The sequence below is a fragment of the Prosthecobacter algae genome (assembly GCF_039542385.1).
Taxonomy (GTDB): Bacteria; Verrucomicrobiota; Verrucomicrobiia; order Verrucomicrobiales; family Verrucomicrobiaceae; genus Prosthecobacter; species Prosthecobacter algae.
Genome location: NZ_BAABIA010000007.1, coordinates 57672 through 115342, shown reverse-complemented (window position 1 = coordinate 115342; position 57671 = coordinate 57672). Strand labels below are relative to the sequence as shown.

Below are 57671 nucleotides of genomic sequence, written 5' to 3'. Positions count from 1 at the left end.
GCATTTCTGCTTTCAACTCAAGGCTGCGGGAGCAAGTCGGGTGAGCTCCTGAGGGAGAGGGGAGTGGAAGGTGAGTTCGCGCTCGTCGGTGGGATGGAGGAGGGTGAGGTGGCTGGCGTGGAGAGCGATGCGTTTGACGGGGTCGGTCTTGGCCCCGTATTTTTCGTCGCCAACGATGGGATGGCCGATGGAGGCGAGCTGGACACGGATCTGGTGGCGGCGGCCAGTTTCTAGGGTCACCTCCAGGAGGCTGCGGCCATAGGCGGTGCCGAGGAGACTGTAGTGGGTGGTGGCCTGGCGGGCGGTGGGACTGGCGTGGGCGGTAGAAAAGACGCGGTGAGGCTGGGTCTCGTCGATGTAAGTGGTGATCTTGCCTTCAGCATTCGGGACGATGCCTTCGACGATGGCGAGGTAGCGTTTGTCCATGCGGTGCCAGTTTTCCTGGAGCCAGGTTTTGGCGTCTTCGGTCTTTGCGAGGACGAGGAGGCCGGAGGTTTCGCGGTCTAGGCGATGGACGATCCACAGGCGGTCGGTGCGGCCATGGGTGCTTTCGCGGAGGTAGTCGGTGAGGATGCGGAAGGCGGTTTTGTCGCGCTCCGTGTCGGTGGCGATGGTGAGAAGGCCGGTGGGCTTGCGGATGACGAGGATTTCATCGTCTTCGTGGACGATGCTCAGTCCGGCAGGCAGCGGGGTGGTCTTGGGAGGGGCCTTTTGGGGCTGGATGCTGACGACGTCGCCGGGCTGCAGGAGGTGATCGTGCTGCGTGATGGGGCGGCCGTTGACACGGACGGAATCAAACCGCAGCCACTGCTTGATTTTGGTGCGTTTGACCTCAGGCCAGTGGGCGATGAGGAAGGGAAGGAGGGGGGCGTTTTCGCGGGCGGTGTGGGATGTCATTCTCCGGTTTTTCTGACGAGGCGGAATTGGCGCTGATATTTCAGCGGTGTGATGCCGACGTGGCGGTGGAAGTGCTGGGTGAAGCTGCTTTGGTCGCAAAAGCCGAGGGCGGTGGCGACCTCGATGATCTGGGCGTCTTCGTGCTGGAGGGCATCGCAGGCGGCCTGGATGCGTAGTTTCATAATGAAGGTCTGGGGGCTGACGCCGAAGGTTTCAACGAATTTGCGATGAAGCTGCCGGGTGGAAAGGTGGACCATGGAGGCGAGCTCCTCAACAGTGATGCGCTCGCGGAAGTGCTCGCGGATGTAGGTGAGGGCGCGCTCGATCTGGTGATAGGGGTGGACGGTCTGGGAGGCGTGGCTGTAGCTCTGGGTGGTGCCCATGATACCGATGACGCGGCCCTGGCGATCGCGGACGGGGAGCTTGTTGGTGATGAACCAATCGGGGATGCCCTGGGAGTTGAAGAAGAGTTCGACGAGGTTGAGCCGGGCCTCGCCGGTGGTGAGGACCTGCTGGTCGTCACGGCGGAAGTTTTCAGCGAGGCGGATGGGGAAGAGGTCAAAGTCTTCTTTGCCGATGAGGTCGGTCTCATGCTGGAAGCCGAGGGATTCGACGAAGTGCTGGTTGGCGCAGACAATCTGGTAACGGCTGTTTTTGGCAAAAAAGGAGATGCCAGGCAGGTGATCAAGCAGGCGGTAGAACTGGCTCTCCGGGGCGAGGGCGCGGAGAAAGCGGTCGCGGAGGTTTTGGGGGCTGCTGGGCGGCATGGGACTCAGTCCTCCATCAGCTTGATGGCGAGGGCGCGCATGGTCTGCCGATAGGTGGTGTGGTCGAGGCGGTCGAAGGCTTCGTCGAGATTCCGCAGGATGCGGAGGAGGATGGCCTCCGTGCTGGCGGGGGTGCGGACGACTTCTTCGATGGAGGGATTGGCCGCAGGATGGTGGCGGGCGACATCGCCGGAGAGCATGAAGCGTCCGCGGTTGAAGCAATCCACCAGCCAGGTCTGGCCGGCGTGCTGGACCTGGGCGAGGAAGTGGCCGGGGAAGTTGCAGCCGTGGATCTCAATGCCGAAGCGCTGGCCTAACAAACGGTAGAGACAGCAGAGGCTGATGGGATTGCCCAGGCCGGTTTCCAGCACCCAGAGGAGGTTGCTGTTGCTGGGGGTGTAGTAGTCTTTGCTGTTGCCGCGAAAGCGGGTGGCGCCGTTGCGCATGGTGAAGAGCCAGTCGGCGAGTTCGCGGGCATCCATGCGGCCTTGTTCATGGAAGGCTTCTTCGGCGAGGACATCCAGGCGGCGGGCGAGCTCCCCAGGCTGGGTGCGCCAGCTATGAAGGTAGGCGGAGATCTGGGCGATGCCTTCTTCGAGCTGGGTGGTGGGATTGTCGAGCCAGCGCCAGCGCATCCAGGTTTCTTCCAGCTCCACCCGGCGGGCGGGCTCCAGGAGGCGGCTCATGTGGCTTTCTTCGCTCTCGGTGAGCGGGCGGTCCATGAGGGCGAGCCGCTCCGGCAGGTCCTGGCGGATGCTCCAGAGCTCTTTTTGGACGGCTTCCTGGACGACCTGAGAGTCATCGTCCAGAAGGGAGATGAGGTGATCGAGTTTGGTGAGTCCGGGCATGGGGATTGTTTTAGCAGAGTGGGGGATGGGGGGAAAGGGCGAAGAGGAGTGAAAAGCAGAAATGGAAAGAATCAGCCGGAAGAGAAGTGATCCATTTTTGGGTTTCTTTGTGCGAGAAATTTAAGTAATGTTGATTAAATGGCTTTTCCCCCCCTTTTTCGCCGTTGGGTCGTGTGGGTGTTTTGGCTGGGTTTTGTGGCCCAGGCGCAGGCGCTTTCCTTTAGCACAGTGATCCTGGATGCGGGGCATGGGGGCCATGATGGCGGGGCGGCATGGCATGGGCTGGTGGAGAAGCGGCTGTGCCTGGATGTGGCCCAGCGGGTGGAGCGGATCCTGAAAGCACGTGGAGTGCGGGTGGTGATGACGCGGCGGACGGATGCCTTTGTGGCGCTGGATGCACGGGCACAGGTGGCTAACCGGTATTCGAGGTCGGTCTTTGTGAGTATCCATTTCAATGCGAACCGGAAGACGAGCATCCATGGAATGGAAGGGTACTACCGGAGTGCGGCGGGGAAGACGCTGGCGCGAAGTGTTTTGCGCAGCATGGACCGCCGGGTGACGGGGACAAACCGGGGCGTGTTTAACCGAAATTTTAAGGTGCTGCGAAGCACAAAGATGCCCGCGACGGTGATCGAGTGCGGGTACCTGAGCAACCGCACGGAGGCGAAGCGCTGCGGCAGTGTGGCGCACCGGCAGGCGATCGCCGAGGGCATCGCAGCCGGGATCATGGCGACTCGGGGATAGGGCGGCGAGTGAAGCCGCTTTGACGGCAGCTTGACCTTTGACGCTGCGCCACCCTTCTTGCACGAGTTCATAAATGATGGATGAGTAGGCCCCTATGGAAGAGATGACTCAACTGGTGGTGCGGGTGACGCCCAATGCACGCAAGTCTGAGCTTGCAGGCTGGGGCATGGATGAAAAGGGGAGATCCGTGCTGCTGATGAAACTGGGCGCACCGCCTGTGGATGGGAAGGCGAATGCGGAACTGGTGGCCTTTTTAGCAAAGACTCTGGGCTGTGCAAAGAGCGAGGTGACGCTCGTGCGCGGAGAGGGCAGCCGACAAAAGACGGTGGCACTGCCGCTGAGGGCCTATGAACGGTTGCCGGCCAAATGACGGGGCGTTTTCGCCTAACAGAAAGTGTAGATGATTCGGGGCTCGCTGGCCATTTGCAGGGTCTTGACTGTTGACGTTCTTGACCCTCCTCCTCACTCCGGCAGAGTAATGGAGAGATCGGCGGCTTTGATGACGGGCATGGGGCGGTAGAGAAAGTCGAGGTCGTCAAAGTGCCACCATTCGCCCGGCAGGGCCTTGAAACCGGCGGCGGTCATTGCGTCATGAAGGAGGGTGACGTGGCGGCGGAGGGTGGGATCTGCCGGGAGATGATGACTGGCGGTGTGGGGAAGGTCTTCATCGAAGCGGGTGGGCATGGGCAGTTCGCGCCCTTCCCGATCCACCAGGGTGGCATCGACCGAAATGCCGCCGCAGTGGCGGGACCAGCCGCGGGCGGGGTCGAGGAAGAGTCCGGTGCGGGCACCCCGGCTGTAGAGGCGCTGGTGGACCTCGGTGGGGCGCCAGGCGTCCCAGATTTTCAGGCCATAGCCCTGGGCGCGGAGGCGGGACTGAGCTTTTTTGAGCTTTTGTGCGGTGGAGGCGCGGAGGAGGCAGGGCATGTCTGCCGGGTAAAGCGGACGGCGTGTAATATTGTCCGAGGTGGCGTAGCGGAGATCAATGACGAGGCTGGGGATGGTGCGGCGGAGAACCACCAGGCCCTTGCGCGGAGGCGGGCTGGAAGTGCAGGCTGTGAGGAGGAGGCCGAGGGCCAGGAAAAACAGACGGGCGGGGGGCATCCGGCAAGTGATTGACATTGTGGTTTTTTTGCTTCCTCTGGAGCGGATGGCAAGGCAAGTTTCGCCTCGGCTGACTTTCCTACTTTTTGCCCGATGATGCGTTACCAGATCCTCAATGCCCTGCTGCACTTTTTGTTCTTCTTCATCGGGGCGGGCATCGGCTCGTTTTTGAATGTGGTGATCTACCGACTGCCCCGGAACATTTCGGTGAACAATCCACGGCGGTCTTTTTGCCCGAGCTGCCAGTACCAGATCCCCTGGTATCACAACATCCCGCTGGTGAGCTGGGTGCTGCTGCGCGGGCGCTGCGGGAACTGCGGTACGGGGATTTCACCGCGCTACCTGGGGGTGGAGCTGTTCACGGCGCTGATGTTCTATGCGGTGTTTTGGACCTTTAAAGGAGACTGGGCGACGATCCCCTTTTGGGGGCCTCAGGTGCTGTGCCTATGGGTGCTGATGAGCCTGCTGATCGCCGGGACGTTCATTGACATTGAGCATTATCTGCTGCCTGCGGAGATCACCTTTTACGGGACCATCGCAGGGGTGCTGGCCTCGGTGTGGGTGCCGGGCCTGCAAGCGCAAGAGGTGTGGTGGATGGGGGGGCTGATGTCCCTGGCCAGTGCGGCGGTGGGATTTGGCGGGCTGCGCCTGGTGGTGGAATTGGGCAAGCTGGCCTTTGGGCGAAAGAAGGTGGCGTTTGAAAAACCGGAGGACTGGTCCGTCACGCAGCCTGTGGAGACGGAGCCGCCGATCGTGACGATGGGGGAAGACAAGATCGAGTGGGCGGACCTTTTTGGCATGCAGCGGCCAACGGACCGCCTGGTGGTGGTGTGCCCAAAATTGCAGGTGAATGATCAGAACTTCCAGGAAGTGACGGTGGAGCTGTATGTCGAGACAATGAAGGTGCTGGGGAAGGACGGGAAGGTGGAAACCTATGACCTGGAAAATGTGACCCGCCTGGTGGGGACAGCCTCCAGTGTACAAATCCCGCGCGAGGCGATGGGCCTGGGGGATGTGCATTTCATGATGATGATCGGCGCCTTTCTCGGGTGGCAGGCGGTGCTGTTCACCATCTTTGCCGCGAGTGTGCTGGGCACGCTGATTTCGGGCCTGACACGGCTGACAGGCCGTGCGCAGTGGGGCAAGTATCTGCCCTTTGGCCCCTATCTGGCGGCGGGCGCGGTTCTCTGGGTGTTTTATGGGCCACAGGTGGTGGCCTGGTATCTGATGCAGGTGACCGGACGCGGAGCTGATTATTGAGTAAAGCTCCGGCCTTGAAGAAAGAGGGAAGCACACTGTCCAGCGCGGATTGCGAAGGACAGTGGCTTGACCAAGCTTGACGGCCTTTCTACTTCGGAAGCGGCACCTGCGAAGGGTGCATGAGGTAGGCGATGAGGTCGCGGACCTGGTCCGGTTGAAACGCCATGAGCAGGCCCTCGGGCATCATGGAGACGGGGGAGGTGTCCTGCTTGGTGATCTCGCTTTTCTCCACGGTGGTCTCTTCCGTCATGAGACGGAGGGTGAGGGTGCGGTCGTTTTGGCGGGCGATCACACCGCTGAGGACGCGGCCGTCTTTGAGGGTGAGCATGCTCATGCGGTAGTCAGCACTGACGACGCCGCTGGGGTCCACGATGTTTTCGAGGAGGTAGTCCAGGTTGGACCGGCCAGAGCCGGTGAGGTCGGGTCCCACTTTGCCGCCTTCTCCATACATGACGTGGCAGGCAGCACAGATTTGATACATGGTGCGGCCTTTGCTGAGATCGGCCTTGGCGAGGACATCGGGCGTGAGCTTGGCCTTGAGCTCTTCGATGAGTTTGGCCTTGTCGCCTGCCGAGTCGCGGAGCTCGCCCCAGACTTCAGTGAGACTCTTGGTTAGGCTTTCGTTATTGAGGCCGCGGATCTGGCGGGCGTGGAAGGCGGAGAGATCCGTGCGGGGGATTTTGCCAGCAGCGATCTGGTTCAGCAGAGCCTTGGCAAAAGTGGGGCGGGAGACGAGGGCGGCGATGATGGTGGGGCGATCCTCGGGGCTGAATTGGCGGTAGCTGGTGGCCAGTTTTTGACCGATGGCCGGGTCGTCAAATTGGGTGAGGCCTTGGGCGGCGAGGCCATTGAGGCCACGGGTCTGGAGGAGTTTTTCACAGACTCTGCGGAGGTCCTCCGGGCGGGCATCAATCAGGGTCTTGAGGGCGGCGATGCGGTTTTCCAGCGGGGCCTTGTCATTGAGGGCGAGGGCCTTGACTTCGTCCAGCGCACGGCCATCGCCAAAGAGGGTAGAGAGCTCGCGGATGGCGGGTGCAAAGGAGGTGGAATAAATGGCTTCATCTTTGGGGAATGAAGCGACAAAAGCATCCCAGGCTTCGGGTTTGGGAGCTTTGCGCCAGCCTTGGAAGGCTTCGCCCAGACCTTGGAGGATGGCGCTGCGGTGGGCTGGGCTGCGGGTGGCGGCATCAGTCAGCAGGGCATTGAGGGGAGCCGGGTTCTTTTCCAGACGGCCTGCGAGGTTGCGGGTGATCCAGCGGGTGGTCTCGGGCCACTGGCTGTCTTTGGCCACGGTGACGAGAGCCTGGGGATCGCTGTCACCCAGGGGGATGAGGCCATACCAGACAAGGGAGGGGAGGAACTTGTCTTCGGCGTCTCCCTCATGCTTCACCAGGGCTCGGGCCAGCGCGGCGCGGTGTTTCAGCGGCAGTCGCTGAAGGGTGCTGGCGAGGGTGAGGCGGATGGCGCTGGACGGATCGCTTGCGGCGATGCTAACCAACGATGTGTAAATGGATTCGTCAAAGGCGCTTGCGGCGTCAGCTCCGGCGGGGCGCTGGCTTTTGAGCGTGTCCAGCGGCCAGTGGTCGGTCAGGAGACGGATGGCCCAGGCGCGAACGTATTCGTTTTCGTTCTTCAGAAGGGTTTGCAGGAGGGCGGGGGTGGTCTTGCCTGCCTGGTATTGTTTCCAGAGGGTTGGCAATTTTCCTTCACCGATGAGGCAGCGGGGATAAAGGGCGGGCTGGGGAGCGGCTGGTTTCCCATAACTGATTTTGAAAATGCGCCCGCTGGTGCGATGCACGCCGGTGGAGTCATGGCATTCGCCCGTGTCGCTCCAGTCGAGGAGGTAGCCGCTGCCATCGGGGCCGGTGCTGATCTCGATGCCGCGGAACCATTCGTCCTCGGTGAGGAAGACATCGGGTTCGTGTTTGCCGACGTATCCCGAGCCATGGCGCTCAAGCCGCTCCACATTGGCACGGCGGCCATGCATGTTGAGGGTGAAAAGTTTGTCGCGGTACTGGTTAGGCCATTGGTCGGCCTGATAGATCATCATGCCGATGTGGGCATGGCCGCCGCCGAGGTCGTTGGCCTTGCCGTCGCGGCTGTCCTGCCAGGAGCCGGAGGTGTCGAAGTGATAGTGGTCGGCGATGGTGTCCAGCCGATGATAGACACCGGGGTTGAGAGAAGGGGAGGTGTCGTGCAGGTGGGCGCCGGGCATGAGGTGCCAGAGGTGGCCGGTGACGGTGTTGATGAAAAACAGCTCGCCATTTTTGTCCCAGTCGTGGCCCCAAGGATTGGTGGTGCCGTGGGTGAGAACTTCGACGGTTTTCCGCTGCGGATGGAAGCGCCAGATGCCGCCCTTCATGGGAATGCGCTCAGCCTCGGGGGTGCCGGGCACGCCCAGGCTGGCGGGGCAGGAGTGGCCGCAGCGGCCATAGAGCCAGCCATCAGGCCCCCAGCGCAGGCCATTGGCGAAGTTGTGGTAGTTGTCCTTCGCCACGGTGAAACCATCGATCATGACCTGCGGCGGGCCATCGGGGATGTCATCGCCATTGGCATCGGGAATGAAGAGGACCTGGGGCGGGCACATGAGCCAGACACCGCCGTGGCCTACCTCCACACTGGTCAGCATCTGGACATCGTCGGCGAAGACCTTGCGGGTCTCGGCCACACCGTCATTGTCCTTGTCTTCCAGGATGATGACGCGGTCACGCAGGGCGAGGTCGAAGCGTTTGCTGCGCTCTGCATACGTGTAGTTTTCGGCCACCCACATGCGGCCTTTGGCATCCCAGGCCATGGCGACCGGGTTTTGCACATCAGGCTCAGCGGCAAAGAGAGTGGCTTGGAAGCCTTCGGGCAGTTTCAGTTTTGCCAGGGCCTGCTGCGGGGTGGGGGGCTGGGCGTCACCGGGGTCGCTGTTATAGACTTTGGGGAAGTCGGCCAGGAGGGCACAAGGAAGGGCGAGGAGCAGGGGGATGAAACGCATGGGGGGCTGAGAGGCATAAAAAGATGGAAGCGTGTGACAATGCTGACAAGAGGATACGCAGCATGAAGGCAGCTTTCCTTCTTGCTACTGATCAAAGTCTCCGCTGGGATAGTCAAAACCAACTATGAAAATCACTTTCTGTGGCGCGGCTGGAACGACAACGGGGTCCAAGCATCTGATCGAAATCAATGGCGCACGCATCCTGCTGGATTGCGGCCTGTATCAGGGACGGCGGAAGGAGGCGATGGAACGGAACGCGGACTTTCCTTTTGATCCGGCCAAGGTGGACTGTGTGGTGCTTTCGCATGCACACATTGATCACGCGGGGAATCTGCCTCATCTGTACCGGAAGGGCTTCACCGGAAACATCTATTCCACACCGGCCACGCGAGATCTCTGCAGCATCATGCTGCCGGATGCGGCGCACATTCATGAGAGCGACATCGCGTGGCTTAACAAGCATCGCAAGCGCGATGATCTGCCGCTTCTGGTGCCGAACTACACGAAGCTGGATGCCGAGGAGGTGCTGCACCAGTTTGTAACCGTTGGTTATGGGCGGCCCATGCACATTGCCGATGGGGTGACGATGACCTTCATTGATGCTGGGCACATCCTGGGCAGTGCGCAGGTGGTGCTGGACCTAGAGGACCATTTGACGAAAAGGAAGTGCCGTCTGCTGTTCAGCGGGGATGTGGGGCGCCCGGGCAATGATCTCTTAAACGGGGCCACGCCCTGCGCGGATGTGGACTATGTGATCATGGAGAGCACGTATGGTGGGAGGCACCATGAACTGGCCGCACAGACGTCTGAGCACATCTGCCACCTGATCCGCGAGATCCATGAGCGGGGCGCGCGGATGATCATCCCGGCCTTTGCGGTGGAGCGCACGCAGCAACTGCTATACACGCTGGACAAACTGCGTGCGGAGAACTGCTTTCCCCCAGTGCCGGTGTATGTGGACAGTCCGCTAGCGGTGCGGGCCACGGAGATCTTTCGCCTGCACATTGAGGACCTGAAGCCTGAGGTGAGGAATGCGGTGTTCATGCGGGATGATCCTTTTGGCTTTGAGGGGCTGCGGCTGGTGCGGAGTGTGGATGAATCGAAGTCGCTGAACCTGCTGAAGGGACCCGCAGTGATCATCTCGGCCTCGGGTATGGCGGAAAGCGGGCGCATCTTGCACCACCTGCGCAACAATGTGGGCGGAGCGCAAAACATCCTTTTGTTCGTAGGCTACTGCGCGGAAAACACCCTGGGGTGGAAGCTGCGCAGTGGGCACAAAAAGGTGAATATCCTGGGCGATGAATTCACGGTGCGGGCGGAGATCGAAACCTTGGATTCCTTCTCGGGCCATGCGGATCATGAGGAACTGCTGGCCTACTTTGACCGCATCAGCGGGCCCAAGCGCCGGGTCTTTCTGGTGCACGGAGAGCGGGAGCGGTCCGAAGTGCTGCGCGAGGCCCTAGCGGCCCGCCATCCGGATGGGACGGTGGAGGTGGCGAACCTCATGCAGACGGTGGAGCTGTAAGGACGAAGTGTGAAGCCGTTCTGGACGGGCGAACTCTGGTAAGACCACCGGATTGAAACTTGTCAGGGTAGGGCACACTTTCTCCGGATCATATTTCTTAGATGGGTTTTTTGAGGTTTGAATCTCTTTGGCTAGATGGAGAGACTGCACCCGTTGATCCAGCTTTCTGGTGCCCGTGGGCTAAACTCCTTGGTTGCGAAATGGCCGGGGCGCGCCTTCTTGCGCGCCCCGTATGAGCAGCGAGCAGCGTAAAGCGTTTCCTTTTTCTGAGTTTGAGCCGAAGTGGCAGTCCGAGTGGGATGCCAGGCAGGCTTTCCGTACCCCGAACCCTGGGGATGCGGACTTTGATGCTACCAAGCCGAAGTATTACGTGCTCGACATGTTCCCATACCCCAGCGGCGCTGGCCTGCATGTGGGGCACCCAGAAGGCTACACGGCCACGGACATCATCGGCCGCTACAAGAAGATGACGGGGCACAACGTGCTGCACCCCATGGGCTGGGATGCCTTTGGCCTGCCAGCGGAGCAGTATGCCATCAAGACCGGCCAACACCCACGCGTGACGACGGAGGCGAACATCGAAGGCTTCCGCGGTCAGTTGAAGCGCCTGGGTTTTGCCTATGACTGGAGCCGTGAGGTGAACACCACCGATCCGGGTTACTTCAAGTGGACCCAGTGGATTTTTGTGAAGCTGTACAACAGCTATGTGAATGCCGAAGGCAAGGCCGCGCCGATCAGCGAACTGGAGGCTCAGGGCCTGAGCAAGGCCGAGCTGGATGCCCGCCGTCTGGCCTACGTGAGTGAGGCCCCGGTGAACTGGTGCCCAGGTCTGGGCACGGTGCTGGCGAATGAAGAAGTGGTGGATGGCAAGAGCGAGGTGGGCGGCTTCCCGGTGGAGCGTCGCCCCATGCGCCAGTGGATGCTGCGCATCACCGCCTTCGCCCAGCGCCTGATCGATGAACTGGACGGCCTGGACTGGCCAGAAAGCATCCGCCTGCTGCAGCGCAACTGGATCGGCCGCAGCGAAGGTGCTGAGGTGAAGTTTGCCCTGGTGGGCAGCGAGCAGACGGTGACGGTTTTTACCACGCGCCCAGACACGTTGTTTGGCGCGACCTACATGGTCATCGCACCGGAGCATCCGTTGGTTGAGGTGATTTCGACACCAGAACAGAAGGACGCCGTGGCCGCCTATCAGAAGAGTGTGGGCTCGAAGTCTGACCTGGAGCGCACCGAGCTTGCTAAGGACAAGACGGGCGTCTTCACGGGTGGCTTTGCTATCAATCCGGTCAATGGCGAGAAGATCCCGGTCTGGATCGCCGACTATGTGATGATGGGCTATGGTACCGGTGCCATCATGGCCGTGCCTGCGCATGATGAGCGGGACTGGGAGTTCGCGACGAAATTCCATCTGCCGATCCGTGAGGTGGTAGCCGCTGCACCCAAGCTGAGTGGTGAAGGCAGCTCCGTATGCGAAATGGAGCCTGCCGCTTGTTTTGCAAATGAAGGATTCGCCGTGAATTCTGGCTTTCTGGATGGCCTGTCCACCACAGATGCGAAGAAGAAAATGGCCACTTGGCTGGAAGAAAAAGGCCTGGGCAAAGGCATGGTGAACTACAAGCTGCGCGACTGGCTGTTCAGCCGTCAGCGGTATTGGGGCGAGCCCTTTCCCATCGTGTGGGAAAATGGTGAGCATCGTTCCATCCCGGAGACAGAGCTGCCGCTGCTGCCGCCGACGCTGGAAGACTTCAAGCCTACGGGCACGCCTGAACCGCCGCTGTCGAAGGCAACGGACTGGGTGAAGTATTCCGAAACGGCGACTCGTGAGCTGAACACGATGCCGCAGTGGGCGGGATCGTGCTGGTACTACCTGCGCTATTGCGATGCGCAGAATAACCAACGATTCGTCAGCGAAGAGGCCGAGAAATACTGGATGGGCGGTGGCAAGCCGGGCGGTGTAGATCTGTACGTCGGCGGCACTGAGCACGCCGTGCTGCACCTGCTGTATGCGCGCTTTTGGCACAAGGTGCTGTTTGACCTGGGTTTTGTGAGCACGCCGGAGCCCTTCCAGCGTCTGGTGAACCAGGGACTGATCATGGGTGAGGACGGGCAGAAGATGTCCAAGAGCCGCGGCAACGTGGTGAACCCGGATGATGTGGTGCGCGAGTATGGCGCGGATGCACTGCGCCTTTATGAGATGTTCATGGGCCCACTCGAGCAGGTGAAGCCGTGGAGCATGAAGGGCGTGGAGGGCGTGTATCGCTTCCTGGCCCGCGTGTGGCGTCTGGTGATGGAACAGAATGCGGAAGGCGTGTGGAGCATCTCCAGCGCGCTACAAGATGTGCCTGCGGACAAAGCCGTGACGAAGGTGCTGCACGAGACCATCAAGAAATGCGGCGAGGACATCGAGAAGCTGAGCTTCAACACGGCCATCGCACAGATGATGGTGTGCACCAATGCCTTCACCGCAGCCCCAGCGAAGCCTGTGCGTGAAATTGTGACCTTCCTGAAGGTGCTGGGCCCTTTTGCCCCGCATCTGGCGGAGGAGCTGAATTCACGCATCGCGGGGGCCTTCCCTGAGGTTGCCGTGAAGAGCCTGCTGAGCGATGAAACTTGGCCGGTCTATGATCCTGCGGCCCTGGTGGAGGACGAAGTCGAAATCGTCTTCCAGGTGAATGGGAAGCTGCGTGACAAAGCCCGCGTGGCCATTCAGGCCACCAAGGAAGAGATCGAAAAGATCGCCCTCGCCAGTCCGCGTGTGCAGGAGTTCATGGAAGGCAAACCGGTGCGCAAGCTGATCGTGGTGCCTGGCAAGTTGGTGAACATCGTGGTCTAAGCCCGATGATTTTTAAAGCCGTGCTTCCACCAGGGAGCACGGCTTTTTTGTTTATGAAAGGTGGGACGTTGCGCATCTTGGAAGCTTCGTGTGGGGCGGCAGCTCTTCATGGAGCGCGGGCGTCCCGCCTGCCGTTTTCTGCGTCTCGCGGAAAACCGTTCTGGCGGCTCGTCCCCGCTTAAAGCTGAGTGGTGAGGGGAACGTTTTCGCTGAGCTGATCGTCCGAAGTCCACATCTGTTTGTCCGGACCGGCGGAGCGGATCGTCATCTGCCAGGCGCTCTCAGGATGGAAACGGTAGGGCGTGCCGTAGCGGTCGAGTAGCTCTCCATCCGGGCTGATGGAGGGGTGGGTTTTGGGCAGGACGGCGATGCCTTTGGGATTCTCCCCCTGAAGGCGGCGGACGATTTCGTCATTCAGTTCTCCGGTGGGCATGGCTCCAAAGGAGCGGCGGAATTCTTCAAGGAGGGTGGTGACTGTCTGAACGTCGTCAAAGAGGGTTTCGTTTTTGGGGTAGCTGGCGTTGCCATACTTCGGGTTAGGTGTGCCTTCAGGGGCTGGCAGCGCATCGACGATTTCGATGACGGGAAGGGGATGGATAGTGCCCTTGGGCGTGGTGGCGTAGAGATGGATGCCGTCGGGACTGTCAATCGGGGGCGGCGGCATAGGGGGGCGCAGCGGGCCGCAAAAGGCGGGCTCGATAGGCCCCTGGGTGGCGGCGCGCTCGGCCAGGAAGTCACGGGAATTGGCTTCGGGTTCCCCGGCCATCCACCAGGCGAGAGCGAGGAGCGTCACCAGGACGAGGGCGAAACCGAGATGTGGGAGAGGTTTCATGGAGCGTTAAAGCGAGCGAGAAAGGCTAAGCTGTGACTTGTCCAGTCACCGCACTTTGCAGGTATCGGGATAGATTGTTCCATACCAAGAAGGCCCAGCCCCCTTTGACAAGGGCTGGGCCAGGATGTGGGCGTCTGGGGTTACACGGTGAAGTCAACGAAGCTTAACTCGGGCGGGATGGTGAGGGAGTTTTGGAATCGGCCCAGGTTTGGGAAGATGTCATTGATGTTGGCTCCAGTGACGCCGGGGACGTAGCTGGTGCCTTGGCTCATGAACCATTTGGCAATGACGGAGGCGTATTGGTCCACTGCGTGGGTGGGGATCCAGCGGCCACGGTTGCTGTCCACATCCTGTCCGGTGGCCCGGGCGAGATCGGGGAAGTTACCGTAAACGTTTTGGCCGATGACGGGGCCGCCCATGACGATCTGGTGACCGCCCCAGCCGTGGTCGGTGCCGGAGGCGGCGATGCCCCCATTGGGCTGGAGCGTGCGGGCAAAGTCGGAATGGGTGAAGAGGAGGGTGTCATTCCAGAGGTTGCCACTGCCTTCGGCGGCGGTGATGGCGGCGATGGCATCCTTGAAGCCTTTGAGCGCTTTGTCGAGATTGCCCATGAGGTTGGCGTGATCCGTGAGCTGGTTTTGGTGAGTGTCAAAACCGCCCATGCTGACGAAGAAGATCTGCCGGTTGTTCTCCAGGGCGGCCCGGCCTTGCATGAGGCGGGCCACCATTTTGAGCTGATTGGCCACATCAGGCAAAGTCGTGACACCCGGAAAGGCGGCGGCGAAGGCAGCATCAATGGCGGCTGTCGAGGAGCCAAGGGATGCGCCAACGACGGCTTCATTGTCTCGGGCGCGTTTCATGACGTCGTTGTAGCCTTCCTCGAGGTGGTGCTGATAATGGCTTTCGTTTTCGCCTAACTCCAAGCGTGTTAACTTGGTGATGGTGTCGAGCGCTTTGAGCGTATTGCCTGAGTTGTTGGCGGCATACTGCACCGGGCTGACGCCATAGTTGGCGGAGTTGCCATAAGTGCCCGTGTTATAGACGGGATTGGTGGTGGCGTTATAGCCGGAAAGACCGACGACACCGCCCGTGCTGACGGCGTATTGCACCACGCTGCTGCCCACCTGGAAGGAGTTTTGGCCGGCGATGGAGATGTTCATCGAGACCTTGCTCGTCGGGTTGCTGATGGCGTTCAGCAGCTCGGCAGTGCGGCCACCCCAGCCGTTTTGAAAGGGTTTGTCAGGGATGCTGCTCTGCCACTGAAGCTGCTGATCGCTGTGGGAAAAGAGCTGTGGCGGCACGGGTGTGGTTCTCGGAACGGCCACGTATTGAGCGCGGGTGATGGGCTGGACTAGGGTTCCTACATTGGCAACAAAGGCGAGGTCGCCACTGTTAAACATGCCCTGGGTGTGGGTCATGTTCGGGTGAAGGCCGAAGCCGCTGGCGCTGGCCTGATTGAACCCCCCGGCGGGAGCCGTGAGGGGCAGCGCAGCGCTGGTGCTGATGTGCAGCGGATGGGTGATAGGCCGCGCTGTATCATAGTTGGTTCGCGCGGTTCCGGCAGTGGGCACCAGCATGTTGTTGGCGTCGTTGCCTCCGTAAAGGAAGAGGCAGACGATAGCCTTGTAATCCGTGGGGGCACTCTGGGCCATCGCGCTCTGGACGAGGCGGAGATGGGCCAGGGTATTGACCACGGAGGTGACGCCAAGGCTGGCGCAGGCGGAGCGGCAGAGGAAGTTCCGCCGGGTATCGAAGTGATCTTGATGCTTGCGATTTTTCATAAAGGTCAAGTGGTTCGGGTTTCGATTGGGGCGGACTATTTCTGGACGATGAATTCGGGCGAGTTGGTGATGAGGTAGAGCGCGGTGCGCACGCGGGAGCCAGCATTGGCCTGGGTCACGGGCGGTGCGTCCACATAGGTGGCGGCCACCTGATCAATGATGATGCTGCGCGGATCATTGCCACCGACGACATAAGGATACTTGGCCTTCAGGGAACCTGCGCAGAGGAGGTCATCCAGCCGGTCCACAAGGTAGGTCGTGGCACTGATTTCCGTCTGGCCAGCGGTTTCACGCACCAGGCGATAATCCGTGGTGAGGCTGCCGAGGTTAATGAAGACATTGTCCAGGTTGCCTGTGGTATCACCCAGCAGAGTGCCAGTGGACTGGCCGCTGGCGGTGGTGGCGGCAGGATCAATGATGGAACCATTGTCAATCGTGCGGTGATAGTTCACGGTGCGGACGACGAGGTTTTCCGTCATGATCTGGAGTTCCGGCGCAACGAGACCAGCAGCAGCCACGCGGCCACCGGGGGTGTAGTCGGGCAGGTACCAGTTGAACACGCTGGGCATGTTATTCGGGATCTGGCCGAGGTCGGTCAGGGTGTCGCTATACCGGTAGCTGGTGGCCCCGGTGCCCAGATTGGCGAGCTGGCCCGCAGGGTAACCGTAGCTGCTGAGATCTCCCATGTTGATCTGGGACTTCGAATTGAAGGCGCGCAGGATCTGGGTGTAGCGGATGAGGGGCTCCTTCACCTTGCCAAAGCCAACGTTGACCGAGGTGGTGCTATTGACAACCTGGGGATCCACATTGGTGAGGCTGCGGGCTTCGTAGTCCAGCAGGATGGCTTTGACGACATCCTTCAGACTACCTTTGACACCGCTGCCGTTGTTCAGGAACACCTGCGAAACACGGTAAACATAGCCACGGCTGGGGTTGCTGGTGACCAGACGCTGGATGAGGCGCTTGCAGATGAAGGGCGCGGTGTTGGCGTGGTTGTAGAGGGTGTCGAGAGCCTTGTCGAGATCCGCCTCGGCATAGTTGGTTCGGGCGGTGGTGTCGGTGCTGGTGCCGGTGTAGGCATCATGCGCGACCCCGAGGATGGTCTTGGCCCCTTCGTCATGATAAGCGGGGAAGTTCTTCATCGGGTTTTCATACCCAGGATGGAAGTACTCCGCACCTTCGCTGGCATTCAGAAAAGTGTTCTGAACAAGGGTGGGCACATAGCCGTTGGCAGCGCTATTTTGGACATAGGCAAAGCTCCAGCCAGTAAAGATCTTGGAGAGCTCTTTAATGTCATCGTTATCATAGGTGGCGATAGGCTGGCCATTACCGCCAAGCTTGATGGTGCCGTCGGGGTGCAGTTCCAGCAGGCCGATGGAGAAGAGCTGCATGATTTCACGGGCATAGTTTTCATCAGGAGAGAGGGTCTGCACGCCATTGACATCAAACTGGGCCTTCTGGTTTTTCAGATGGCTCAGATACTTGCCCATGATGGGGCTCTTGCTGATGTCCTCCAGTAGGTGGCGGAAGGTGATGGCGCTTCCTGTGGCGCTGCTATACGTGCCGTTAGGCGGCTGAAGATGGCGCTGGCCATCAGCGAAGTCGCCCAGCATGTCATAGTAGCGGCTGTGACCATAGGTGCGGGACTGCACGGTGCCTTCGCGGTCAGACACGACGAAGATCTGCTCCAGGGCGTAGGCGGTGCGCTGGCGGAGCTGGTCATGGGCGCGGTTGGCCAGGGTCCACCAGGCGCGGCGGCGGTTGATGTGATCTGTGTCGTAGGACTCCTTGTTGAGGCCTGGAGGGATGGGGCGGTAGGTCCAGGCTCCGGCAGGGCTGGGGACGGAACCCCAGCGGGTCCAGTCGAGCGAGTTGTTAGGCGGCGGTGCGGCGGGATAGGTCTCGTTCACTGTGGTGGTGGCTGGATTGTCCACGACCGCTGGCAGATCTGCCTGGAGACCGCGTAGAGCGAACTCCTGGTTGTCTGCAGCGAGGTGGTAATCATACAGCGTGGTCTGGCTGCGGCTCCACTGGTCGTTGATCCAGGCGGTGTAGGCGGCGATGCGGTTGGTGGCCAGTTTCTTGTCACCGGAGATGGTGGCATAGAGGGCATCCGCATCGGCCTGGCTGGCACCAAAGGTGGCCTGGGTGAGGAAGCGGATGATGTCGCGGCGCACCTGTTCATCGGTGGTGAAGTTTTCCAGGCCGGGGGCCGCAGGTGGAGTGACGAAGGGACCGACGCCATTGACGCGGGTGAGCTCGGCCTTGATTTCACCACTGGAGTAACGGGTGGTGTGGACGTTGACGTAGAGGAGCTCGGTCGGCGTTTTGCGGAAGAGCGCATCAATGAGCTGCTGGGCTTTGTAACCGGCGGAATCAACGATGGTCCAGGGATAGTCCGAAAGCGGGCCGTTGGGCAGGCCGTCTGGGTCGCCATAAACAATGGTGCCGCCGTTGTAGTGAACGTGGCTGCCATCAATGTCGGCCTGCGGCGTGGTGAGGCCGTTGAAGACCGTGGAGATGCGAGCCTTGTTGTTAGGTCCGTTCAGGATCACCGTGGCGAAACCGGAGGCGCTGGTGACTGCGGTGCCCTGCGCGAGGAAGGTGCCCAGGAAGAGTTTTTCATTCGCCGGGATGTCCATCAAATCGTTGATCAGAACGACGGAATTTGTGGGAGAGGCAATGGTGTAGAGTGAGGCATTGGCCACAGCCGTCATACGCAGGCCCTCCGGGTATTCATTGAGACCGTCATCCACAGGGCGGATATAGATATCCACGCTTTGGGCATCGGCTGCGAGAGGGATGCTGCTGGTAACCTGGGTGCCACCGGTGGAGGCCGTCCATGCAGTGTAGTCTGCACTGCTAGCAGGAGCGCGGTTGGCATCGGTGGTGGCGGTGCCAGCCAGGGTGAAGTTTACCGTCATGGGGGCAAAACCACCGTTGCGGTTGATTCGCAGCCGGGCGTTCGTGCGGCTGGTGGGATTGGCGGTGATGTCGTTGATCTCATAACCGCTGGTGGTGACGGTGCTCACCGTGATGACGCCGCCAGTGAAGGTGGTGTGGTTGCTGGAGGTGACCAAGTCTAACCGGTTATGATATTCCTGCTGGCTGGTGAGGAGGTCGCTGTCTGGGTCCAGGCCGCCATCGGCGCCGTTGTTGGGGTCGAGCCCGACGGTGGTTTCCCAGGCGTCAGGTGCGCCATCTTCGTCCAGATCTTCAGCGCCTTGCACGGTGAGGAAGGCCACGGTTTCGGCGCTGTGGGTGTTGTTCACGGTGCCTTCGCCATACTGGGCGGGATGGGCGTCTTCCTGGGCCACGAGGTCCACACGATCCGCAAAAAGATAGCGCCAGCGGAGGGTGGCGGGATCAGTATCGTTCTTCGTCTGCATGGAGGCGAAGAGGTAGGGATCGGCATGTGGCCGGGAGAAGGTGCGGGTGCGGAAGGAGCTGTCAATGTTCGTCCCCGTGCCGGCCTGGAAGCGCATGCGGGTGGTGAAAAAATTGCTGCTGCCCTGCGTCATGGCCACCCAATGCACGGTCTCTGCTGCATGAGGCGTGGTATCGATTTCGGATTCATCCAACTCGACAGCAAAGCTGCTGGCGGTGACGGCGCTGACGCGGGACTGGACGGCCTGCGCATCCGCTACGGTGGTGACTTGGCAGAAGAGAACGGGCGCTGCTGGGAAGCCGGAAGCAAGGGCCTGCGATGTTCCCGTCTGCGTGACACCCGTCTTGGCCCCGGCCTGCCAGAGAGTGCCACCGATGGCATAGGTGCCGGATTCCATGACCAGATAGCTCAGCTTCTCAGCGATGTTGTGGCTCTGCGTGCTGTGGTGATCCCAGCGGTCCACCTGGAACTCGAAGCCAGTGGTGGTGACATTGCGCACACGGATGGTCATCGAGGTACTGCTGCGGTAGGAAAGCGGGCCGGTGACGACGACGGGATTCGTATAGCTCGTGGCGAAGGTGACGGGTGTCCAGGTGGTGGCGCTGGCCTGGGTGACGATGACGTCGCCGACTTCCACCTTGGCGGCGAGTTCGCCCGCCATGTCGCCGAGGACGACGTAGCCGAGGTCTTCGGCAATGTGCGCCGTTTCAGCGTCTGCGGAGGTTTCCTCCTGGATGCGAAGCTGGACGCTGGTGGTGGTGAGGGAGGCCATTTTCAGCTCGCCAGCATCCGCTTCATTCGCAGACTGCGTTTGTGCAATGAGGACAGGGGCCGTGCGGGCGGCGGGGAAGGTGACGGTGGCGAGGGTGCTGGTGACACCGCCAGTGGTGCGGACGGCACTGAGGACCTTGCCATCTAGGTAACCGGTGCCGGTGGAGATAGCCATGTAACCGATGCCTTCATTGGAAAGGGTGCCCGTATCCAGCTCCTGCGTCTCCAGCTTCACCTGGAAACCGGTGCTGGTCACGCCGCTGATGCGGGTCTTCAGCGCCTTCACGCCCAAGCCGGTGACGCCGGCGGAGTTGACGGTGGTTTCCACTTGGCCCAGGACGACCGGGGCGGCGGTGAAGCCAGTCAAGGTCGAGGCGACATTGGTGCGGTTGACGGCACTGATGCGGCCAACCTGCCAGCGCTGGGTGCCGAAGACATGAGTGCCTTCCGTGAGGGCGAGGAAGTGAACGGTCTCAGCCGGGTGATAGCCGTTTTTGAAGTCCCACTCGTCAATCTGGTACTGGAAACCGGTGGTGGTGACGTTGCGTACCCGGAGGACGCACTGCTCGCTGTTCGCCTGCGTGGCCGGGCCCATGACCACCACGGGCGGAGTGGCAAAGGTGCGGGCGAAGGTGACCGTGTTCCACTGGTCTCCTGTATTCTGAACGGGTGTGGTGAGGACGCCGGTTTCGAAATTGGCCGGGGCTGCAAAAGCGGCTCCGGCAGCGAGGGTGGCGGTGAGAGCGATGTTTCGCACCCAGGAAGTTAGGGCACGCAGCCCAGGTTGATATCGAGGTGGTTGGATAGCCATAACGCGACGCATTTCAGCGGGCGCGGCAGAGCTGGGGAAGGGGGCTGCTGTCCCCTTTTCGGGGGATGGGCAGTCTTAAGCTTGGCCTTCGGCGTTGATTGCCAAAGGAAATACAAGGCCGGAACTGTCAGGGTGCACGAATGGCTTCCTCAATGGTTGAAGACAAATTCAGCGGAGTTGATGAGCGCCCAGGCCAGGTCTTCAGTCGCTGTCTGGCGGGTGCTGCCAGGTGCCGTATAAAACTTCAGCGCCGTCTGCAGTTCCTCCGCCTGCGGCAGGCGGTTGTAGGCGGCGAGATAAATCTCCTTCACGAGCTGCGGTTCCGGCAGTGCACTCTTCACCAGGGTGCTGATCTTGCCTTCCTTGGAACTTAGTTTCGTCTGCAGATCATTCGAATTCATCAGGTGCAGCGCCTGGATCACGCTGGATTTGCGCTCGCGCTCACAGGGGCACTCCATGCTGGCATTCGGGCGGCCAAAGGCATCCAGAAAGGTGCTGTCCAGCTTGTGATTCCACGTCTGCACTGCGCGTGAACCTGGAGGCAGACCGCTGAAGCTTTCGCGCACGCCCGTGAGGTCTCCCAGCGCATCCAGCAGCACCTCGGCACTCAGGCGGCGTTTGATGGAGCGGGAGAAGTTCTTCGTGTCCGTGAGGTTGTACTCGTTCGGCTGGGAGCTGAGCTGATACGTGCGCGAACTCAGGATGGTGCGAATGAGGTGTTTCAGGTCGTAACCGTGGGCGATGAAATCCTGCGCCAGCCAGTCCAGCAAGGCAGGGTTCGTGGGGGGATTGGAGACCCGGAAATCATCCACAGGATCCACAATCCCACGACCGAGGAATTCAGACCACAGGCGGTTGACGATGGCCTTGGCAAAGAAAGGATTGTCACTGCTGGCCATCCAATCGGTGAGGCGGGCACGCGGATCCTGCCCGGCCACGTAGGGCATCTCAGGGCCGTCGGGTGGTTTGGGTAGCATCCCCGCCTCGGTGATGGGGTGCTGCACCTCGCCCTTGCCGCTGTACCACCAGTACTCAGGCTCGCCGGAGATGGGGGCGGAGATGCCCTGGCCTTTGCGGCCCATCTGGCCAAAGAAAGCGGCGAGTTGGTAGTAGTCCTCCTGCGTCCATTTTTCGCTGGGATGATGGTGGCATTTGGCACAGTCCAGCCGCACACCGAGAAAGATCTGCGACACGAAGGAGGAGGCGTCCACGGGCTCGCGCTTGTCGCGGAAGATCGCCACCGGGCCATGCTCGTGCGTGCTGCCTTCAGCCGTGAGCAGTTGCTTCACCATCTCGTCATAGGGCAGGTTCTGGCGGAAGGCTTCACGCAGCCACTGATCCAGCAGATACACCGGCTTCACGCCGACGCGGGAAGGGTTCGGGCGGATGAGGTCGCCCCACTTCACGGCCCAATGGTCGGCGTAGTTCGGGTGCTCCAGCAGCTCTTGGATGTAGCGTTCGCGCTTGTCCGGACGGGCATCGGCCAGGAAGGCCTTGGCACGTTCCGGGGTGGGCAGCAGGCCGATTGCATCCAGTGAGGCTCGGCGGAGGAATTCCTCGTCCGTGCAAGTTTCCGAAGGCAGCAGCCCCAGCTTCTGATGCCGCGCATACACCAGGCGGTCCACCTCATTGTTCGCGGGAAGATTGGCATACTTGGCGTTAGGCAGAAGCTTGTCCGCCGGAACAGTGATGCGGGCCACATCCACATGACCCATGTAGCGGACGAGGACGACACCTTCACCGCTGGTGCTCCCGACTTCGACCTGGCCGTGCTCATCCACCTGGGCGATTTCCTTGTCCTGAGAGAGGAACTCGGTCAGCGCGGTGACGTCCTGCGTCTTGCCGCCGCTGTAGCTGGCGGTGACTTTGAGCGGCTGTTTCTGTCCCTTTTTATACAGGGCCTCACGTGGGCTTACAGCCACGCTGAGGAGGGTGGCTTCATCGGCCAGCTTGGCTGGTGCCCCCTGCTGCAGCCAGGAGACGATGAGCTGATAAGGCAGGCTGCCTTTCGTGATTCGTGCGCCGCCCTCATGCGGCACGCTGCCGGTGGCTTTTTTTAGCAGCAGGCTTTCTTCCGGCGCTGCGAGGAAGACGCGCCGACCACGATCATCCCGCATGATCTCGTGGTAGTCATTGGCGGGGTCATAACCGAAGACGGAAAGCTTGAAGTTGTTCTGCCCTTCCGGTTTGGCATGGCAGTTGCCCGCAGCACAGCCCGCCTTTTGCAGGTGGGGCATGACATCGTGGATGAAACTGACCGGGCGCTCGCCCGCACTCGCCAAGGAGGCCAGGGTGAGTGCAGCAAAGGTCAGCAAACAGGGGCGGAACATGAGCAAAATACGCTCACATCGTCCCGTTCTTACGGGATGCGGGAGCGGACTCTGACGGCTGCACGGGGACTGGGGACAGGCCACGTGGCAAAAAGATGGGTTTTGGTGACCCGCGTATCAGGTATGAGCGACAAAGTAGGAATAACAGGATGTATGTCGCGTGCTAGGTCCAGGGCACCAAACCCTGAACCATGCACTCAAAACCTCATCGCATGGCCTCTATTGAGTGAAGGCAGGCAGCTTCACAATCTTTCCGCCAGCAAGGGCGGATTCATGGGCGCAAAGGCCCACACAGGTCCAGTTGGCGGATTGTTTGGCATTGGGGAATGGATCGCGCCCTTCCGTGAGGGCGGTGGCGAATTCGTGGGCCAGATGTGGGTGGCTGCCGCCGTGCCCGCTGCCCTGAACAAAGCTGAGGTGGGTTTTTTTGCCGAGGTCGTAAACGCCTTTGGTGGTGAAGTCACGGATGGCCTTGGGCAGGCGCTTGGCATAGTCAGGCGCTTTCACCAGCTTGGGAATTTTGTGCTCGGGCAGTTTGGCGGTGTGCATCACCAGCGGCTCATGTTCGACCAGCGGCCATTCGATGGAGGCCTTGTCACCATAGACATCAATGCTCTCACGATACTGCCGGGCGGTGTCAAAGAGACTGCGGATGACGCGGGCGCTGAGGTCACTGTCCTTGAATTTCACATGGGCGGTCTCGACGGCAAACGGAGAGCCGTATTCCTTGATCAGTTCAGGACGGATGTTGCCGGAGCCAAAGCAGCTCACGTACTCCGCTGGTGTTCCGGCCAGCGCAGCCACGGGGCCCACGCAGTGGGTGGCATACCACATGGGGGGCAGGCCCGGCCAGTAGTTTGGCCAGCCGTCCATGTCCTGCTGGTGGCTAGACTGGAGGAACTGCAGCTTGCCCAGGCGGCCCTTTTCATACTGCTCCTTCATGTAAAGAAACTCGCGGGCATACACGACGGTCTCCATCATCATGTAGCTGAGGCCGGTCTTTTTGACGAGGTCGCAGATCTTTTTGCAATCCTCAATGCTGGTGGCCATGGGGACGGTACAGGCGACGTGCTTGCCAGCCTGCAGGGCTTCGATGGACATCCAGCCGTGATCTGGGATAGGCGAGTTGATGTGGACGGCATCAATCGCCGGATCCTTCAGCATCTCGCGGAAGTCGGTGTAACGAACGTCCACGCCGAAGGCATCACCGATGGATTGCAGTTTCTTCGGGTCACGCTGGCAGATGGCGTAGCAGACCGTGTTGGGGTGGCGTTGCCAGATGGGGATGAATTCAGCCCCGAATCCGAGGCCGACGACGGCGATGTTGAGCTTCTTCTTGGTTGGCATGATGGTTGGTTATAACGGGAGTTCACGGCCAGGAGAAAGGACAATTTTTAGGGTCAATCGGACGTGACCACGAAAGAGGCTTCGGTCGCGCAAGATGAGTCTAACGGGAAGTGTGGTCAATTTGGCCTGCATGATGAAGCACCTTGACCTTTGACCCTCCTGACCTCCTCTCCTACACCCCTTGCTCCCGCGTCCCCATCAGCCGGTGAAGCAGGTCCTCCTCACTGGCGAGGCCGATAGGTTCGTTCTGCTCGTTGAGAACAAGAACGAGCGTGCGGGCGCGTTTGCGCATGCGCTGGAGAGTCAGGAGTGCACTGTCATTCGCGTGGACGGCATCCAGCGTGCGCATGTGGTGGCGCACAAGGCGGTCCGGCGGGCAGTAAGAGGGAAGGGTGGCCAGATCAAGCACACCGACGAACTGGCCCTTGTCCCCGATGACAGGGAGGGTGGTGGCGGCGTTCTCCCGCGCCATGATGAGGGCCGTTTCCAGTGGCAGATCGCCAGAAAGCGCGATGCTGCGTGTCAGGGGGCGCATGATGGCCGAGGTGCGGAGCTGACGGTAGCGAAGGGCGCTGTGGATGAGGCGCGCAGCGGCCGGGCTGAGCTGGTTTTGACGGCTCAAAAGATCGGCCTGGTGATGCAGGTCATCACGGCCTGCGGACTGGTCTGGAATGTCCTGGGCGGCAGCGGGGGCACTGGAGAGGGAGCGGAAAAGCGGCCGGAAAAGACCCACGCTGAGGACCAGCGGGGTGAGGGTGCGGATGCTGCGGAAGGGGTAGCGGCGGAAGAGTTTCTTGGGCAGCACCTCAAGGACGATCAGGAAAATGGGCAGCGCGACGATGAAGGCGAGGAAGTGACCCCAGGGACCGGAAAGGCGGACGAGCTTCCAGGCGAGGATGAGGAAGGCCGTGAGATTGGTAATGTGGTTGGTGACCGTGATGGCTCCCAGGAGAGCATCTCGATCCTCCAGCAGCGGCAGCAGTCGCATCGCCCGTCGGTCGCCTGCACCCGCAGCATGGCGCACCCGCACACGGCTGACGGCGAGAATGGCGCTCTCCAGCCCGGAAAGGGCAAAGGAAAGGCTGAGGGCCAGGATGAGCAGAAAAACCCAGGTCATTTGCTGTCGAAATCTTCTAGCAGAGGTTTCTTCAGCCGCAGTTCCACCTGCTGCACGCGGGCCCGCACAACGCGGCGTACTTTGAGGTCGGCGTCTTCAAGCTGGACCCGCTCACCGGCTTTAGGCAAGTGGCCCAGGAGGTTGAAAACCAGGCCGCCAATGGTGTCCAGTCCCCCGCTGTCGGGCAGCATGATGTGCAGGGCAGAGGTCACGTCATCCAGCCGGGTACCACCTTCCAAAAGATAACGTCCATTGCCCAAATCGCGGATTTCAGCGCCTTCACCCTGCCAGGGAGCGGCCTCATAAAGAAGCCAGTCGGCGATTTCATCCTGGCTGACCATGCCTTCCAGGCCGCCGTATTCATCCACAATGAGCAAAGGTTGGGCGCTGGTCTGCAGGTGCTCATGCAGGGCATCCAGAACGGGCATAGTTTCAGGCACGAACTGCACGGGGCGCAGCATGTTGGCCCAGGCGGGGCGGCCAGCGAGGCGCCAGGCAAGAGTGTCGATCACGCCTTCGACCACATCAGGTGTCTCTCCATAAACCACAACGTGACGGCCGGCCGATTGCTCCAGCGTGGAGGTGGTTTTCTCAGGCTTGTCAAAGGCGCTCATCAGCGTGAGGTCCACACGGGGCACCATGCAGTCACGCACAGTCAGTCCTTCGATCTCGAGGGCTTCGCGGATCATCGCGGCCTCAGCGGCGTCGATCTGGCCCTGCTCCTCGCGCATTTCCACCAGGGTCTCAAATTCATCCCGGGTGATGGGCAGCCGGGGCTTCACCTTCTTTGGGATGAATCGGCGGATGAGGGCCTCGGTGCTGCGGTCGGCCATTGTTGAGATGGGGTCCAGGATGCTGCGCAGCGGATTCAGCAGGCGCAGGCTGCCCAGCAGGACGGCGGAGGGAGAACGGGCCGCGAGAAACTTCGGCACCACATCGCCGATCAGGACGGTGCCCACAAAGAGCAGGGAGGCTGCAAGCCAAGGGTTCCATCCCAGGGTGCGCATGGGGCCTGATACCAGATGCAAACCCAGCGCCGCAAGGGCGAGGTTGAGCGTGGCGGAAAGTAACAGGGTGCGGTGCAACTGGGCGAAAGGATTCGCAGTAATCCTTCGCAACTTCCGTGCCACGCCCGCGCGTGCCATGCCGGCCTGCGTATCGAGATCCCTCGCCATGTGGATGGCGGTCTCTGTGGCGGAGATGAGTGCCAGGAGCAGCAGCAGCGCCAGATAAGAGATGACAGGAAGAATGGGCACAGCCAGGGCGGGAGAACTAAGCTCAGTAGTTAAACAGGTCTTTGCGGGTCAGTTCGCGCTCGGGCGGGTTACCTTTGATCGTGAGGGCTTTGTTCAGGGCCGTGGCGATGCGCATCTGCATGCGGGTGGTGAGGCGGCGGCCTTTGCGAGCGCGCTGCACCGCCTTGTGCGTGATGGGGGCGGTGCTCGCCTCGACGATGGCGTGGTTGTCGAGTCCACTTTCGGTCAGCATGGCGTCAAGGGGCTGAGGGCCGAAGTTGCGCTCGATAGGCGTGTCTTCGCCTTCGGTTTCGATTGAAGTGGCGTCTGTGTCGGTCATGTTAGAGATTTGGTTAGGCTTCTGTTGTTTTGTTAATGGTTAGGTGGATCTTTAAAGGGTTGGGTCAGACGAGGCGCAGTCGGGTGAGGTCCTGGGTGTCCACGAGGCCGACAGGGCGGCCTGCGGCATCAATGACCACGATGTCGTCCACCCTCGCAGTCTGCAGGGTGGAAAGGACCTCGGCGGCCAGTTTGTCGGCCTGGATGCTCACCGGGCGCGGCGTCATGTAACGGGAGACAGGGTGGGCGGCGATGGCGTGGTCCGTCTGGAAGGCGCGGACGAAGTCGCCATGGGTGAAGACACCCGCGAGGCTGCCATCCCCGTGCTGCACGATGGCGGCACCGGCGCGCGCGCGCGTCATCGCATGCAGGGCCTCTTGAACAGTGGTCTCCGGCGTGATGAGCGCCAGTTGGTCGCCCTGACGCATGACATCGGAGACGCGGGTTAGGAGGGCACGACCGAGGGAACCCCCGGGATGCAGGAGAGCAAAGTCCTCCTGGCGAAAGCCGCGCGCCTCCAACAAAACCATGGCGAGCGCATCGCACAGAACGAGCATGGTGGTGGTGCTGGCGGTGGGAGCAAGATTCAGTGGGCAGGCCTCCTGCGTGACAGCGACATCCAGTACACAATCGGCCTGGCGGGCGAGGGTGGAAGTGGCCACACCCGTGATGCCGATGAGGGGCAGTCCCTGGCGTTTGAGGTGCGGCAGCAGGTCAATGAGCTCGCTGGTCTCCCCGCTGTAGCTGAGGAGGATGGCGAGATCGCCGGGATCAATGACGCCCAGGTCGCCATGCAAGGCATCACCCACATCTAGGCACACCGTGGTAGCCCCGGTGCTGTTCAGGGTGGCGGCGAGTTTGCGCCCGATATTGCCACTTTTGCCGACCCCGCAGACGATGATCTTGCCGCGTGCAGTAAGGCAGTCGTGCAGGAGGTGGATGGCCTGGGTAAAGGCCTCGCCGATGCGCTGGTGCAGCCGCTCCAGCTCCTCAATTTCGAGGCGGATGACGCGGCGTGCTTGTTCGGGAAAGTTCATGCGAGGGGCCACTCTCCCGGAAAGGGGACGGGCGGCAGTAAGACCCACTTTCGTTTACCAGACGCGCTCGATAAACCGCTCGAAGAAGCCTTTGGCGGCGGCGGGTTTGGAGTACTTGCGGGAGTCGCCCGTGTCCTGCTGGGTGGCGTAGAGCGGTCCTTTATGGTCGATGACCTTGATGGACTTGATCTCGATGCGGGCGATGGGGCAGTCATTGCCGTCCACGGGCATGTTGGAGATTTTTTCGAGGGTTTCGATGCCGGAGACCACCTGGCCGAAAACGGTGTACTTGCCATCCATGGAGCCGTAGTTGCCCAGGGAGAAGTAGAACTGGTAACCGTTGGATTTGCGGCCGGGGTTCACCTTGTCACTGCGGCGGCCCATGGCCACAGCACCTTTGCGGTGGGTGCGTTTGATTTCGGCTGGGACGGTCTTCGACTCGCCGCCGGTGCCCCAGCGGTCGCGCGCACCTTCGTCGGAGGTGAGAGGGTCGCCCGTCTGGACAATGAAGTTTTCGATGGCGCGGTGAAAGGCAAGGCCGTTGTAAGAGCCCGTCTCGCAGTTGTCCATGAAGTTAGAGACGGTCATCGGAGCGTCATTGGCGTAAAGCTCAAACATGACGGTTTCGATGGTGCCGCCAAAGCTGACTTCCATCACGGCCAGCTTGCGCTGGGAATCTTTCGGCCATCCGGCCGGGTCCTCCACCTTCGGCGCGGCAAAGGTGGTCTTGCGGCCAGTGGTGGTCACAATAGGTCCGCCAGGAATGGCGGTGGCACTGCTGGCCCCAGTGGCATTGCCACGCTCGGCAGCTTCAAAGAGTTCGCGCTGGGCCTGCTCCGCCATCTTATCAATGGGCGCTAGGGGTGTGACGGGCAGATTCGGAATGCCGCCCGGCGGTTGCACTGTGGCCGGTAGGGTCGTGGTGGGCAGCGGGGGCGCAGCCTCCTGGGCAGACACAGGTTGGCCGAGGCCGATGGCGAGCAGAAGAAGGGCGGAAAGAAGCTTCACAGCGGAGGGGACGATTTTTTTCAGCAAGGGGGCAATGGGCGGCCCAGAAGGCCAGGGGACTTAGCGCAGGGCGGGGTCCAGCGGCACCGGGGCGGCATTCGGCGGCGGCGTGTTCAGCACCTCACGCGGAGGGGCGGAAGGGGTGGCGGAGGAAGCCGGAGCACTGTAAGTGGGTGCTGGGGCACTGTACTGGTACGAACGCTTCGGTGCGCCACGGGAGGCACGGGGCGGCAGGCCCCACTGGGTGTCCAGGCGGTCCAGCTCGGCCACCGTCGGGTAGCTGGCATCCACGCGGCCAGTGCTTTCACAGGAAGCGAGAGTGAGGGCGGCGCTGGCAGCGAGGAGGAGGCACGAAAGTCTCATGAGGAAAGGCAGAACAGTTTTTGGAATTGAACGTTGATTCTAGTCACGTCACCGCACACAAGCAACCCGGAATCAGGCCCCCCGTGCTTGGGTGGGGGGTAGCAAAGGGTATCTACCGGGGCCGTTTCATTTCAAACATGTCTGTCGTGCGGCAGTACCAGTGCGGTGCCTGCATCCGCCCGATAGGGTGATAGGTCCCCGGCTGCACATGCCAGGTCTCAGGGTCGAAAATACCATCGCGGACATGAACCCTCAGGACCTCCCCGATGATCAGGCGGTTGTCGCCGATCTCGATGATGCTGTGGCTACGGCATTCCAGCGCGACCGGAGCCTCGGCAATGCGCGGTGGTTTGACGACGCTGGAGGCTATCGGGGTTAGCCCTGAGTGAAGCAGCTCATTTTCCCCCGGAGGCAAAGCAGCTGCGCAGTGGTTCATCTGCAGGCCCAGGGGCTCATCAATCAGATTGATGACGAATTCATGGGTCAGGCGGATGTTCCGTGCCGTGTCCTTCGGGATGCCTGGGGCGCGGTCGCCGGGGCACAGCCCCACGATGGGCGGGCTGTCCCCCAGGACGTTGAAGAAACTGAATGGGGCGGCATTCACCCGTCCTTCCAGATCCACCGTGGTCGTGAGGGCGATGGGGCGTGGGGTGACGAGTCCAGAGAGAATCAGATAGGCGTCTTCCCGCAGAGGGCCGGTGAGGTCGATTTCCATAAAAGTGTGTGCAAACAGAACGTCCTCTGTCCGGCACCCGGTTTTCAGAAAAGGCGGGCCGGGGACAGGATAGCGTTGTTCGCAGCATACCGGCGGCGGCAGCCTAATGGCAAGCGGCAGCGGACTCGCCTCGCGGGATTTGCTGCACACCGGGTTGCAAATGGGCCGCACTTCCCTATCGCTAAGTTCTCCCTGCCACATGCTCGATCCTGTCCAACTCCTCAGCGCCTACTGCGAAGGTGCCTTCCCCATGGGGGATGAGGGCGGGCGCATCTCATGGTTCCGGCCACCGCATCGCGGCATCCTGCCCATCGCGGATTTTCACGTCCCACGCCGTTTTGCCCGCTACCTGCGGGATCACCCCTTTGAAGTTCGGTGGAACACCTCCTTCGGCGATGTGATGCGCGGCTGTGCCGACCGACCCGAAACCTGGATCACCGACGCGATTTTGGACAGTTACCAGGAGCTCCACCGCCTCGGCTTTGCCCACAGCGCAGAGGTGTGGCGCGGCAGTCGTCTTGTGGGTGGCGTGTACGGCGTCTCAATCGGCGGGGCCTTCTTTGGCGAAAGCATGTTCAGCCGCGAGACCCAAGCCTCAAAGGTCGCCCTCACCCACCTGCAATGGCGTCTGAAAGAGCGCGGCTTCATCGTCCATGACACCCAGTGGACCACCGATCACCTCGCCAGCCTCGGCGGCTACGAAATCCCCTGCGCCGATTATCTCGATCTCCTCCATCGCGCCATCCGCCTCCCCGTCACCTTCGATGACCGCCCCCTCGGCGCGCACATGGTGTTCCGGTGAGAGGTTAGAGTTTGGGCAGAAAGGGAGCCCCACACCCAAAAGATTTTTTCCTGTGAGATCGGTGGGTCTGTGCTTTCTGTGGTGTCGTATATCATCCCGCTTTGAATTCTCCCTACTCCCACGCTGCCCTGATTATTGTTGGCCACGGTTCCACTCTGAACCCAGACTCCAGCGCGCCCACGCACCGCCATGCGGATGAGATCCGCCGCCGGGGCATCTTCCGGGAGGTGGTCTGCTGCTTCTGGAAGGAAGAGCCCACCATGCGCGAGGTGTTCGAGTCCGTGGACAGCGATGTCATCTACATCGTGCCGAATTTCATCAGCGAGGGCTACTTCTGCCAGCAGGTCCTGCCCCGGGAACTACGCCTGGACGGCCCCGTGACCCAGCGGGATGGAAAGACGATCCATTACTGTGATCCCGTGGGCATCCACCCAAACATGACACGCCTGCTGCTGCAGCGTGCGGATGAAGTGGCCCCCGGCGTGCCCAGGGCGGAGACCAGCCTCATCATCGTCGGCCACGGCACCAATCTGAATGACAACTCCACCAAGGCTATCCAGGAGCAGGTGCGGCTGATCCGGGACGGCGGTTATGGTTTTGCGGAGGTCGTCGATGCTTACATGGAGGAGGCTCCGCTGGTCTCAGACTGGGTAACCATGACCACCGCTGCGAATGTCGTCGTGGTGCCGTTTTTCATTGCCGATGGTCTACACAGTTTCCAGGACATTCCCGTGCTGCTGGGCATGGAGAAAGAACCCGGCAAGGCCCTCAGCGAAATGGAGGTCTTCCGGCAAAACCCCATCCTCATGCATGGGCGGAATCTGTTTTATAGCAGCGCCATCGGGACTGAGCCGCTGATGGCGGAGGTCATCTTGGACCAGGTCCATGACTTTGATGCTAAGCATGGCGTGCAGGCGAGTGCTATGGCGGCACCACGCCCGCTGCTAAAGGAAGGGCTCCTGCGCTGGATGGCAGAAGGGCGCGATGTCATGGGGCAGGTGCTCTTTGTTCCAGAAGGGCCGGGCTACCTTCTGCGCCACGTCGCAGATGCAGACCTGCCCTTGGACGGACTCACCCAGCATGTCGGTGCGCCAGCGGCGCGGGAAATCGCACGCTGTGATGAGACAGGCGCTTTCCGGCCCATCAAGACCGCCGCGACGCTCCGCCGCGGCTGGGCGCTACAGGTAGCGGATGTGGAGGAGCTGCTGCTCGCGCTGGAGTTCTTCTATCCGGCTGCTTTGGGCATGGCTCTCGCGCAGGCCGCTGGCACCTTGGTTCCAGTGCCGCTGCGCAGCCTCCTGGGTCGGCAGACCGGCATGTACCGCTTTGCCAATGGTATCACCGATGCCCAGGCGGGAGAGATCATCGGTAGCACTTGTCAGGTAGAGGCAAAGTGCCTCCGGCGTATTGTGTTTGGTCTCGATTCAGCACAGCCCCTCGGCGGCCCTGCCGTCGTCAAACTGGGCGCGGATGCGGGTCTCGTTCCTGGAATGGCCGCGGGTCGCTGCGTGCCGCTCCTGTGCATGGAGGCCTGCAACCACATCGTCTCCGTCGCCCGCAAGGTTTCCCGCGAAAACAACGATGCCAAGGCCAAACAGACGGCCAGTTAAGCAGTAGCGTCACCGCCACCGCAAAGCGTCCTGGACTGCGCCAGTCCTCTGGCGCTTTCGAAATGCTCTCCCATCTCCAACGACCACCGGCCCAGAGAGGAGCGCGGAGATTCGCTTCGCGGCTTCGCACCTCTCCGCGTCCTAAATCACCGGACGCGTAGCGTCCCACTCCTTCCGTCGGCTCGCTCACGACCGAGCCTCCCTACGCCCCAAGGAGCGGGGCTTGCCAAGCCCCGCCTCTTTAACGTGACATCACCCTCAAGCCTCCACAGCCCCTCTCCACGCCTAACCATAAGAATGTCACATTTGGAAGGCTCGGCCCGGCATCCATCCCCGGTCCCGCATGCGAACTCCTTCCAGCCCTCACGCCCATGACCCTCGAAGACCAGCGCCAGCACATCCTCACCGGAGCCATGTACAATGACCTCACGCCCGAGCTCATCCAGGCTCGCGAGTGCGCCGTCTTCGCCACCACGGCCTACAATGCCAGCTTCGGCCAGCCACCCGCGCAGCGCGAAGCTCTCCTTCGCGAGTTTCTCAAAAGCGTCGGCCACAGCGTCCATTTCGAGCCCCACTTCCGCTGCGAATTCGGCTTCAACATCACCCTTGGCAACCGCTTCTACGCCAACTTCGACTGCATCATCCTCGATGGCGCATCTGTGGACATCGGCCACAACGTCCTCCTCGGCCCCCGCGTCAGCATTTACACCTCCAATCACGCCTTCGATCCCCAGGAGCGCATCGCTGGCGGCTGCTTCGCCAAACCCGTCAAAATCGGCGACAATGTCTGGATCGGGGGCGGTGTCCACATCACCCCCGGCGTCACCATCGGCGAAGGTAGCATCATCGGTGCCGGCAGCGTCGTCACCCGCGACATCCCACCCCAGGTCATCGCCGCCGGCGTGCCCTGCCGCGTCATCCGCTCCATCACCGAGGCCGACCGGACCGGATTTCAGCCTGCATGATGAGGTCTTCCTGGAACTGATTCCAGGTAAGGGAAGAAAGAAACGGCCGCTAACTTTAACCACCGATGCTGGCAAAGGGCAGGGCTAGAGAGGATCAGGAAGCGGCTTTAATCTGAACCATCACGCCTCGTCTCGATTCTTCAAGTTCACTCCTGGCGCACTGAAGCATAATAAAAAAGCTGCAGTCCGTATGATTGCATCGTTTGTTAGCCACCACCGGGCTCACTTCACCCCCGTCTCTTTCAAAGTCGCCGCATCAAAAAGCCGCACCTGCTCCTTACCGGTGAGTCCTTCGATGACCATGAGCCTCGATCCCTCAGGGGAGAGGTCCACACTGGTCAGGTACCCCAGAATGCGGAGGCTGTTTTTTACTTTGAAGTCCGGCAGGCTCACTTGGACGACATACTGATCATAGTGCTGCTGAAGCAGGAACGCCGTGTTGTTATAGACCAGAAAGGCCTCCTTGGAATCTGGGGTCACCAGCACGTCTTTCAGCAATGCACGGTTAGAGGATGACCCCAAGTGCTTGCCCGTGGTCGCATCACTGAAGATGACGCTCTCGGAATAACCCCAAGTGAAGATGCCCTTTCCATCGGGTGTTGCCTTCACCATCGGTCCTTCCACATCGTCATGCTCTGGCAGGTCAAAGAGCCGTTTCAATGAAGGCACTTCATGCACCCCAGCCCTGCCACGCGCTCGACTCACCACCAGCCGCTTGCCTCCTGGGAGAAAGCGACCGCTCACTCCATTGGTGGCCTCCAGGGCTTGGCCTAGGGGGCGGCTGGTCTGCGTGTCCCAGAGTTGCAGGTAACCTTTCGGTCCATTTTCACCGGGACCATCGCACGTCACCACATGCTGGCCATCTTCAGAAAGATTAAAACTGAAGTGCCATCCCTCCCGGTTCGGATGTGTCATAGGCTCACCCGCCAGTTTCCATGTCGTTGTGTCATATCGCCTCAGCACACCCTGATGAGTAATGATAAAACAGACGGGTCCGTCTTTGGCGAACTTGGCTGCCAAACCGGATACATCAAAATCCTCATTGGGCTTTTCCAGCGTCAGTTGGGCGATTCGTTGGCCGCTTTTCACCTCAAAGATCTGCGCCTGCTGTTTTTGATCAAACAGCAGAACCTGGGAAAGATCCGGTGAAAACGCAGGGGAGCCTCTCCCAGTTTCCAGTAACTCAATGGCGATGGGGGGAGAAATCGCCATCCCCGTGGTCATGTCAAACACACGCGCCGTCCCCTCTCCGACACTCGCTACAAAACGTCTCCCGGTCTCTTCCACAAAATAGGGCAGTTTCATGGACACTTGTTCGAGATCACCTTTAACCGCGCGCCCTGATTCCACATCCCACAGACCCAGCTCTCTCTTGCTCATCCGCACCAGCACCCGGCTGCCATCCTCATTGAATCGGGCCTGCCTCACACCTCGCAGATCCGCCAATCGCTGGTCTTCCGCCGCTCCCGCGTGTCCCAGCCAGGTAAACAGTCCCAAAAGCAAACTTGCCTGGCAAACATGGAAAAAAGAAGGCGTTTTCATAACAAAGGAAACCTGAGGACCCGATTAAAACCGTTAAGCTCCGCTGAGGCAAGCTTATGCCTAAAAATTCACCTAGCGATCCCTCAGTGAGTCCTGGCCTTGTCGCTGCGGATCCTCCCCTCTCATGGAAAGCTATTTTCCGTCGCCTCTCACCGTTCTCTTCGCCTCAGCCAGGCCGAGCATACCCACAAAATTCTCGACTTAGCTCCAAACCGCTCATCCCGCCTTGCACCGCCGTTTACCCGCCCGGATATTCCTCTCAAATCGTCGCGCCATGCCTCCGAAAGCTCCCATTTTGTAGCACCCATCGGCCATTTCCCCAGCTCTCCCCAAATCCTCCCCAAAATCCCCCGATGGGGATTTATATCCCCAAGAAATCCCCATCTCAATCCATTGATCATCAAGGGGTTAAGCTCAAAAATCCCCAAATGGGGAAAATTTCTCCTTCGCCCCTCACACTGACCAGAACTCCCCCCACCCCCCCGAACCTTTTCCGAAACCCGCTTGCATCCCCAGTCTCCCCGTCCAAATCCACCCAGACACTTTTCATGAGCGGATTCACAGGCACTCTCAACCCCCAGCAGCGGCAGGCCGCCACGCACATTCACGGACCTCTCCTCATCCTGGCCGGGGCCGGGACGGGCAAGACCCGCGTGGTGACAGCCCGCATCGCCCACATGGTCAATGAGGGCATCAAGCCGGAAAATATCCTCTCCGTCACCTTCACCAACAAGGCCGCCGCCGAAATGCGCGAGCGTGTGAAGGACATGGTCCGCGGCTCCGCCGGGAAAAAAGTCGTCCTGGGCACCTTCCACGCCTTTTGCGCCAAGCTGCTGCGCGAATTTGCCGAGCACGTCGGCTACAAGAAAAACTTCGTCATCTACTCTCAGAACGACCAGATCAGCCTCATGAAGCGCGTGCTCAAGGGCCTGCTCATCAAGGAGGAGAACATGGATCCCCAGGTCGCCCTGGGCCGCATCAGCAAGGCCAAGAACAACAACGAAGACCTGGGCGACCCGACCAAGGATCTCATCCCGGCTGTGGCCGAAAAGTATGCCGATGAAATGCGTGCGCTGAATGCCATGGATTTCGATGACCTTCTCTGCCTCGGGGTGAAGCTTCTCGAAGACACCGCCAGTGTCCGCGAGATCCTCCACCAGCGTCACAAGTACATCATGGTGGATGAGTTCCAGGACACAAACTCCCTGCAGATGCGCCTCCTCCGCGCCCTCACCCCCCCGCCTTACAATGTCTGCGTGGTGGGCGATGACGATCAGTCCATCTATGGCTGGCGCGGGGCCGAAATCACCAACATCACCGAGTTCGAAAACTTCTTCCCGAACCCCACCGTGGTGAAGCTGGAGGAGAACTACCGCTCCACCACGCCCATCCTTCACACGGCGAATAGCCTCATCACGAACAACATCGGCCGCCGCGTGAAAACGCTCTGGAGCCGCAATGTCGGCAATGACCTCGTGCGCCTCATTGCGACCGAGGAAGATGTCGAAGAGGCCGAGATGATCTCCAAAGAAGTGGAGACCGCCTACTTCTCGAACAAGGAACCCTGGGAATCCTTCGCCGTCCTCTTCCGCACCAATGAACAGAGCCGTATGCTGGAGCAGGCCTTTCGTGCCCGCAAAATCCCTTACCGCGTTGTCGGTGCCCGCAGCTTCTTTGACCGCCGCGAAATCAAGGACACCCTCAGCTACCTCACCGTGCTGCACAATCCGCACGATGACATCTCCCTGCTGCGCATTCTGAATACGCCCCCGCGCGGCATCGGCGGCACCACGGCAGAGCTTGCTCGCGATCACAGCATGGAAAAGCAGTTCAGCATCTGGGTCGCCCTGTGCGATCCCGATTTCCTGCGCCAGATCCCGGAAAAGTCCCGCGCCGCCGTGCGCCAGTTCACCGGAATCATTTCCAAATACGCCGCCTCCGCCGCGACTTCCGGCACGCAGGGCACCGATCTCGTCACCATGACTGAGGCCTTGCTGAAGGAAGTCGAATACATGGAGTACCTCCAGAAGCTCTCGAAAAAGCCCGAGGAATTCCACGCCTGGGAGCACGGCTTGTCCCTTTTCCTCACCCAGCTCAGCAACTACCAGGAGCGCAACCGCAAGGATGGCCTCGGCGGCTTCCTCGATGAGGTCTGTCTCAATGATGAGCGCGAGGACAAGGACGACATCGAAAAGAAAAAGGGCGTCTGCCTCATCACCCTGCACGCTAGCAAGGGGCTCGAGTTCCCCATCGTTTACCTGCCCGGTCTGGAAAAAGGCATCCTTCCGCACAAGCGCAGCTACGATGAAAACCGAGTGGATGAAGAGCGCCGTTTGTTCTACGTCGGCATCACCCGTGCTCGTCAGCGCCTAACCATCAGTTACGTGCGCTACCGTACTAAGTGGGGCCACCGCCAGGCCGAGCTGCCCAGCCCTTTCCTGGATGAACTCGACCGCACCTATGTGGACGAGATGGATTACACCAAGCACATGAAAGAGGCCCCTTCCGTGGAAGAGACCACCAACATGTTTGCTGGCCTCAAGGCCATGCTCAATCAAGAGTGAGGCCCGTTCTGGCCACTACTTCAGTGCCGCATACACCCGATGCACATCCGCATGACCGTCCAGCCCCTGCAGGAAGCTGGCCACGGCTTCATGTTGCTCTTCCGAGAGGGCAGGGTAGTCCTTGGGATGGTAGTGAAGCTCCGAGGTGGTGATCTGCCAGCCGGCGGCTTTCAGCGCCTTGGTCACCGTATCCAGGGAAGTGGTGGCGCAGAAGAAGCGGGCCCCGATGTGGCCAGCGGCTTCCTCTTCATCCAGGTCCAGTGGCTCCACATTGTCAGCCTCCGCCTCCAGGGCGGCCACTTCGATGTCCAGGGACTTGTCCGTGTGCTGGCCTTCAATGAGACCGCAATGCTCAAACATCCACGCCACCGATCCCGGTGTGCCCATGCTGCCTGCCTTGAACAGCACGCGCACTTCAGAGGACGTGCGGTTGTTGTTGTCCGTCAGGCACTCCACCATCACCGGCACACGGTGCGGGGCAAAACCCTCAAAGATCACCGTCTGGTAGTTCACCTGCTCGCCGCCGATCCCGGCACCTTTGGCGACAGCTCGCTCGATGGAGTCACGAGTCACGCTCTGCTTGCGTGCCGCCATTATGGCCGCATACAGGCGTGCGTTCAGATCCGGATCCGGGCCGCCGAGGCGTGCCGCCACTTGGATTTCCCGCGTCAGCTTGCCGACGATTTTGCCCTTCTGATCGGCGGCCAGTTCCCGCCACTTCTGTTTCCATTGTGCACCCATGAGTCAGTAATAAATTATGAATCTGCATGCAAAGGCAGGGCGCAGGAGAATGCAAGGCTGATCAACTTGCGGGACGCTACCACCCCGGCGAACATGAAGGAATCATGAGAGTTTAGAAATTCTCACGCAGCTTTATAGAAATTATTGCTTAAATGATCATGAATGTTAAAATTTCCACAATGAACGGAACTTCCACAAAGAAACGCCTCCTTTTTGTCCTCGGCACCCGCCCGGAGATGATCAAGGTCGCTCCTTTGATTTTGGAGGCCCGCCGCCAGGGCGCAGAGGCCATTTTGGTCAACAGCGGCCAGCATGCGGATCTTTTGACCCCTCTCTTTGACCTTTTCGATGTCCATCCGGCTCATGATCTCGAGGCCATGGTGGCCGGGCAGCCTCTCAATCGCCTGCTTTCCCGGGTGATTGACCGTCTGGATCCGGTGCTGGAGCAGGTGCAGCCCGACTACGTTTTGGTGCAGGGAGATACCGCCACGGCCCTCGGTGGCGCGCAGGCGGCGTTTCACCGAAAGATCCCGGTGGGGCACATCGAGGCGGGCTTGCGTTCGGGCAATCCCCTGAGCCCCTTTCCCGAGGAGATGAACCGACGTCTGGTTTCCCAGATCGCCACCCTTCACTTTGCCGCCACCCAGCGGAACCGAGCCGCTCTGCTGGCCGAAGGAATCCCCGATTCCCAGATCATCGTCACCGGCAACACCGTGGTGGATGCCCTCCATCACACCCTGGCCAAAGCCAGTCCGGGAGCCGAAATCGCCGCCCTGCGGGAAAAAATCGACGGTCGCAAAGTCGTCCTGCTCACGACTCATCGCCGTGAGAACTTCGGCGATACCATGCGCACTCACCTTCGCCTGCTGCGCCGTTTTGCTGAGGCGCATCCGGAGCTTTGTGTGGTCTTTCCCGTGCACCCGAATCCGGCCGTAAAAGAAGCCGCTGCACAGGAGTTGGGCGGCTGCGATCAGATCATCATCACCACCCCCATGGGTTATGCCGACTTTGTCCATTTGCTGTCGGACGCCTGGCTGATTGTCAGTGACTCAGGCGGCATTCAGGAAGAGGCGGCCTCTCTGGGCAAGCCCATCCTGGTGCTGCGTGAAAACACCGAACGCCCGGAAGGCGTGGACGTGGGAGTGGCCCGTCTCGTGGGAGAGCAGGCTAGCGATCTGGAAAGCCTGCTCAGCGGCGCGGTGGCAGATGCAGCCTGGTTTGACCACGCCGCCAAGGCCGAAAAAGTTTTTGGGGATGGACGCGCCTCCGAACGAATCATCAGCCGCCTTCTGCAATCTTAACTTCTGTGCTTTTGAACCGTCTCCCCGCCAGCGTCTCTCTCGACCTCGATAACCAATGGGCTTATGTAAAGACCCAGGGGCTTGACGGTTGGCAGGACTTTCCCAGCTACCTGGACTTGGTCACGCCTCGCATTCTCGATACGATGAAGCGTGCCGGCCTGCGCATCACCGTGTTTGTGGTGGGCAAGGATGCCTCTTTGGAAAAGAACCACGCTGCCCTGCGCAGCCTAGCGGAAGCCGGGCACGAAATCGCCAATCACAGCCACATGCATGAGCCCTGGCTGCACCTATACAGCGATGAGGAATTGCAGGCAGATTTCGAGCAGGCTGAAGCGGCGATTCTGGAAGCCACAGGCCAGCGGCCCCAGGGCTTTCGCGGCCCAGGCTTCAGCACCTCACCGGCGGTGCGGGATCTCCTGATCCGGCGCGGTTATGTCTATGACGCCAGCCTTTTCCCAACGGTGATGGGCCCGGTGGCTAGGACCTACTTTTTCATGACGTCGAAGCTCTCGGACGAGGAAAAGGCGAAGCGGAAAGGACTCTACGGCAGCTTCTCCAGCGCCTTCTCACCCTTGGCTCCTTACCAGATCCAGCCGGGGCTGCTGGAAATGCCGGTGACGACGATGCCGCTGCTGCGCACGCCCATTCATCTCAGCTACCTGCTTTTCCTCGCGCAGTATTCCTTGCCACTCGCGAGGGCTTATTGGGACATGGCCATGATGGTTTGCCGCCTAACCAAAGTTGCTCCATCCCTGCTGCTTCATCCCACAGATTTTCTGGATGGCACCGATGTTCCCGCCATGAGCTTTTTCCCCGCCATGCGGGTGCCTGCGGAAAAGAAGATCGAACTCGTCCGGCACACGCTCAGCAGTCTTCGCAGCCATTGGGGCACGGCCACCATGGGGCAGATTGCGGGTGATTTGATAGCACCCGTAAAACCAGACCTGTCGAGGGCCGCGAAGCCCGCGCTGAATCCCGAATTAACAAGATCATGAAACGCATCGAATCCGTCGCCGTTGTCCTGCCGGCCTTCAATGAGGAGAAAGACCTACCTGCACTGCTGGCGAGGATTCAGGAAACACTCACGGCCCAGCCCTTCAGTTATCAGGTCATCGTCGTGGATGATGGGTCCAAAGATCGCACCGCCGAAATCGCCACGGAGGCCGCCAAGGTGATGCCGCTGACTCTGATCCAGCATGGCGTCAACAAAGGGCTTGGCATGGGCATTCAGACAGGTTTGTCCAGCGCCATGAAAGTGGCAGATGTGGTTGTCGTCATGGATTCCGACAACACCCATGACCCGATCTACGTGATGGACATGGTGAAGCGGCTGGAAGAGGACGATGTGCAGTTGGTCATCGCCTCCCGCTACCAGCCGGGCAGCGTCATTGTGGGGCTTTCCGCCTTCCGCAAGTTGCTGAGCCTCGGCTGCTTTTTGCTGATGAAAACCATCGTTCCTTTCCGGGGCGTGCGCGATTATTCCACCGGTTTCCGGGCCTATGACAGCAGTCTGCTCCAGCGCATGGCGCAGACCTACGGGGAGGACAAGCTGGTGGAAGAAAGCGGCTTTGTCTGCATGCTGGAGGTGCTGCTGAAGCTCCGCAGCATCGGCACCAAAGCTGCCGAGATTCCCTACACCCTGCGCTATGACCTGAAGGCTGGCGTCAGCAAGCTGCGCATCTGGAAAACGCTGAAGCGCTACCTAGCTGTGGTGAACCGCTACCGGTCCAAACGACCGGATGCTGCAGGTCTGGTTGCTCAGCAAGCCAAGGCGTAACTGAAGAGCCTGCCCTATGGATGCTGCCCAACCTGCCCCACGTTCCGTTCTCATTCTCGGGGGCGGCATCAGCGGCCTCGTCTGCGCCTTGAAACTCGCGGAGCAGGGGCGTGCGGTCACGCTCCTGGAAGGCTCGGATCAACTGGGAGGTCTCGGCACCTTCTTTGAGCATGATGGGCGCACCTTCGAAAAATTTTACCACTGCATGCTGCCCAGCGACGGTCCCCTCCTGGGGGTGCTGGAGCACCTGGGATTGACCCCTGAGATTTACTGGCGGCCCAGTTCCTTTGCGTATGCGAATGCCGGGCGCATCTACCCGCTGAACACACCGGTGGACCTGCTGCGCTTCTCCCCGCTGCCGTTTGCGGACCGGATCCGTGTCGGCATCACTGGGGCCTGGGGCCGCGTGTGCTCCGCCAAGGGGCTGGATGACATCACGACCTCGCAATGGCTGCAGGGGCTCTCTGGCAAACGTGCCTTTGCCACATTCTGGAAGCCCATGCTGGAGGCCAAGTTTGGCGACCGTTATCACGACGTTCCGGCCCTATGGTTCTGGACCCGGTTCAATCGCGAAAAGGGCGAGAGCAAAGGTGAGGTGAAGGGGTATATCCGGGGTGGTTACAAACGCATCACGGAGACCTTCGCGAGACGCCTGGGGGAACTGGGCGTCACCCTGCGGATGAATGAGAAGATCGAGTCCATTGATCTCGATGCCGACGGCCATCCCGTGGTGCAGACCGCTGCCGGAGAACTGCGCGCGGATGAATTGCTGATCACCTTGCCCTGGCCAACGCTGGCCAAAACCGCCACGGCGGCCTTCAAAAGCCGCGCAGCGGTGCCCTCCTGGGATATTGATTTTCAGGGCGTGATCAACCACGTGCTGTTCCTCAAGCGACCTCTGACGAAGCATTATTGGTTAGCCACACCGGAGCCCTGCCATCCCTTTGATGGCGTGGTGGAAACCTCTACCCTTACGGATGAGGCGGATCGCGGGCAGGGAAGGCATGTGGTTTACCTGACCAAGTACGTGCATCGCACCGATCCTCGCTTCACCCAGCCGGAGGATGAGATCAAACGCTCCTGGTTCAGCGCGCTGCAAAAACTTTTCCCCGACCTGAGAGATGAGGACCTAGAGGCTGACTACATCTTCCGTGCCCCCTTTGTAGAGCCCATTTACACCCGTGGCTTCGGCCGCAAGAGGCCGCCGGAAACCCTGATCCCAGGAAAAGTCTCCCTGGCCACCACCGCTCAGGTGTACCCCGTGGTCACCTCCTGGAATGGCAGTGTCATCCAGGCAGAAAAGACTGTTGGGCAAATGAGTTGATGCTGAGGGGGATAAAAAATGGAGAGGCTTGATTTGATTTTCTTATGACTCAGGGATTAAGTGAATGACGGGTGCCTCCCTGTGTCAGGGCCGTAACCGTCTTCTTCTTTTTTAACTATGAGAACCGCCCTTTCTTTTGCCTTTCTATGCCTGAATCTCTTGGTTTTGACAGGGCTATCCTTGGGGGAAGACTTGGTGACTTCGGATGGTCGCACTTTCAAGGGGGTTCGAGTACTCAAGGAAGAAGCTGACAAGATCAAAATCAGCCACTCGGATGGCATTTCGAGCATTCCGAAAAAAATGGTGCCGGCGGAGTTCTTCCAAGCTCATGAGCTTACGCCTCCGCCCGAGGATGCCACCATGGATGCGAAGGTGGAAATGCAGGCCAAAATGAGGCTTTTTGCAGATCAGTTTCCCACTTTCACCACCAAAGATGGGCGCGAGTTTAAGACGTCGGAGATCACAGCCATTGAACCGAATGGGTTGAAACTGATGGCGGCCTCCGGCATCATTCGAATCCGGTTTCTCGATCTCCCTGAAAAGTACAAAACTGCTCTGGGTTATGATCCTATGGCGGCTGCCGAATACGAACGTGCTCAGGAAGCGGCCCAGGCCGAATCGCAGGAGATGCGGCAAAAAATGAGCAATGCGGCAAGCATCGTGGATGCTATCTCTTCGCGCGTACGGTTGGTGTTGATTCAGAACGTGGGCAAAGGCTGGATGTGTTCTGGATCCCTGTTGCGCACAGTGGAGGAAGAGCAGATCACTTCGCGTCCAGGCTCTCCGCTTTCGGGACCCGCCGTGATCTATGAAAAGCGCAATGTCAGCAAAACAGTGATCGTGGGGGAGCTTGATCAGTTGATGGTTTTTGGCCTGCCCATTTATGGAACTTCGACAGTGAATGACAGCAAGCGGGTGTGGGAAGGAACCATCTACAACATGGGGAAGTATGAATTCAACACCACCGATGGAGACCGCTTGACCGTTGAAGCCTTCCATACGGACCGCAATACGAGTCTGAATTTTGTAGCGAAGCACGGCGTGGGACAACTGGTTTCATCGCAAGGGGAGCAAGTCGTGGCCTCAGGCACCGGCGGAGTGCTTGTCGGCAACGGCACTGGTTTTGCCATCTCCGAGGACGGCTACATTGCCACAGCCTACCATGTGGTGGACGACGCGACGGACATTCAAGTTTATGTCGGCAAAAAGCCGATCTCAGCCAAAGTGGTAGCCAGGGATCGGCGCAACGATCTGGCGATTCTGAAGGTTGATGCCGAGACCCAGCCTCTGCCAGTATCTGATAAGGAGCCGGAATCGCTGGGACAGCAGCTCTTTACGATCGGGTTTCCGTTGTTAGACCAGTTGGGGGCAAAGCCGAAGTACACCCAAGGAAGCGTCTCCGGATTGGACGGGGGCATCTACAATGAAAAGGGGGCCTTTCAGTTCAGCATCCCCATTCAGCCAGGAAACTCTGGTGGACCCGTCTGTGCGGAAGATGGAACGGTCCTCGGCGTGGTGGCGAGCACCATTTCGACTCTCGCCAGCGGTGTGCAAAACAATGCGGTGCCCCAAAATGTGAACTTTGCGACGAAGAGCTCAATGCTGAGGAAGCTGATCAAGACACGGCCCGAGATCAAAACGGTGGAGAGCTTGGAATCCAGTGATGCCCAGGCTGCCGTGGTGAAAGCCACGTATCTGATCATGGTTTCCTCCAAGAAAGGCTAAGTCTGTCTTGGAGGTGCTTTGTCTCCCTGCGAGAGGGATCAAAGCGAGACGCCGCGCTTCCAGGGGAGGAAGTCGTCCTGGCCGAGGGCGACGGCCTTGGGGGTGTAGTCACCGCTGGCGGTGGCGATGCAGAGTTCCAGGAGGCTTTCGCCCATCTCTTCCACACTCTTGCCCCCATCAATGATGGGGCCGGTATCGAAGTCCAGGATGTCGCCCATGCGTGCCATGAGGGTGCTGTTGGTGGCGACTTTGAGGGTGGGGCAGACGGGGTTGCCTGTGGGGGTGCCGAGTCCGGTGGAAAAAAGCATGAGCGTGCATCCGGCTCCGGCGAGGGCGGTGGTGGACTCGACATCATTGCCGGGTGTGCAATACAAAGTTAGGCCGCCGTGTCTGCGAATGGGCTCGCCATAGTCCAGCACATCCACGACTGGGGAGGTGCCGCCCTTCTTGGCTGCTCCGGCAGACTTGATAGCATCGGTGATGAGTCCATCGCGGATGTTGCCGGGGGAGGGATTGGCATCAAAGCCGGAGCCACAAGCCTGCGCGGCACCTTCATAGGTGCGCATGAGGTGGACAAAACGGTCGGCCAGTTCGGGCGTGACACAGCGGTCGCAGAGGCTTTGCTCCACGCCGCAGAGTTCCGGGAACTCGGAGAGCACCGGGGCACCGCCGAGGGCAGCGAGGAGGTCTGCCGTGTGGCCGATGGCAGGGTTGGCTGAGATGCCGGAAAAGCCGTCGGAGCCGCCGCACTCGACGCCGATAATGAGATCGGACAGCGGGGAGGGGACGCGGGTCTGCTCATTGGCGCGGGCGACAGCCTCGAAGGTGGTGCGGATGGCCTGGGCCATCATGTCCTGCTCAGAGGCGCATTTTTGCTGTTCAAAGATGTGCAGTGGTTTGTCGAACTGCGGATAGAGCGTGGCCAGGGAATCCTGCAGAAGACTGACCTGGGCATGCTGGCAGCCAAGACTGAGGATGGTGGCCCCGGCGACATTGGGGTGGGCGATGTATCCGGCGAGGAGGTGGCAAAGGGCGATGGCATCCTGGCGGGTGCCACCACAGCCGAGGCCGTGCTCCAGGAACTTGATGCCACTGACATTGGGGAAGAGCGGTGAGGGCGCGGCGAGGGTTTCGAGGCTGAGGGAATCCAGGCTGGGCATGCCCAGGCCCTGACGATGGCTGTCGGCCAGTTGCTGGGCGTAACGTTCGTAGGGAGAACTGCGGGCATAACCGAGCGCTCGGGTGAGGGCCTCGCGCATGAAGGCGAGGTTGCGGTTCTCACAGAAGACCAGCGGAATCACAAGCCAATGGTTGGCCGTTCCAGCGGGACCGTGGCTGCGTTTATACCCCTGAAAGGTGCGGCCATGCCAGCGGGTGACGTCCGGTGGCGTCCAGGTTACGTTTTGCTTTTTGCCGGAAAAGGCGGCGGCTTCGTGCTTGAGGTTGTGGGTGTGGACGAGGGATCCAGCGGGGATGGGCTGGGTGGCGCGGCCCACGATGACGCCGTACATGGTGGCGAGATCTCCCGTGGCAAAGTCGCGGGCGGCGAACTTGTGCTTGGCATGGACAGGCTCGCGCAGGATCCATTGCTGGCTGTCCAGGGAGAGGGGCTTCCCGGCCGGAAGATCCTGGAGGGCAACGATGAGATCATCAGCGGGATGGACGCGGAGCAGCATGTGAGGTAAAATGGATGGTTGTCAGTTTTAAGTTTGAATCACGTATCTCAAGTGATCCAGGCAATTACTGAAAACCTGCCTTTCTTCTTCCGTCCATGTCACTTGATGATCGCGATTACATGCGCACGCGGCCGCCGCCGTTGGGCGAGTGGCTGCGAAGGTGGACGGCTTTTCATGTGGTGTTTGCCCTGAATGTGGCGGTGTTTTTTGTGCAGTGGGGGCTGCAGGAAGCTTGGCTGCGTGATGCGCTGACCGGGGAGCCGATCCGGCCTCTGGGCGGGCTAAGTCTGGATGAACTGACGTCCGGGCATTTTTGGACGCCGTTCAGTTTTATGTTTGTACACAGCGGCTGGGGGGCTTTTTTGAGCAGCCTGCTGTTGCTGTGGATGGCGGGGCAGAGGGTTCAGGCACTGTATGGGGGGCGGAATCTGGTTTTGATTCACGCTCTGGCGGGTTTGTTTGGGGCGGCGGTGTCGTTGGCGGTTTCTGCTTATGCTTTGAAGTCCACTTCCCTGGTGCTGATGGGGGCTTCGGTACCTGCGATGGGGCTTTTGCTGGCCTATGCGGTGGCGATGCCCGAAGAAGAGGTACCGCTGCTGAGGCTGAGCCTCTGGCGCTTTGCGCGGCTGCTGCTGGCGGGGAGCACCTTGCTGGGGCTGCTGAGCTGGATGGGGGCCTTTCCTGAATGGATGCCGAATGGCGCAGCCGTTTGTTTTGCCCATGTGGGGGCGGGGCTGGCGGGCTGGTACTTTGCCCGTTCCCTGGGTTATGGCGGTGTGCCTGCCCATCTGCTGAATCCGCCTGTGTCTGCGGGTTCGGTTCTGCGCCGGAGACCGGAGATGGCCCGTGCCCAGCGCCCCCGGCGGCCCGTGGTGGAGGTGGACATGGAGGCCGTGCGGCGGGAGAATCCACGCAATGATCCGCTGGTGGATCTGATGAAGGACGAGATCGATCCCATCCTGGACAAGATCAACGACCACGGCATGGGAAGCCTGACCGATGATGAACGCCGCGCCCTGGAACGTGCCAGTCGGCGTTTTTTAAAGTAGGTTAGGCGGGGCGGGAGTGCGCGTCTAACAATAAGTGTTGTTTTTTAGCATGCTTCTGCCAAGGCGTCTTTTTGCCGTCCTCATGGTTTCATGGGCGGACGTGAGCTCAAAGAAACGGGGCTTGGCAAGCCCCGCTCCTTGGGGTGGCTGAGGAAGCTCGAAAGCGCCAGAGGACTGGCGCAGTCCAGGGCGCTTAGCGGGAAGGGGAATTGACTGGGGCCGTGGGCGCCTCAGGGGAGGCGGGGGAACTTGTCGAAGTCGGGTTTGCGTTTTTCGACGAAGGCGTTTTTGCCTTCCTTGGCCTCTTCGCTCATGTAGTAGAGAAGGGTAGCATTGCCAGCTAGGTCGAGCAGGCCCATCTGGCCGTCGCAGTCGGCATTGAGGGAGGCTTTGAGGCAACGAAGTGCGAGAGGGCTGTGGCCGAGCATTTCACGGCACCATTTGACGGTCTCCTCTTCAAGCTGGGCGAGGGGGACGACGGTGTTGACGAGACCCATTTCGAGAGCCTGCTGGGCATCGTATTGGCGGCAGAGGTACCAGATTTCACGGGCCTTTTTCTGACCGACGATGCGGGCGAGGTAGCTGGAGCCGAGGCCGCCGTCGAAGGAGCCGACTTTGGGGCCGGTCTGGCCAAAACGGGCGTTGTCGGCGGCGATGGTGAGATCACAGACGACGTGCAGGACGTGGCCCCCGCCGATGGCGTAACCGGCCACCATGGCGACGACGGGTTTGGGTAGGGTGCGGATCTTGCGTTGAACGTCGAGGATGTTCAGGCGAGGCACGCCATCGTCACCGATGTAGCCAGCATCGCCCCGCACCTTTTGGTCACCGCCGGAGCAGAAGGCCAGCGGCCCTTCGCCGCAGAGGATGATCACCCCGACCTCCCGGTCCTCATGCAGGATGTCCAGCGCGACGAGCATCTCCTTCACCGTCTGGGGGCGGAAGGCATTGCGCACTTCGGGCCGGTTGATGGTGAGCTTGCCGATGCCGTCGGCGGTTTTCTCAAGCTTGATGTCCTGGAAGGTCTGGATGGTGGTCCACATAGTGAGTGTATGATGTGCGAGGTACGGCAACTGCTCTACTCACCTCTCCTCACTTGCGCAAGTCCGGCGGGCTTCATTTTCCAGGGCAGGCGGTAGGGACGGACTTCTGGAATCAGCTTTCTTTGAAGCCGACCAGATGCTTCAAGCGCCGGGGCAACTTCATGGAATTGTGATCAAGCCAGGCGGCTCCTTGGGGCAGCGGCTTGTTTTCAGGCAGGCCAATCGTCCCGTCTGGGTGGAGGACATAGCCGCCGGGTTCCGAAGTTTGAAAAAACCAATATTGCACGGAAGGCTCGCCAGGAACGCGGGTTCCCTGCAGTTTCACAAAGAGGACACCCGAATCCTGAGGATGGCTGAGAAACTGTCCCTGAATATTTTGCACCCTGGCAATAAAGTAAGACTGGAGGCCGGGGGCGAGCTTTGACAGTTCGTTTTCGGCGAGACTCCAGAATGCTTCGACATCGGCATTGCGAAATGGGGGCACCTCAATGCGCACGATGGAGTCTCCATCGGGTCCACCCACTTGCTGTGAGCGGGCGGCTTTCAGCTCACACTCCTGGAGATGTTTCTCAAGCCTGCCAATCGGTTTTCTGAGCTGGTTTTCGACATGGAGAGCCTGAAACAACAAGTCATCGGCGGCCTTCACCGGCAACGTTTTGGAGAATGAGGTGTCTGCGCCTCCATTTTTGCTGCCTGCCTGGGGCAGGCTGGAGACGGGCGGGACGGCAGGGGGATGAGGAGGGAGTTCTATCGGCCCGGTGTGCCCGCTGCCCAACTGCCAGCCATAGACAAGAAGGAAACCCGCCAGAAATCCTGCGGGCAGAGGAAGCCAGGAAAGCCTGGGCCTGTCAGAGGTGGCGACGGCGGTCTGCATCATCTGTTGCTGGCTAAATGATAATACCGGAAGGCTGGAGGGACCGGGTTGGCCAAAACTCCGCCCTCGAGGTTGGACTCGCCAGGGGGGACGCCAATCTGTTCCCCATTGTGATGATGCCGATACAGGTCGGGCTTGCTGGTGAGATGGCTGTGGAAATTGCCCCTTTTGGAAGGTGAGCGGGCAAAGTGTTCAGTGATGAAAACGACGAGCACTTTGTCCTGGGCAAAGACAAACTGGCGAAAGAGCAGCAAGCTTTCGTTTTGAAACTGGATCAGCTGCCCAGGGGAGAGGTCCGCTTGCATCTCGGCCAGCATTTGTTTCAGCGTATGGATTTCAGAGGGCGTCGGAGGGGTGATTTTCACAAAGGTGGAGATGTAGCCCTCGGTGTCCCGCCGGGAGATCTTGGACCGTGCCAGCTCAGATTGTCTGAGGTGTTTCAGGAGCTTTTCCAACGCCGTTTTCAGGCTGAGCCGGGAGGGGTCTTCCTGAGGAGAAACTGGCTCGGAGGATGTCCTTAACGAGCGAAGAAGTCCCAGCATCATTTGGTCATGCTCCTGCCCGGCTGGGGTGGCGATGGAGCTGGGCTCAGGAGTAGAAACGGGGCTGGTAGCTTTTGACTGCGTTTTAATCCATGGCGCAGCCAGTTGCGGCGACGGGGAAGCGGGGGATTCGGCTCTGAAGTTTGGATCTTCCTTCCGAAGACCGGGTGTCGCCTTACCTCCCGCAGTGCGAGAATGAGGGGAATGAACTTCAGGGCCGACAACCCAGGCCACTCCAGCCCCACCCAGGGCAGCTATCAGAAACAATAGGCAATGTTTGCGAAAATGGCTCATTGCAGAGGAGTCAACTTGAGAGCTCATTTAAGAGCCATGGCTCTGAGCTTCTTAAATGTCAGAAGCAAAGGCAAGGAAATTGAGCACCTGCGAAGCCGCCTCTTCTACGGTGTATCCGATTGGGAAAGGCGAAAAAAAACGGCCATTGATGGCGCGGGAAACGCCGTCAATGACCGAAAGTATTGCGAAAGCTGACCGGCTTCCAATTAGAAGCTGGTGTATCCCTTGAGCTGGGCCAGACGGCTGGCGACATCGGCTTTGGTCACGGTCTGCAGCTTGTGAGTGCTGAAGGCTTCGCAGGTGTAGCTGGCGGTGACGCTGCCGTGAACGACGGCGGTCTTGAGATCGTCGAAGGTGGGCTTGGTCTTGCCGTTGGCGGAGAGCCAGCCTGCGAGGCCGCCGAGGAAGGAATCGCCTGCGCCAGTGGGGTCGAAAACGGAGTCGAGGGGGTAGGCGGAGCAGGCGAAGAAGTCGGCGCTGTTTTCGCCGAACAGGAAGCTGCCATGTTCGCCACGCTTGACGATGACAAAGCGTGGGCCTTTGGCCTGAAGGCGGCGGCCGGCTTCGACGAGGTTGGTGGTGCCGGCGAACTCTTTGGCTTCGCCGTCATTGATGACGAGGAGGTCGATCTTTTTCAGCACGTCATGGAGACGGTCATTGGCGATGCTGATCCAGAGATCCATGGTGTCAGCAGTGATGAAATCGGCCCCGGTGCACTGCTCGAGGGTCTGCATCTGGTTGTCCGGGCTCATGTTGGCCAGTACGGCGATCTTGGCGGCGGCACCGGCGGTGGAGAGCTTGGGCGTCCAATGTTCCAGGACGTTGATGGCCACATTGTGGGTGGTGCGGCTGTTCATGTCGTCATGGTATTCGCCGCTCCAGGTGAAGGAGGCACCGGTGCTACGCTCGAGACCGTCGAGGGTGATGCCTTTGCTGCTGAGGAGGTCCAGGTGGGCCTGAGGGAAGTCGTGGCCGATGATGCCGACGAGGTGGACTTCAGGGGTGAAGATGCTGGCCGCCAAGGCTGCGTAGGAGGCAGAGCCGCCGAGCAGGTTCTCCTGGGCATCTTGAGGGGTCTTGACATTGTCCAGGGCGACGGTTCCGGCGATGATGACTGACATGGGATAGTGGGGCGTGTGGGAATAGTTCTTGCAGCGCTGCATCGGACCTCCGTAGGTTGTCCGGTGCAGAAGGCGGCGGAGTATCCGTTGGCCCTCCCCTGTGTCAATATCGTTCATCCTTGGCCTGCCTGACTCCATGCGTTTCTCCCTGCTGCTCATCACTCTGGCGCTGCTGCCGCTGGCGATGATCCTGCATGGGTGGATATTCACGGAGCATCAGCTCCCGGGCCTGCGTGCCAAGGCCCTGGCGGCCTTGCGCGAGAATGGCATCCGTGCGGCGGTGGTGGATCTGCGTTACCTGGACCTGCGGGTGGCGGGCAATGCACCGGACCTGGACTCGCTGGAAAAGGCGCGGGCGACGGTGGTGCAGACGGGCCCCGTGCGCCTGGTGGCCGATGATTTGTGCATCCCCGCAAGCCTGAATGCCCGGCTTGATGGGGCAAAGCTAAGCCTAGAGGGCTGGCTGCCGGGGGAGGTCCACATCCGTGAGGTCTCGCAACTGCTGGGCAAGCTGCGACCGGATCTGACCCTGGACACGAGCAAACTCCGCCCGGCGGTGCAAGTGCGGTGGCCGGAGGGTGAGAAGGGACCTTTGAGCGCGGAAAGCTCCCTGATGGAGCCCCTCCTGGAAAAGCTGCGCGTGGCCTGCTGGATCGATCTGGTGCAGGATGAAAAGGGGCTGCTGATGAAGGGCATGCTCCCTGCCAATGGGTTGAAAGCGGCGCTGACGGCTGAGTTTGAAAAGGCGGGCCGGGAGGAGCTGCTGGAGAGCACGCACACACTGCCGGCTGAGTTTGCCGATGCCGGGACGCTGCTGCCGCTGGTGAAGCGTTTTTTTGCCACGGCAACTCCGCGTCGTTTTTGGATCAATGACCAGGGGGAGCCGCTGCTGGAAGCGCCTGCGACACGAACGCTGGAAAGCGAGTGGCTGGCCCTACTGCGACCCGTGACCGGAGGCAAAAGGGTGACTTTAAAGCTGACGCACTATCCCTCAACGTTTCATTTTCCTGGCTATGAATCGGAAAGTCCGCTGCCGAAGGCGCAGGGGGAATCTCTAAAGCAGGCCCTTTCTGCCCAGCCTATGGGATTTGCCCCCGGCAGTGCCATGCTGACTGCGGAGCAGCAGGCCCGGCTGGCGGCGCTGACTCCGCTGCTGCTGACGGCAGGCCCGGCGGCGCGGCTGATCATCGGCGGGCATCCTGACCCGGAAGCGAATGTAGTGGAGGGCAAAAGACTGGCGCTGGCACGTGCGGATCAGGTGCATTCATTTCTAGTGGAGCAGGGGCTGCCTGCGAGCGATGTGAAAACGATGGCCTTTGATGCAGTCCCTGCTGGCACGGCAGGCGCTCCTGCGCAGATTGACAGCGTGGAGATCCTGTTGCGCTGAAGCCCTGAAATGAAGTACGATTTTACATCCCTGGAGTCCGGACCGCTGCTGTATTTTTTGCTGCACAGCGGGGTCTTTGTGGCTGGGCTGGGGCTGGTTTTTTTCCTGCTGGGGCTGTGGTTTGGGGCTCTGATCTGGGGGCGTTTTCGTCGGCAAAATCAGCGCCTGATCGAGGAAGGTAATGTACTGCGGGAGGAAATGGCCGGGCTGAAGCGGAAGCTGGCCGAGCAGGCGGTGCGCCCTGCGACCGGGGCACTGCCTGCGGCGGCACCGGCGGCCCTGCTGACGGAGGTGCTACCGAGTGTCAGTGAGGTGTTTCCAGAACGGGCTGCTGCAAAGCCTGCCCCGGTGGAAACCCATTTGACGATTCCTTCCATTCCAGACATACCGGAGTCGCTGCTGCCTGAGGAAGGTTTTTTGAAGGATGCGCCGATTCTGCGTTCACGCCTGCGTTTGCGTGCGCTTCAAAAGCAGGCGGTCGTCGCACCTGAAGTGACCGAGGAGGCCGTGGAGCCGTTTTCATTTCTGCTGGATGAGGAGCCTGTAGAGACTGAGGATGAAACCTCTGCCCAAGAAGCTGATGAGCCGCCGTTTTCACCCCTGAGCTTCATCCTGGATGAGGAGTCTTCCGCCGTGACGGACCCTGCTTCGCTGCCTTCGGTGATTCCTGAACAAGATCCCGTTTTGGGGTTGATCTTCAAAGAGCCACCTGAGGATGTGGACGATTTAACCCGGATCCAAGGCATCTCACCCGGGCTTCAACATCGGCTGCAGGAGCTGGGCATCTATAAGTTTCAGCAGATCGCTGCCTGGAACACTCCGCAAGTGCGGGAGTTTTCGCGTCGGCTGGCCTTCAAGGACCGCATTGATCGCGAGCAATGGACGTTGCAGGCCCAACGCCTGATGTCGGGAGATTTGGTTTGAGGCCCTAAACCCACGCTGCCATACAGCGTGAGTTCCGGGGGGACGGATCCTGTCCTACCTTTCCTTGGAGGAAGGGGCGTTCAGGAACTTGCGGACTTCGTTGAAGAAGCCGTCGGGGGACACCTGCTGGGCATGGTCGCGCACGCCTTCAAACCAGCTCTGGGTGCTGGGGGTGTGGCTGTTCGCCACCTTGAGCAGCAGCTCCATGGTGATGGGCACCGGCTGGCCGGTATGAATGGCAGCGGAGAGGGCCAGTTCAGCAGCGCGGTCAAAGACCCAGCCGAGGTCGGCACCGGAGAAGCCGGCGGTGGCTTCCACCAGGGCTTCGACGTTTAGATTGGAGATCGGTTTATCCTTGGCCAGCAGAGTGATGATCTGGGCACGGGCACCGGCATCTGGCGGCTGGACGAAGATGGCCTGATCAAAACGACCTGGACGGCGGAAGGCGGGATCGAGCGACCACGGCTGGTTGGTCGCGCCGATGACGAGCACGCGCTGGTTTTCGCGAAGGCCGTCGAGCTCATGCAGAAACTGGTTCACCAGATTGCGGAGCTGGCTTTCGCGGACGTTGCGGCGGTCCTGCGCCAGGGAGTCGAGGTCGTCGAAAACGAGCACGCAAGGGGCATTGGCGCGGGCGGTTTCGAAGATCTGGTGCAGGTTCCGTTCGGTGCTGCCGAAGTAGGGGTCAAAGATCTCGTGCAGGCCCACGGAGAGGTAGTTGCAGGGGACTTCGCCTGCGACAGCGCGCAGAACCATCGTCTTGCCACAGCCTGGAGGGCCATAAATGAGGATGCCACCGCCCGTGCGCCGCCCATAGGCCTTGTAGAGGTCCGGGTATTGCAGGGGGTAGATGATCTTCAGCCGGATCTCTTCCTTCAGCTCTTCCATCCCGCCGACGTCGGCAAAGGTGGTTTCGAAGCGGTTCGGATCGCCTGGGGTAAAGAAGGTTTCGGGCCGCCAGTCATAGGGCGGCTCATCGAAGGGATCGTCGTAGAATTCCTGGGAGGATTCGCCGTCTTCCAGGGTGTCGCTGCTGGCCGGAGGCTCGGGCGTGGCCGGGGCAGGGGAGGTGCGGCGGGCATCGCGGGCGGTGCGGCCGAGCTCACGCTCCAGGGCGGGATCGCTCATGGTACCGTCAATCTGGGCGGCGCGGTCGAAATGCTCGATGGCCTTGGCGCGGTCGTTTTCACTGAGGTGCACACGGCTGAGCAGCAGATGGGCGGAAGCGTTGTCGGGCTCCTGGAGCAGGACGCGCTCGGCCCGCACGGCGGCACCAGAGGCATCGCCTTCCATGAAAAGCACACGGGCCACGCCGAGCTGGGCGTCGGTGTGGTCGGGGTCAATGGCAAGCACCCGCTCAAAAGCCTCGCGGGCGTCTTCCAATTGCAAGAGCTCCATGCTGGCACGGCCAAAGAGCAGAAGGAGGGACACGTTGTCGGGCGACTGCTCAAGAGCGTCGCGGATGGCCTGGAGAGAAGACATAGCCTTTAGATCAGGGGGGTGATGGCACAGGGGTGCCTGTCACAGAGGCAGTTAAAAGCAGGTGGCGGAGGATGCGAGAGATTTCTTTCGCGTTTCATAGGGTTCTACGTTCGGGGTTGAAATGCGGCTGACCCTGTCTCTTGATGGCCGGACGCCCCTGAACCCCTAGACTGCCCCCCACATGCTTTTTGACTGGATTGCCGCCGCCCGCCCGAAGACTCTTGGGGCTGCGATCGCGCCCGTGGTGGTGGGCTCCGTGCTGGGGTGGAAAATCAGCGGGCACTGGAGCACGTGGCTGCTTTTGTGCACCCTGGGCAGCACCATCGCCCTGCAGGTGGCGACGAACTGGTTCAACGACGCGCTGGATTTCATGAAGGGCGCAGATACCCAGGCCAGGGTGGGGCCGCGGCGCATCACGGCGGCCGGGGTCATGTCCCCCAAGGCGGTGATGACGGCGGCCTGGCTGATGCTGGGCGTGGCCGCGCTGCTGTCTCTGCCGCTGATCCAGGCGCGTGGCTGGGCCATCGTGGCCATCGGCATTCCTTCGCTGTATTTCTGCTATGGCTACACGGGTGGGCCCATGCCGCTGGCTTACCGGGGACTGGGGGAACTGTTTGTGATCCTGTTTTTTGGGTTTGTGGCGGTGCTGGGCTCCGCCTTTGTGCAGTCGGGGGAGTGGCTGGTGGCGGGCCTCGTGGCCGGGTTCCAGATCGGCTGCCTCTCCACGGTTCTCATCGCCATCAACAACCTGCGGGATCAGGCGGAGGACCGCACCACGGGCAAGCGGACCCTGGCCGTGCGCTTTGGCATCACTTTTGGCCGGTTAGAGATCACCGCACTCATTTTGCTGGCGCATCTGGCCGGGCTGTATTGGTGGGAAAATGATTTTCCACGGGCCCTCACGGTGCCTCTGGCCGTGGCCCCGGTGGGCTTATTTTTGATCCTGCGCATCTGGACTCAGCCTCCGGGTCCCGGTTACAACCGACTGCTGGCGCTCAGCGGCATGCAGTTGCTTCTCTTCGCCGGATTGTTCTGCTGGGGCGTATCCAGATCACCCATCAGTCCCCTGTGATCTCTCCATCGCCGATCTATGTTTATGAATACCTGCTGCGCAGTGGCGTGGCGCTGAATTCCGCCTCGCACCGCCGGATTTTCCCCGGCGCGCTGCTGCGGGTCGGCTCGGGGTTTGGCTGCGTGCATCCCTGGCCGGAATTCGGCGATGCCCCGGTGGAGGAGCAACTGCGCCTGCTGGCCCAGGGGGTGACCACGCCCGTCACAGAGATGGCCCTGCGCTGTGCGGCGGTGGATGGCGCGGCCCGGGAGGCCGGGGTGAGCCTCTTCGACGGACTGGAAATTCCGCGCAGCCACTACTCCTGGAGCTTTGCCCAGGAGACGGTGCCGCAGTATGAGCGCGTGCTGAACGAGGGCTGGCTGGCCATCAAGGCCAAAGGCTATGCGAGCTATGGCGAAACGACCCGGTTTCTGGAAAACTGCGCCCGCTTGTCCGATGGGCGGGACCTCCGATTCCGGGTGGATTTTAATGGCTGCCTCCGGGCGGAGGACTTCCACAAGTTTGTCGAGTTCATGCCGCTGCGAGTTTACCGGCAGCTCGACTTTGTGGAAGATCCCTTCCCGTATGATGCGGCGCAGTGGGCGGCCTGCCAGGCCAAGTGGGGGGTCAAGCTGGCCCTGGACAAGGGCTGGCGCGATGGCACCGAGGGCTACGAGGCCGTGGTGGTGAAGCCGGCGCGGCGAGACTGGCGCACCGTGGCGGAAAGGCACCCGGACAAGCCGCTGGTACTCACTTCAGCCATGGATCACGGCCTGGGCCAGATGTTCGCCGCGTATGAGGCGGCCGTGGCGAGGCAGGAACTGGGTGGGCTGGTGGGCCTCTGCGGCCTCAGCACCCAGCACCTGTTTGAGCCCGACGGCTTTTTTGAGCGCATCCAGGTGACCGGCGGCTGGATGACGCCCGACCTCAGCGGTGGCGGGCTGGGTTTTGGCGATGTGCTGGAGCGTCTGCCCTGGCGCGTCTTGAACTAATCTTGGTTAGGCGCTCAATTACTCCCGATGACCCCAGACTGGAACAGCACGGCCAACCACATCGCGGTGAATCCGGCCCAGCCCGAGGCTGCGTCAGGTCTGGATGCCTTCCTATCGGAGCAAGGATGGCAGGGCCTCTGCCTCTTCCAGACTTCCGGCAGCGAGGGCACGCCCAAGTGGGTGGGCCTAACCAAAAAGGCGGTCATGATTTCGGCGGCGGCGGTGAATGCCCATTTTGAAATCACAGCGGCGGACCACTGGCTCATCGCCTTGCCCCTCCACCACGTCGGCGGTTTCTCCATCCTCGCCCGCGCCCACCTCAGCGGCAGCCGCGTCACCCACACCGACGCGAAATGGAACCCGCGCGAGTTTGCCGCCCTGTGCCAAAAGGAAGCCATCACCCTCGTCTCCCTCGTCCCCACTCAGGTGCATGATCTGGTGCAGGCCCGCATCCCCTGTCCAGACACCCTTCGTGCCGCCATCATCGGCGGCGGTGGTATGTCCCAGTCCCTCGCCGATGCCGCCATGGAGCTCGGCTGGCGCGTCTTCCAAAGCTACGGCATGACGGAGGCCGCTTCCCAGATCGCCACCCAGCCCTACAACACCTTCGGCGCCGTGTTTGATGTGAAGTCGCTGGAGGTGCTGCCGCACTGGCAGGTGGCGACGGATGCGGAGGAGCGCCTGATCCTGAGCGGCCCTGCACTGGCGGCGGGTTACGCCCGGCAGACGGCAGCGGGATGGGCCTGGGAAGCGATCCCGCCGGAGGGACTGCGCACCCGGGACCGCGTGCGGCTATGGCAGCATGGCACCCGCCAGTTTCTCCAGTTCACCGGACGGGAATCCGGCTATG

45 protein-coding genes (1 of these 45 only partly in view) are annotated in these 57671 nt (G+C 60.7%); 20 read left to right on the top strand and 25 right to left on the bottom strand.

Features of this window, described 5'->3' with window-relative positions:
* Window positions 1-12 precede the first annotated feature (12 nt).
* From ABEB25_RS16920 to ABEB25_RS16910, 3 genes are read right to left on the bottom strand one after another with little or no spacing between them, the layout of a single operon-like run.
* Window positions 13-897: an RluA family pseudouridine synthase gene (locus tag ABEB25_RS16920; RefSeq protein ID WP_345737612.1), complete on the bottom strand. Its 885-nt coding sequence runs from the start codon at window positions 895-897 to the stop codon at window positions 13-15.
* Window positions 894-1664 (bottom strand): AraC family transcriptional regulator, encoded by a 771-nt coding sequence (locus tag ABEB25_RS16915; protein ID WP_345737611.1) that lies wholly within the window; start codon window positions 1662-1664, stop codon window positions 894-896. The genes ABEB25_RS16920 and ABEB25_RS16915 overlap by 4 nt, the downstream gene beginning before the upstream one ends.
* 5 nt (window positions 1665-1669) lie before the next feature.
* Window positions 1670-2512: a transglutaminase-like domain-containing protein gene (locus ABEB25_RS16910; protein WP_345737610.1), complete on the bottom strand. Its 843-nt coding sequence runs from the start codon at window positions 2510-2512 to the stop codon at window positions 1670-1672.
* 138 nt (window positions 2513-2650) lie between these two features.
* Here ABEB25_RS16910 and ABEB25_RS16905 point away from each other — a divergent pair, with 138 nt between their 5' ends.
* Complete coding sequence (locus ABEB25_RS16905; RefSeq protein ID WP_345737609.1) at window positions 2651-3256, top strand: N-acetylmuramoyl-L-alanine amidase family protein; 606 nt, start codon at window positions 2651-2653, stop codon at window positions 3254-3256.
* Between the two features lie 94 nt (window positions 3257-3350).
* Window positions 3351-3626 carry a DUF167 domain-containing protein gene (locus ABEB25_RS16900; protein ID WP_345737608.1) on the top strand — a complete coding sequence of 92 codons (276 nt, stop codon included), beginning with the start codon at window positions 3351-3353 and terminating at the stop codon, window positions 3624-3626.
* 92 nt (window positions 3627-3718) lie between these two features.
* Here the strand turns inward: ABEB25_RS16900 and ABEB25_RS16895 are convergent, their stop codons facing one another.
* A complete protein-coding gene (locus ABEB25_RS16895; protein WP_345737607.1) occupies window positions 3719-4360 on the bottom strand; it encodes a M15 family metallopeptidase in 642 nt (213 codons plus the stop codon).
* A gap of 93 nt (window positions 4361-4453) precedes the next feature.
* On the opposite strand from ABEB25_RS16895, the gene ABEB25_RS16890 reads away from it, so the two are divergent.
* Window positions 4454-5620 (top strand): prepilin peptidase, encoded by a 1167-nt coding sequence (locus ABEB25_RS16890; protein WP_345737606.1) that lies wholly within the window; start codon window positions 4454-4456, stop codon window positions 5618-5620.
* 88 nt (window positions 5621-5708) lie between these two features.
* Here the strand turns inward: ABEB25_RS16890 and ABEB25_RS16885 are convergent, their stop codons facing one another.
* Entirely contained in the window at window positions 5709-8603 is a 2895-nt protein-coding gene (locus ABEB25_RS16885) for a PVC-type heme-binding CxxCH protein (RefSeq protein ID WP_345737605.1), read from the bottom strand.
* Between the two features lie 124 nt (window positions 8604-8727).
* Here ABEB25_RS16885 and ABEB25_RS16880 point away from each other — a divergent pair, with 124 nt between their 5' ends.
* A complete protein-coding gene (locus ABEB25_RS16880; protein ID WP_345737604.1) occupies window positions 8728-10128 on the top strand; it encodes an MBL fold metallo-hydrolase RNA specificity domain-containing protein in 1401 nt (466 codons plus the stop codon).
* A 232-nt stretch (window positions 10129-10360) separates the two neighbouring features.
* Window positions 10361-12961, top strand: coding sequence for a leucine--tRNA ligase (gene leuS, locus ABEB25_RS16875; RefSeq protein WP_345737602.1), 2601 nt, complete (start codon window positions 10361-10363; stop codon window positions 12959-12961).
* Between the two features lie 178 nt (window positions 12962-13139).
* Here the strand turns inward: leuS and ABEB25_RS16870 are convergent, their stop codons facing one another.
* The 12 genes from ABEB25_RS16870 to ABEB25_RS16815 form a co-directional block, all read right to left on the bottom strand.
* A complete protein-coding gene (locus tag ABEB25_RS16870) occupies window positions 13140-13793 on the bottom strand; it encodes a hypothetical protein (RefSeq protein ID WP_345737601.1) in 654 nt (217 codons plus the stop codon).
* Between the two features lie 140 nt (window positions 13794-13933).
* Entirely contained in the window at window positions 13934-15574 is a 1641-nt protein-coding gene (locus tag ABEB25_RS16865; protein ID WP_345737600.1) for a DUF1501 domain-containing protein, read from the bottom strand.
* A gap of 35 nt (window positions 15575-15609) precedes the next feature.
* Window positions 15610-20544, bottom strand: coding sequence for a DUF1800 family protein (locus ABEB25_RS16860; RefSeq protein WP_345737599.1), 4935 nt, complete (start codon window positions 20542-20544; stop codon window positions 15610-15612).
* 149 nt (window positions 20545-20693) lie between these two features.
* A complete protein-coding gene (locus tag ABEB25_RS16855) occupies window positions 20694-22874 on the bottom strand; it encodes a DUF1553 domain-containing protein (protein WP_345737598.1) in 2181 nt (726 codons plus the stop codon).
* A 219-nt stretch (window positions 22875-23093) separates the two neighbouring features.
* On the bottom strand, window positions 23094-24221 hold the full coding sequence (locus ABEB25_RS16850) for a Gfo/Idh/MocA family protein (protein WP_345737597.1): 1128 nt from the start codon (window positions 24219-24221) through the stop codon (window positions 23094-23096).
* A 172-nt stretch (window positions 24222-24393) separates the two neighbouring features.
* The gene (locus ABEB25_RS16845) at window positions 24394-25338 is read right to left on the bottom strand and encodes a CNNM domain-containing protein (RefSeq protein ID WP_345737596.1); all 945 of its coding nucleotides are present in this window, start codon (window positions 25336-25338) and stop codon (window positions 24394-24396) included.
* Window positions 25335-26594, bottom strand: a complete 1260-nt coding sequence (locus ABEB25_RS16840) for a CNNM domain-containing protein (RefSeq protein ID WP_345737595.1) — start codon at window positions 26592-26594, stop codon at window positions 25335-25337. The genes ABEB25_RS16845 and ABEB25_RS16840 overlap by 4 nt, the downstream gene beginning before the upstream one ends.
* Before the next feature lie 22 nt (window positions 26595-26616).
* Window positions 26617-26913 carry a hypothetical protein gene (locus ABEB25_RS16835; RefSeq protein ID WP_345737594.1) on the bottom strand — a complete coding sequence of 99 codons (297 nt, stop codon included), beginning with the start codon at window positions 26911-26913 and terminating at the stop codon, window positions 26617-26619.
* 64 nt (window positions 26914-26977) lie between these two features.
* Window positions 26978-27949 (bottom strand): KpsF/GutQ family sugar-phosphate isomerase, encoded by a 972-nt coding sequence (locus tag ABEB25_RS16830; RefSeq protein ID WP_345737593.1) that lies wholly within the window; start codon window positions 27947-27949, stop codon window positions 26978-26980.
* Between the two features lie 54 nt (window positions 27950-28003).
* Window positions 28004-28957, bottom strand: a complete 954-nt coding sequence (locus ABEB25_RS16825) for a peptidylprolyl isomerase (RefSeq protein ID WP_345737592.1) — start codon at window positions 28955-28957, stop codon at window positions 28004-28006.
* A 60-nt stretch (window positions 28958-29017) separates the two neighbouring features.
* A complete protein-coding gene (locus tag ABEB25_RS16820; protein ID WP_345737591.1) occupies window positions 29018-29320 on the bottom strand; it encodes a hypothetical protein in 303 nt (100 codons plus the stop codon).
* 112 nt (window positions 29321-29432) lie between these two features.
* A complete protein-coding gene (locus tag ABEB25_RS16815) occupies window positions 29433-30035 on the bottom strand; it encodes a flavin reductase family protein (RefSeq protein WP_345737590.1) in 603 nt (200 codons plus the stop codon).
* Between the two features lie 199 nt (window positions 30036-30234).
* On the opposite strand from ABEB25_RS16815, the gene aat reads away from it, so the two are divergent.
* The 3 genes from aat to ABEB25_RS16800 all read left to right on the top strand — a co-directional run bounded on the left by aat (window position 30235) and on the right by ABEB25_RS16800 (window position 33412).
* The gene (gene aat, locus ABEB25_RS16810) at window positions 30235-30837 is read left to right on the top strand and encodes a leucyl/phenylalanyl-tRNA--protein transferase (RefSeq protein WP_345737589.1); all 603 of its coding nucleotides are present in this window, start codon (window positions 30235-30237) and stop codon (window positions 30835-30837) included.
* 101 nt (window positions 30838-30938) lie between these two features.
* On the top strand, window positions 30939-32447 hold the full coding sequence (locus ABEB25_RS16805) for a CbiX/SirB N-terminal domain-containing protein (RefSeq protein WP_345737588.1): 1509 nt from the start codon (window positions 30939-30941) through the stop codon (window positions 32445-32447).
* 371 nt (window positions 32448-32818) lie between these two features.
* Window positions 32819-33412 (top strand): sugar O-acetyltransferase, encoded by a 594-nt coding sequence (locus ABEB25_RS16800; RefSeq protein WP_345737587.1) that lies wholly within the window; start codon window positions 32819-32821, stop codon window positions 33410-33412.
* Between the two features lie 222 nt (window positions 33413-33634).
* On the opposite strand, the gene ABEB25_RS16795 is transcribed toward ABEB25_RS16800, so the two are convergent.
* The gene (locus ABEB25_RS16795) at window positions 33635-34954 is read right to left on the bottom strand and encodes a WD40 repeat domain-containing protein (protein ID WP_345737586.1); all 1320 of its coding nucleotides are present in this window, start codon (window positions 34952-34954) and stop codon (window positions 33635-33637) included.
* 548 nt (window positions 34955-35502) lie between these two features.
* Between ABEB25_RS16795 and ABEB25_RS16790 the strand changes: the two genes are divergently transcribed.
* A complete protein-coding gene (locus ABEB25_RS16790) occupies window positions 35503-37518 on the top strand; it encodes an ATP-dependent helicase (protein WP_345737585.1) in 2016 nt (671 codons plus the stop codon).
* A gap of 15 nt (window positions 37519-37533) precedes the next feature.
* On the opposite strand, the gene ABEB25_RS16785 is transcribed toward ABEB25_RS16790, so the two are convergent.
* Entirely contained in the window at window positions 37534-38259 is a 726-nt protein-coding gene (locus tag ABEB25_RS16785) for a YebC/PmpR family DNA-binding transcriptional regulator (RefSeq protein WP_345737584.1), read from the bottom strand.
* Window positions 38260-38438: 179 nt separating this feature from the next.
* On the opposite strand from ABEB25_RS16785, the gene wecB reads away from it, so the two are divergent.
* From wecB to ABEB25_RS16760, 5 genes are all read left to right on the top strand, one after another.
* Window positions 38439-39560 carry a non-hydrolyzing UDP-N-acetylglucosamine 2-epimerase gene (gene wecB, locus ABEB25_RS16780; RefSeq protein WP_345737583.1) on the top strand — a complete coding sequence of 374 codons (1122 nt, stop codon included), beginning with the start codon at window positions 38439-38441 and terminating at the stop codon, window positions 39558-39560.
* Window positions 39561-39571: 11 nt separating this feature from the next.
* Window positions 39572-40555 (top strand): polysaccharide deacetylase family protein, encoded by a 984-nt coding sequence (locus ABEB25_RS16775; RefSeq protein ID WP_345737582.1) that lies wholly within the window; start codon window positions 39572-39574, stop codon window positions 40553-40555.
* Complete coding sequence (locus ABEB25_RS16770) at window positions 40552-41337, top strand: glycosyltransferase family 2 protein (protein ID WP_345737581.1); 786 nt, start codon at window positions 40552-40554, stop codon at window positions 41335-41337. The genes ABEB25_RS16775 and ABEB25_RS16770 overlap by 4 nt, the downstream gene beginning before the upstream one ends.
* A 16-nt stretch (window positions 41338-41353) precedes the next feature.
* Window positions 41354-42661, top strand: a complete 1308-nt coding sequence (locus ABEB25_RS16765; protein WP_345737580.1) for an FAD-dependent oxidoreductase — start codon at window positions 41354-41356, stop codon at window positions 42659-42661.
* A gap of 117 nt (window positions 42662-42778) precedes the next feature.
* Window positions 42779-44386, top strand: a complete 1608-nt coding sequence (locus ABEB25_RS16760) for a S1 family peptidase (protein ID WP_345737579.1) — start codon at window positions 42779-42781, stop codon at window positions 44384-44386.
* A gap of 38 nt (window positions 44387-44424) precedes the next feature.
* Here the strand turns inward: ABEB25_RS16760 and ABEB25_RS16755 are convergent, their stop codons facing one another.
* A complete protein-coding gene (locus ABEB25_RS16755; protein ID WP_345737578.1) occupies window positions 44425-46062 on the bottom strand; it encodes a UxaA family hydrolase in 1638 nt (545 codons plus the stop codon).
* 95 nt (window positions 46063-46157) lie between these two features.
* On the opposite strand from ABEB25_RS16755, the gene ABEB25_RS16750 reads away from it, so the two are divergent.
* The gene (locus tag ABEB25_RS16750) at window positions 46158-47111 is read left to right on the top strand and encodes a rhomboid family intramembrane serine protease (RefSeq protein WP_345737577.1); all 954 of its coding nucleotides are present in this window, start codon (window positions 46158-46160) and stop codon (window positions 47109-47111) included.
* Window positions 47112-47341: 230 nt separating this feature from the next.
* Here ABEB25_RS16750 and menB read toward each other — a convergent pair whose 3' ends face one another.
* The 4 genes from menB to ABEB25_RS16730 form a co-directional block, all read right to left on the bottom strand.
* The gene (gene menB / locus ABEB25_RS16745) at window positions 47342-48154 is read right to left on the bottom strand and encodes a 1,4-dihydroxy-2-naphthoyl-CoA synthase (protein ID WP_345737576.1); all 813 of its coding nucleotides are present in this window, start codon (window positions 48152-48154) and stop codon (window positions 47342-47344) included.
* A gap of 112 nt (window positions 48155-48266) precedes the next feature.
* Window positions 48267-49031: a hypothetical protein gene (locus tag ABEB25_RS16740; RefSeq protein ID WP_345737575.1), complete on the bottom strand. Its 765-nt coding sequence runs from the start codon at window positions 49029-49031 to the stop codon at window positions 48267-48269.
* On the bottom strand, window positions 49028-49573 hold the full coding sequence (locus ABEB25_RS16735; RefSeq protein ID WP_345737574.1) for a hypothetical protein: 546 nt from the start codon (window positions 49571-49573) through the stop codon (window positions 49028-49030). The genes ABEB25_RS16740 and ABEB25_RS16735 overlap by 4 nt, the downstream gene beginning before the upstream one ends.
* Before the next feature lie 497 nt (window positions 49574-50070).
* Window positions 50071-50985, bottom strand: a complete 915-nt coding sequence (locus ABEB25_RS16730; protein ID WP_345737573.1) for a PfkB family carbohydrate kinase — start codon at window positions 50983-50985, stop codon at window positions 50071-50073.
* Between the two features lie 136 nt (window positions 50986-51121).
* Here ABEB25_RS16730 and ABEB25_RS16725 point away from each other — a divergent pair, with 136 nt between their 5' ends.
* Together ABEB25_RS16725 and ABEB25_RS16720 are read left to right on the top strand one after the other, a co-directional pair.
* Window positions 51122-52372 (top strand): OmpA family protein, encoded by a 1251-nt coding sequence (locus ABEB25_RS16725; RefSeq protein WP_345737572.1) that lies wholly within the window; start codon window positions 51122-51124, stop codon window positions 52370-52372.
* Between the two features lie 9 nt (window positions 52373-52381).
* A complete protein-coding gene (locus ABEB25_RS16720; RefSeq protein ID WP_345737571.1) occupies window positions 52382-53296 on the top strand; it encodes a hypothetical protein in 915 nt (304 codons plus the stop codon).
* A gap of 54 nt (window positions 53297-53350) precedes the next feature.
* Here the strand turns inward: ABEB25_RS16720 and ABEB25_RS16715 are convergent, their stop codons facing one another.
* Window positions 53351-54778 carry an AAA family ATPase gene (locus ABEB25_RS16715; protein WP_345737570.1) on the bottom strand — a complete coding sequence of 476 codons (1428 nt, stop codon included), beginning with the start codon at window positions 54776-54778 and terminating at the stop codon, window positions 53351-53353.
* Window positions 54779-54959: 181 nt separating this feature from the next.
* Here ABEB25_RS16715 and menA point away from each other — a divergent pair, with 181 nt between their 5' ends.
* The 3 genes in view from menA to ABEB25_RS16700 are tightly spaced (at most 27 nt apart) and all read left to right on the top strand, a layout consistent with a single transcriptional unit that may run on beyond the window.
* Entirely contained in the window at window positions 54960-55850 is an 891-nt protein-coding gene (gene menA, locus ABEB25_RS16710) for a 1,4-dihydroxy-2-naphthoate octaprenyltransferase (RefSeq protein ID WP_345737569.1), read from the top strand.
* Window positions 55847-56821 (top strand): hypothetical protein, encoded by a 975-nt coding sequence (locus tag ABEB25_RS16705; protein ID WP_345737568.1) that lies wholly within the window; start codon window positions 55847-55849, stop codon window positions 56819-56821. The genes menA and ABEB25_RS16705 overlap by 4 nt, the downstream gene beginning before the upstream one ends.
* A gap of 27 nt (window positions 56822-56848) precedes the next feature.
* Window positions 56849-57671, top strand: partial view of an AMP-binding protein gene (locus ABEB25_RS16700; protein WP_345737567.1) — the 5' portion only. The gene runs 314 nt beyond the window's last position; only the first 823 of its 1137 coding nucleotides appear in the window; the start codon lies at window positions 56849-56851; its stop codon lies off the right edge, out of view.

Excerpts from the sequence above, each read along its gene's own strand:
- ABEB25_RS16920 (WP_345737612.1), bottom strand. The coding sequence starts at position 897 with ATGACATCCCACACCGCCCGCGAAAACGCCCCCCTCCTTCCCTTCCTC.
- ABEB25_RS16915 (WP_345737611.1), bottom strand. The coding sequence starts at position 1,664 with ATGCCGCCCAGCAGCCCCCAAAACCTCCGCGACCGCTTTCTCCGCGCC.
- ABEB25_RS16910 (WP_345737610.1), bottom strand. The coding sequence starts at position 2,512 with ATGCCCGGACTCACCAAACTCGATCACCTCATCTCCCTTCTGGACGAT.
- ABEB25_RS16905 (WP_345737609.1), top strand. The coding sequence starts at position 2,651 with ATGGCTTTTCCCCCCCTTTTTCGCCGTTGGGTCGTGTGGGTGTTTTGG.
- ABEB25_RS16900 (WP_345737608.1), top strand. The coding sequence starts at position 3,351 with ATGGAAGAGATGACTCAACTGGTGGTGCGGGTGACGCCCAATGCACGC.
- ABEB25_RS16895 (WP_345737607.1), bottom strand. The coding sequence starts at position 4,360 with ATGCCCCCCGCCCGTCTGTTTTTCCTGGCCCTCGGCCTCCTCCTCACA.
- ABEB25_RS16890 (WP_345737606.1), top strand. The coding sequence starts at position 4,454 with ATGATGCGTTACCAGATCCTCAATGCCCTGCTGCACTTTTTGTTCTTC.
- ABEB25_RS16885 (WP_345737605.1), bottom strand. The coding sequence starts at position 8,603 with ATGCGTTTCATCCCCCTGCTCCTCGCCCTTCCTTGTGCCCTCCTGGCC.
- ABEB25_RS16880 (WP_345737604.1), top strand. The coding sequence starts at position 8,728 with ATGAAAATCACTTTCTGTGGCGCGGCTGGAACGACAACGGGGTCCAAG.
- leuS (WP_345737602.1), top strand. The coding sequence starts at position 10,361 with ATGAGCAGCGAGCAGCGTAAAGCGTTTCCTTTTTCTGAGTTTGAGCCG.
- ABEB25_RS16870 (WP_345737601.1), bottom strand. The coding sequence starts at position 13,793 with ATGAAACCTCTCCCACATCTCGGTTTCGCCCTCGTCCTGGTGACGCTC.
- ABEB25_RS16865 (WP_345737600.1), bottom strand. The coding sequence starts at position 15,574 with ATGAAAAATCGCAAGCATCAAGATCACTTCGATACCCGGCGGAACTTC.
- ABEB25_RS16860 (WP_345737599.1), bottom strand. The coding sequence starts at position 20,544 with ATGGCTATCCAACCACCTCGATATCAACCTGGGCTGCGTGCCCTAACT.
- ABEB25_RS16855 (WP_345737598.1), bottom strand. The coding sequence starts at position 22,874 with ATGTTCCGCCCCTGTTTGCTGACCTTTGCTGCACTCACCCTGGCCTCC.
- ABEB25_RS16850 (WP_345737597.1), bottom strand. The coding sequence starts at position 24,221 with ATGCCAACCAAGAAGAAGCTCAACATCGCCGTCGTCGGCCTCGGATTC.
- ABEB25_RS16845 (WP_345737596.1), bottom strand. The coding sequence starts at position 25,338 with ATGACCTGGGTTTTTCTGCTCATCCTGGCCCTCAGCCTTTCCTTTGCC.
- ABEB25_RS16835 (WP_345737594.1), bottom strand. The coding sequence starts at position 26,913 with ATGACCGACACAGACGCCACTTCAATCGAAACCGAAGGCGAAGACACG.
- ABEB25_RS16830 (WP_345737593.1), bottom strand. The coding sequence starts at position 27,949 with ATGAACTTTCCCGAACAAGCACGCCGCGTCATCCGCCTCGAAATTGAG.
- ABEB25_RS16820 (WP_345737591.1), bottom strand. The coding sequence starts at position 29,320 with ATGAGACTTTCGTGCCTCCTCCTCGCTGCCAGCGCCGCCCTCACTCTC.
- ABEB25_RS16815 (WP_345737590.1), bottom strand. The coding sequence starts at position 30,035 with ATGGAAATCGACCTCACCGGCCCTCTGCGGGAAGACGCCTATCTGATT.
- aat (WP_345737589.1), top strand. The coding sequence starts at position 30,235 with ATGCTCGATCCTGTCCAACTCCTCAGCGCCTACTGCGAAGGTGCCTTC.
- ABEB25_RS16800 (WP_345737587.1), top strand. The coding sequence starts at position 32,819 with ATGACCCTCGAAGACCAGCGCCAGCACATCCTCACCGGAGCCATGTAC.
- ABEB25_RS16795 (WP_345737586.1), bottom strand. The coding sequence starts at position 34,954 with ATGAAAACGCCTTCTTTTTTCCATGTTTGCCAGGCAAGTTTGCTTTTG.
- ABEB25_RS16790 (WP_345737585.1), top strand. The coding sequence starts at position 35,503 with ATGAGCGGATTCACAGGCACTCTCAACCCCCAGCAGCGGCAGGCCGCC.
- ABEB25_RS16785 (WP_345737584.1), bottom strand. The coding sequence starts at position 38,259 with ATGGGTGCACAATGGAAACAGAAGTGGCGGGAACTGGCCGCCGATCAG.
- wecB (WP_345737583.1), top strand. The coding sequence starts at position 38,439 with ATGAACGGAACTTCCACAAAGAAACGCCTCCTTTTTGTCCTCGGCACC.
- ABEB25_RS16770 (WP_345737581.1), top strand. The coding sequence starts at position 40,552 with ATGAAACGCATCGAATCCGTCGCCGTTGTCCTGCCGGCCTTCAATGAG.
- ABEB25_RS16765 (WP_345737580.1), top strand. The coding sequence starts at position 41,354 with ATGGATGCTGCCCAACCTGCCCCACGTTCCGTTCTCATTCTCGGGGGC.
- ABEB25_RS16760 (WP_345737579.1), top strand. The coding sequence starts at position 42,779 with ATGAGAACCGCCCTTTCTTTTGCCTTTCTATGCCTGAATCTCTTGGTT.
- ABEB25_RS16755 (WP_345737578.1), bottom strand. The coding sequence starts at position 46,062 with ATGCTGCTCCGCGTCCATCCCGCTGATGATCTCATCGTTGCCCTCCAG.
- ABEB25_RS16750 (WP_345737577.1), top strand. The coding sequence starts at position 46,158 with ATGTCACTTGATGATCGCGATTACATGCGCACGCGGCCGCCGCCGTTG.
- menB (WP_345737576.1), bottom strand. The coding sequence starts at position 48,154 with ATGTGGACCACCATCCAGACCTTCCAGGACATCAAGCTTGAGAAAACC.
- ABEB25_RS16740 (WP_345737575.1), bottom strand. The coding sequence starts at position 49,031 with ATGATGCAGACCGCCGTCGCCACCTCTGACAGGCCCAGGCTTTCCTGG.
- ABEB25_RS16735 (WP_345737574.1), bottom strand. The coding sequence starts at position 49,573 with ATGATGCTGGGACTTCTTCGCTCGTTAAGGACATCCTCCGAGCCAGTT.
- ABEB25_RS16730 (WP_345737573.1), bottom strand. The coding sequence starts at position 50,985 with ATGTCAGTCATCATCGCCGGAACCGTCGCCCTGGACAATGTCAAGACC.
- ABEB25_RS16725 (WP_345737572.1), top strand. The coding sequence starts at position 51,122 with ATGCGTTTCTCCCTGCTGCTCATCACTCTGGCGCTGCTGCCGCTGGCG.
- ABEB25_RS16720 (WP_345737571.1), top strand. The coding sequence starts at position 52,382 with ATGAAGTACGATTTTACATCCCTGGAGTCCGGACCGCTGCTGTATTTT.
- ABEB25_RS16715 (WP_345737570.1), bottom strand. The coding sequence starts at position 54,778 with ATGTCTTCTCTCCAGGCCATCCGCGACGCTCTTGAGCAGTCGCCCGAC.
- menA (WP_345737569.1), top strand. The coding sequence starts at position 54,960 with ATGCTTTTTGACTGGATTGCCGCCGCCCGCCCGAAGACTCTTGGGGCT.